Origin of the sequence: Saccharopolyspora thermophila (assembly GCF_014646075.1) — a bacterium.
Classification (GTDB): domain Bacteria; phylum Actinomycetota; class Actinomycetes; order Mycobacteriales; family Pseudonocardiaceae; genus Saccharopolyspora; species Saccharopolyspora thermophila.
Window position 1 is genome coordinate 675,088 of the sequence record NZ_BMMT01000001.1, and the last position, 56,087, is coordinate 731,174.

The 56,087-nt window shown below is 71.4% G+C and carries 54 protein-coding genes and 3 pseudogenes (2 of these 57 only partly in view); 30 read left to right on the forward strand and 27 right to left on the reverse strand.

Annotated elements, in window-relative coordinates; translation table 11 throughout:
- On the reverse strand, positions 1 to 719 hold the 5' portion of the coding sequence (locus tag IEY17_RS03005; protein ID WP_188985084.1) for a xanthine dehydrogenase family protein molybdopterin-binding subunit. It extends 1,540 nt beyond the left edge of the window; the window shows 719 of its 2,259 coding nt (coding positions 1-719); it begins with the start codon at positions 717 to 719; the stop codon falls past the left edge of the window.
- Between the two features lie 641 nt (positions 720 to 1,360).
- A complete protein-coding gene (locus IEY17_RS03010) occupies positions 1,361 to 1,969 on the reverse strand; it encodes an LLM class flavin-dependent oxidoreductase (protein WP_229679790.1) in 609 nt (202 codons plus the stop codon).
- A 44-nt stretch (positions 1,970 to 2,013) separates the two neighbouring features.
- Here IEY17_RS03010 and IEY17_RS03015 point away from each other — a divergent pair, with 44 nt between their 5' ends.
- From IEY17_RS03015 to IEY17_RS03040, 6 genes are all read left to right on the forward strand, one after another.
- Positions 2,014 to 2,289 (forward strand): hypothetical protein, encoded by a 276-nt coding sequence (locus IEY17_RS03015; RefSeq protein WP_188985086.1) that lies wholly within the window; start codon positions 2,014 to 2,016, stop codon positions 2,287 to 2,289.
- Between the two features lie 199 nt (positions 2,290 to 2,488).
- Complete coding sequence (locus tag IEY17_RS03020) at positions 2,489 to 2,779, forward strand: hypothetical protein (protein ID WP_188985088.1); 291 nt, start codon at positions 2,489 to 2,491, stop codon at positions 2,777 to 2,779.
- Between the two features lie 203 nt (positions 2,780 to 2,982).
- Positions 2,983 to 3,783: a hypothetical protein gene (locus IEY17_RS03025; RefSeq protein WP_188985090.1), complete on the forward strand. Its 801-nt coding sequence runs from the start codon at positions 2,983 to 2,985 to the stop codon at positions 3,781 to 3,783.
- Positions 3,784 to 3,793: 10 nt separating this feature from the next.
- On the forward strand, positions 3,794 to 5,692 hold the full coding sequence (locus IEY17_RS03030; RefSeq protein WP_188985092.1) for a fumarate reductase/succinate dehydrogenase flavoprotein subunit: 1,899 nt from the start codon (positions 3,794 to 3,796) through the stop codon (positions 5,690 to 5,692).
- Positions 5,692 to 6,435 carry a succinate dehydrogenase/fumarate reductase iron-sulfur subunit gene (locus IEY17_RS03035; RefSeq protein ID WP_188985094.1) on the forward strand — a complete coding sequence of 248 codons (744 nt, stop codon included), beginning with the start codon at positions 5,692 to 5,694 and terminating at the stop codon, positions 6,433 to 6,435. Before IEY17_RS03030 ends, IEY17_RS03035 begins: the two co-directional genes overlap by 1 nt.
- 691 nt (positions 6,436 to 7,126) lie before the next feature.
- A complete protein-coding gene (locus IEY17_RS03040; RefSeq protein WP_188985096.1) occupies positions 7,127 to 7,801 on the forward strand; it encodes a VanZ family protein in 675 nt (224 codons plus the stop codon).
- A 54-nt stretch (positions 7,802 to 7,855) separates the two neighbouring features.
- On the opposite strand, the gene IEY17_RS03045 is transcribed toward IEY17_RS03040, so the two are convergent.
- Both IEY17_RS03045 and IEY17_RS03050 read right to left on the reverse strand, forming a co-directional pair.
- Positions 7,856 to 8,728 carry an SDR family oxidoreductase gene (locus IEY17_RS03045; protein WP_188985098.1) on the reverse strand — a complete coding sequence of 291 codons (873 nt, stop codon included), beginning with the start codon at positions 8,726 to 8,728 and terminating at the stop codon, positions 7,856 to 7,858.
- A gap of 154 nt (positions 8,729 to 8,882) precedes the next feature.
- Positions 8,883 to 9,515, reverse strand: a complete 633-nt coding sequence (locus IEY17_RS03050) for a DUF305 domain-containing protein (RefSeq protein ID WP_188985100.1) — start codon at positions 9,513 to 9,515, stop codon at positions 8,883 to 8,885.
- A gap of 387 nt (positions 9,516 to 9,902) precedes the next feature.
- Here IEY17_RS03050 and ctaD point away from each other — a divergent pair, with 387 nt between their 5' ends.
- The 3 genes from ctaD to IEY17_RS03065 all read left to right on the forward strand — a co-directional run bounded on the left by ctaD (position 9,903) and on the right by IEY17_RS03065 (position 13,883).
- Positions 9,903 to 11,690 (forward strand): aa3-type cytochrome oxidase subunit I, encoded by a 1,788-nt coding sequence (gene ctaD, locus IEY17_RS03055; protein WP_188985102.1) that lies wholly within the window; start codon positions 9,903 to 9,905, stop codon positions 11,688 to 11,690.
- A 127-nt stretch (positions 11,691 to 11,817) separates the two neighbouring features.
- Positions 11,818 to 13,047, forward strand: a complete 1,230-nt coding sequence (gene serB / locus IEY17_RS03060) for a phosphoserine phosphatase SerB (protein WP_188985104.1) — start codon at positions 11,818 to 11,820, stop codon at positions 13,045 to 13,047.
- A 35-nt stretch (positions 13,048 to 13,082) separates the two neighbouring features.
- Positions 13,083 to 13,883, forward strand: a complete 801-nt coding sequence (locus IEY17_RS03065) for an aminoacyl-tRNA hydrolase (protein WP_188985105.1) — start codon at positions 13,083 to 13,085, stop codon at positions 13,881 to 13,883.
- A 303-nt stretch (positions 13,884 to 14,186) separates the two neighbouring features.
- Here the strand turns inward: IEY17_RS03065 and IEY17_RS03070 are convergent, their stop codons facing one another.
- From IEY17_RS03070 to IEY17_RS03105, 8 genes are all read right to left on the reverse strand, one after another.
- The gene (locus tag IEY17_RS03070; protein WP_188985107.1) at positions 14,187 to 14,792 is read right to left on the reverse strand and encodes an energy-coupling factor transporter transmembrane component T family protein; all 606 of its coding nucleotides are present in this window, start codon (positions 14,790 to 14,792) and stop codon (positions 14,187 to 14,189) included.
- The gene (locus IEY17_RS03075) at positions 14,789 to 15,463 is read right to left on the reverse strand and encodes an energy-coupling factor ABC transporter ATP-binding protein (protein WP_188985109.1); all 675 of its coding nucleotides are present in this window, start codon (positions 15,461 to 15,463) and stop codon (positions 14,789 to 14,791) included. The genes IEY17_RS03070 and IEY17_RS03075 overlap by 4 nt, the downstream gene beginning before the upstream one ends.
- Positions 15,460 to 16,566, reverse strand: a complete 1,107-nt coding sequence (locus IEY17_RS03080) for a thiolase family protein (RefSeq protein ID WP_188985371.1) — start codon at positions 16,564 to 16,566, stop codon at positions 15,460 to 15,462. The genes IEY17_RS03075 and IEY17_RS03080 overlap by 4 nt, the downstream gene beginning before the upstream one ends.
- 5 nt (positions 16,567 to 16,571) lie before the next feature.
- Positions 16,572 to 17,933, reverse strand: a complete 1,362-nt coding sequence (locus IEY17_RS03085; protein WP_229679791.1) for a class I adenylate-forming enzyme family protein — start codon at positions 17,931 to 17,933, stop codon at positions 16,572 to 16,574.
- A 1-nt stretch (position 17,934) separates the two neighbouring features.
- Entirely contained in the window at positions 17,935 to 18,522 is a 588-nt protein-coding gene (locus IEY17_RS03090) for a biotin transporter BioY (RefSeq protein WP_188985111.1), read from the reverse strand.
- Between the two features lie 407 nt (positions 18,523 to 18,929).
- Positions 18,930 to 21,086 carry an ATP-dependent DNA helicase gene (locus tag IEY17_RS03095; RefSeq protein ID WP_422662576.1) on the reverse strand — a complete coding sequence of 719 codons (2,157 nt, stop codon included), beginning with the start codon at positions 21,084 to 21,086 and terminating at the stop codon, positions 18,930 to 18,932.
- Between the two features lie 186 nt (positions 21,087 to 21,272).
- A complete protein-coding gene (locus IEY17_RS03100; RefSeq protein ID WP_188985113.1) occupies positions 21,273 to 21,848 on the reverse strand; it encodes an isochorismatase family protein in 576 nt (191 codons plus the stop codon).
- 42 nt (positions 21,849 to 21,890) lie between these two features.
- Positions 21,891 to 23,195 (reverse strand): nicotinate phosphoribosyltransferase, encoded by a 1,305-nt coding sequence (locus tag IEY17_RS03105; protein ID WP_188985115.1) that lies wholly within the window; start codon positions 23,193 to 23,195, stop codon positions 21,891 to 21,893.
- Between the two features lie 111 nt (positions 23,196 to 23,306).
- On the opposite strand from IEY17_RS03105, the gene clpS reads away from it, so the two are divergent.
- Both clpS and IEY17_RS03115 read left to right on the forward strand, forming a co-directional pair.
- Positions 23,307 to 23,600 (forward strand): ATP-dependent Clp protease adapter ClpS, encoded by a 294-nt coding sequence (gene clpS, locus IEY17_RS03110; protein WP_188985117.1) that lies wholly within the window; start codon positions 23,307 to 23,309, stop codon positions 23,598 to 23,600.
- On the forward strand, positions 23,601 to 24,164 hold the full coding sequence (locus IEY17_RS03115) for a DUF2017 domain-containing protein (RefSeq protein ID WP_188985119.1): 564 nt from the start codon (positions 23,601 to 23,603) through the stop codon (positions 24,162 to 24,164).
- An 84-nt stretch (positions 24,165 to 24,248) separates the two neighbouring features.
- On the opposite strand, the gene IEY17_RS03120 is transcribed toward IEY17_RS03115, so the two are convergent.
- The 4 genes from IEY17_RS03120 to IEY17_RS03135 all read right to left on the reverse strand — a co-directional run bounded on the left by IEY17_RS03120 (position 24,249) and on the right by IEY17_RS03135 (position 28,711).
- On the reverse strand, positions 24,249 to 25,160 hold the full coding sequence (locus tag IEY17_RS03120; RefSeq protein ID WP_188985121.1) for a TAXI family TRAP transporter solute-binding subunit: 912 nt from the start codon (positions 25,158 to 25,160) through the stop codon (positions 24,249 to 24,251).
- Positions 25,157 to 26,533, reverse strand: coding sequence for a sensor histidine kinase (locus IEY17_RS03125; protein ID WP_188985123.1), 1,377 nt, complete (start codon positions 26,531 to 26,533; stop codon positions 25,157 to 25,159). Before IEY17_RS03125 ends, IEY17_RS03120 begins: the two co-directional genes overlap by 4 nt.
- Positions 26,534 to 26,656: 123 nt before the next feature.
- Positions 26,657 to 27,313 carry a response regulator transcription factor gene (locus tag IEY17_RS03130; protein WP_188985125.1) on the reverse strand — a complete coding sequence of 219 codons (657 nt, stop codon included), beginning with the start codon at positions 27,311 to 27,313 and terminating at the stop codon, positions 26,657 to 26,659.
- A 93-nt stretch (positions 27,314 to 27,406) separates the two neighbouring features.
- Positions 27,407 to 28,711 carry an MFS transporter gene (locus tag IEY17_RS03135; protein ID WP_188985127.1) on the reverse strand — a complete coding sequence of 435 codons (1,305 nt, stop codon included), beginning with the start codon at positions 28,709 to 28,711 and terminating at the stop codon, positions 27,407 to 27,409.
- A 272-nt stretch (positions 28,712 to 28,983) separates the two neighbouring features.
- Here IEY17_RS03135 and IEY17_RS03140 point away from each other — a divergent pair, with 272 nt between their 5' ends.
- The 8 genes from IEY17_RS03140 (at position 28,984) to rdgB (ending at position 34,771) form a co-directional block, all read left to right on the forward strand.
- Positions 28,984 to 29,439, forward strand: coding sequence for a M67 family metallopeptidase (locus IEY17_RS03140; protein WP_308423937.1), 456 nt, complete (start codon positions 28,984 to 28,986; stop codon positions 29,437 to 29,439).
- Positions 29,440 to 29,505: 66 nt separating this feature from the next.
- Positions 29,506 to 29,784: a MoaD family protein gene (locus IEY17_RS03145; protein ID WP_188985131.1), complete on the forward strand. Its 279-nt coding sequence runs from the start codon at positions 29,506 to 29,508 to the stop codon at positions 29,782 to 29,784.
- Between the two features lie 241 nt (positions 29,785 to 30,025).
- Positions 30,026 to 30,976, forward strand: coding sequence for a PLP-dependent cysteine synthase family protein (locus IEY17_RS03150; protein ID WP_188985133.1), 951 nt, complete (start codon positions 30,026 to 30,028; stop codon positions 30,974 to 30,976).
- A gap of 159 nt (positions 30,977 to 31,135) precedes the next feature.
- Positions 31,136 to 31,732 carry a rhomboid family intramembrane serine protease gene (locus IEY17_RS03155; protein WP_188985376.1) on the forward strand — a complete coding sequence of 199 codons (597 nt, stop codon included), beginning with the start codon at positions 31,136 to 31,138 and terminating at the stop codon, positions 31,730 to 31,732.
- Positions 31,729 to 32,541: a glutamate racemase gene (gene murI / locus IEY17_RS03160; protein ID WP_188985135.1), complete on the forward strand. Its 813-nt coding sequence runs from the start codon at positions 31,729 to 31,731 to the stop codon at positions 32,539 to 32,541. Before IEY17_RS03155 ends, murI begins: the two co-directional genes overlap by 4 nt.
- Positions 32,538 to 33,308 carry an MBL fold metallo-hydrolase gene (locus tag IEY17_RS03165; protein WP_188985137.1) on the forward strand — a complete coding sequence of 257 codons (771 nt, stop codon included), beginning with the start codon at positions 32,538 to 32,540 and terminating at the stop codon, positions 33,306 to 33,308. Before murI ends, IEY17_RS03165 begins: the two co-directional genes overlap by 4 nt.
- A 105-nt stretch (positions 33,309 to 33,413) precedes the next feature.
- The gene (rph, locus tag IEY17_RS03170) at positions 33,414 to 34,169 is read left to right on the forward strand and encodes a ribonuclease PH (protein ID WP_188985139.1); all 756 of its coding nucleotides are present in this window, start codon (positions 33,414 to 33,416) and stop codon (positions 34,167 to 34,169) included.
- Positions 34,166 to 34,771 carry an RdgB/HAM1 family non-canonical purine NTP pyrophosphatase gene (gene rdgB / locus IEY17_RS03175; protein ID WP_188985141.1) on the forward strand — a complete coding sequence of 202 codons (606 nt, stop codon included), beginning with the start codon at positions 34,166 to 34,168 and terminating at the stop codon, positions 34,769 to 34,771. The genes rph and rdgB overlap by 4 nt, the downstream gene beginning before the upstream one ends.
- Before the next feature lie 44 nt (positions 34,772 to 34,815).
- Here the strand turns inward: rdgB and IEY17_RS25730 are convergent, their stop codons facing one another.
- The 3 genes and pseudogenes from IEY17_RS25730 to IEY17_RS03185 all read right to left on the reverse strand — a co-directional run bounded on the left by IEY17_RS25730 (position 34,816) and on the right by IEY17_RS03185 (position 35,815).
- Positions 34,816 to 34,923 carry a DUF397 domain-containing protein gene (locus IEY17_RS25730; RefSeq protein ID WP_188985143.1) on the reverse strand — a complete coding sequence of 36 codons (108 nt, stop codon included), beginning with the start codon at positions 34,921 to 34,923 and terminating at the stop codon, positions 34,816 to 34,818.
- A gap of 46 nt (positions 34,924 to 34,969) precedes the next feature.
- Positions 34,970 to 35,128: pseudogene (locus tag IEY17_RS26005) on the reverse strand (Scr1 family TA system antitoxin-like transcriptional regulator); the annotation flags it as partial.
- 39 nt (positions 35,129 to 35,167) lie between these two features.
- A complete protein-coding gene (locus tag IEY17_RS03185) occupies positions 35,168 to 35,815 on the reverse strand; it encodes a TetR/AcrR family transcriptional regulator (RefSeq protein ID WP_188985145.1) in 648 nt (215 codons plus the stop codon).
- 145 nt (positions 35,816 to 35,960) lie between these two features.
- On the opposite strand from IEY17_RS03185, the gene IEY17_RS03190 reads away from it, so the two are divergent.
- Positions 35,961 to 36,590: a DUF5701 family protein gene (locus IEY17_RS03190; protein WP_188985147.1), complete on the forward strand. Its 630-nt coding sequence runs from the start codon at positions 35,961 to 35,963 to the stop codon at positions 36,588 to 36,590.
- Positions 36,591 to 36,637: 47 nt separating this feature from the next.
- Here the strand turns inward: IEY17_RS03190 and IEY17_RS03195 are convergent, their stop codons facing one another.
- Positions 36,638 to 38,065 (reverse strand): carotenoid oxygenase family protein, encoded by a 1,428-nt coding sequence (locus IEY17_RS03195; protein WP_188985149.1) that lies wholly within the window; start codon positions 38,063 to 38,065, stop codon positions 36,638 to 36,640.
- 138 nt (positions 38,066 to 38,203) lie between these two features.
- On the opposite strand from IEY17_RS03195, the gene IEY17_RS03200 reads away from it, so the two are divergent.
- Positions 38,204 to 38,962 carry a sulfite exporter TauE/SafE family protein gene (locus IEY17_RS03200; RefSeq protein WP_188985151.1) on the forward strand — a complete coding sequence of 253 codons (759 nt, stop codon included), beginning with the start codon at positions 38,204 to 38,206 and terminating at the stop codon, positions 38,960 to 38,962.
- 108 nt (positions 38,963 to 39,070) lie between these two features.
- Here IEY17_RS03200 and bcp read toward each other — a convergent pair whose 3' ends face one another.
- Positions 39,071 to 39,544, reverse strand: a complete 474-nt coding sequence (gene bcp, locus IEY17_RS03205; RefSeq protein WP_188985153.1) for a thioredoxin-dependent thiol peroxidase — start codon at positions 39,542 to 39,544, stop codon at positions 39,071 to 39,073.
- A 45-nt stretch (positions 39,545 to 39,589) separates the two neighbouring features.
- Positions 39,590 to 39,748 (reverse strand): hypothetical protein, encoded by a 159-nt coding sequence (locus tag IEY17_RS03210; RefSeq protein WP_188985155.1) that lies wholly within the window; start codon positions 39,746 to 39,748, stop codon positions 39,590 to 39,592.
- Between the two features lie 172 nt (positions 39,749 to 39,920).
- Here IEY17_RS03210 and IEY17_RS03215 point away from each other — a divergent pair, with 172 nt between their 5' ends.
- The 3 genes from IEY17_RS03215 (at position 39,921) to IEY17_RS03225 (ending at position 42,786) form a co-directional block, all read left to right on the forward strand.
- Positions 39,921 to 41,654 (forward strand): pyruvate dehydrogenase, encoded by a 1,734-nt coding sequence (locus tag IEY17_RS03215; protein WP_188985157.1) that lies wholly within the window; start codon positions 39,921 to 39,923, stop codon positions 41,652 to 41,654.
- 88 nt (positions 41,655 to 41,742) lie between these two features.
- Complete coding sequence (locus IEY17_RS03220) at positions 41,743 to 42,591, forward strand: helix-turn-helix domain-containing protein (protein ID WP_308423938.1); 849 nt, start codon at positions 41,743 to 41,745, stop codon at positions 42,589 to 42,591.
- Positions 42,592 to 42,786, forward strand: coding sequence for a DUF397 domain-containing protein (locus IEY17_RS03225; protein ID WP_188985161.1), 195 nt, complete (start codon positions 42,592 to 42,594; stop codon positions 42,784 to 42,786).
- 125 nt (positions 42,787 to 42,911) lie between these two features.
- On the opposite strand, the gene IEY17_RS03230 is transcribed toward IEY17_RS03225, so the two are convergent.
- The 3 genes from IEY17_RS03230 to IEY17_RS03240 all read right to left on the reverse strand — a co-directional run bounded on the left by IEY17_RS03230 (position 42,912) and on the right by IEY17_RS03240 (position 46,531).
- The gene (locus tag IEY17_RS03230; protein WP_188985163.1) at positions 42,912 to 44,408 is read right to left on the reverse strand and encodes a PH domain-containing protein; all 1,497 of its coding nucleotides are present in this window, start codon (positions 44,406 to 44,408) and stop codon (positions 42,912 to 42,914) included.
- A complete protein-coding gene (locus IEY17_RS03235; RefSeq protein WP_188985165.1) occupies positions 44,405 to 44,947 on the reverse strand; it encodes a PH domain-containing protein in 543 nt (180 codons plus the stop codon). The genes IEY17_RS03230 and IEY17_RS03235 overlap by 4 nt, the downstream gene beginning before the upstream one ends.
- A 108-nt stretch (positions 44,948 to 45,055) precedes the next feature.
- Positions 45,056 to 46,531, reverse strand: coding sequence for a glycosyltransferase family 39 protein (locus IEY17_RS03240; protein ID WP_188985167.1), 1,476 nt, complete (start codon positions 46,529 to 46,531; stop codon positions 45,056 to 45,058).
- A gap of 198 nt (positions 46,532 to 46,729) precedes the next feature.
- On the opposite strand from IEY17_RS03240, the gene IEY17_RS03245 reads away from it, so the two are divergent.
- From IEY17_RS03245 to IEY17_RS03255, 3 genes are all read left to right on the forward strand, one after another.
- Complete coding sequence (locus tag IEY17_RS03245; RefSeq protein WP_229679792.1) at positions 46,730 to 47,989, forward strand: sensor histidine kinase; 1,260 nt, start codon at positions 46,730 to 46,732, stop codon at positions 47,987 to 47,989.
- Entirely contained in the window at positions 47,982 to 48,641 is a 660-nt protein-coding gene (locus IEY17_RS03250; protein WP_188985171.1) for a response regulator, read from the forward strand. The genes IEY17_RS03245 and IEY17_RS03250 overlap by 8 nt, the downstream gene beginning before the upstream one ends.
- A gap of 689 nt (positions 48,642 to 49,330) precedes the next feature.
- Entirely contained in the window at positions 49,331 to 50,140 is an 810-nt protein-coding gene (locus tag IEY17_RS03255; protein WP_188985173.1) for a S1 family peptidase, read from the forward strand.
- A gap of 153 nt (positions 50,141 to 50,293) precedes the next feature.
- On the opposite strand, the gene ileS is transcribed toward IEY17_RS03255, so the two are convergent.
- Positions 50,294 to 53,434 (reverse strand): isoleucine--tRNA ligase, encoded by a 3,141-nt coding sequence (gene ileS, locus IEY17_RS03260; RefSeq protein WP_188985175.1) that lies wholly within the window; start codon positions 53,432 to 53,434, stop codon positions 50,294 to 50,296.
- Positions 53,435 to 53,496: 62 nt separating this feature from the next.
- Between ileS and IEY17_RS03265 the strand changes: the two are divergent.
- Positions 53,497 to 54,105 (forward strand): annotated as a pseudogene (locus IEY17_RS03265) (pseudouridine-5'-phosphate glycosidase); the annotation flags it as partial.
- Between the two features lie 16 nt (positions 54,106 to 54,121).
- A complete protein-coding gene (locus IEY17_RS03270) occupies positions 54,122 to 54,910 on the forward strand; it encodes an IclR family transcriptional regulator (protein WP_188985179.1) in 789 nt (262 codons plus the stop codon).
- Between the two features lie 45 nt (positions 54,911 to 54,955).
- Here IEY17_RS03270 and IEY17_RS03275 read toward each other — a convergent pair.
- Positions 54,956 to 55,381, reverse strand: a pseudogene (locus IEY17_RS03275) (dioxygenase family protein); the annotation flags it as partial.
- Between the two features lie 252 nt (positions 55,382 to 55,633).
- Between IEY17_RS03275 and IEY17_RS03280 the strand changes: the two are divergent.
- Positions 55,634 to 56,087, forward strand: the 5' portion of a protein-coding gene (locus tag IEY17_RS03280) for a fumarylacetoacetate hydrolase family protein (protein ID WP_188985181.1). 410 nt of this gene lie beyond the right edge of the window; only the first 454 of its 864 coding nucleotides appear in the window; its start codon is at positions 55,634 to 55,636; its stop codon lies off the right edge, out of view.

The window sequence follows — 56,087 nt, forward strand, 5'->3', positions numbered from 1 at the left end:
CCGACGTCCGGGGTGATCACCCGGACCTGTTCCCGCGGCAGCCCCAGGTTGGCCATGACCTCGTCGCGGCAGGTCTGCGCGTTCTGGTTGGACAGCCACAGGGTGACCTTGTCGCCGTCCCACGCGCAGGCCGCGGTCCGCACCTCCAGCGGCGCGGCGGCCACGCGGGTGTTCTCGATCTGCCTGCTGACCACGACCTCGCAGCCGTCGAACAGGTCGTCGGTGGGTTCGCCCACGCTGCCGGTGACGTTCGTGCCGGCCTCAGGGAACAGCAGGACCTCGTCGCGCAGTGCGTCGTCGACGTCGACGACGGGGGTCAGCGGGTCGTAGTCCACGGAGACGAGTTCGGCGGCGTCCTCGCCCTGGGCGCGGGTCTCGGTGACCACGACGGCGACGGGCTCGCCGACATAGCGGACGGTGCCGCGGGCCAGGTGCGGGCGCACCATCGCCGCGGGCGGCCGACCGCTGATGCCCGCGTTCGGCCTGAACGGCGGCAGGTCGACGTCCTCGGCGGTGAACACGCCGACGACCCCGGGCAGGTCACGGGCCTGCTCGGTGTCGATCTCGAGGATCCTCGCGTGCGCCAGCGGACTGCGCACGTAGGTGACGTGCAGCGCCCCTTGCAGGGCGGGTTCGCGCAGGTCGTCGACGTAGGTGCCGCCGACGGTGAGAAGGCGCGGGTCTTCGCGGCGTTCTACCCGGGTGCCGAGAATGCTCAATGGTGCCTCGCAGTCAATGCACAGTCATGATCGGGGACCACCCGCGCGCGGCGGGTGCGGTTCAATCCAGCGGTCAGGCGTCGTTGTTCGAGCCGGTCGCCACCTCCGCTCGCCCTGGCAGCTGGCGCACCCCGGTGGTGGCCGCCCCGCGGAGCAGGACGGCGTGGAAAGGCCAGCATCGTCATGTCGAAGCCCAGGTCCCGCCAGCGTTGCACGGTCGGCACGCCGTCACAACGGATACCGGCGCACACGCCGCTCCTCCGACAGGTGTCCACAATGGACAGAGTGGGGCGTGGTGTCCACACACACCCGGTCGAATCCGCAGCGCCCTGTCAGCTGTGCGGCGGCCGGGCTGAGGCGGGCGATCGTACTCACGCAGCAACCTCTCCGGCTCGGTTTTCCGCGCCCCGGCACGGAGAACCGAGCTCGATGGTCGTCGACAGCGCCGAACGGCGCCCAGGTCGGACACCGACGAGGCACCGCACGCGGGGGGTCGCGCGCGCTGCCAGGTCGCGAAGTGGTTCGGTGGATAGTCCTCAGAACAGTGGCGACTCTAGGTCAGATCCGATGTCTCGTGCAACAACCGACCGGTTGGCCTGCGGCTTTCGGAGGCGCCCTCGACACTGTGGTGAGGCGCGCGTTCAGAAGAGGGCGAAAACCTCGCCGGCGGCGCGGATGGTGCGCAGAGCTGCTTCGCGGGAGCCCGCCCCCTCGGGCATCAGGAGAATCCGGCCGATGCCGAGCGCTTCGCGGCGCTGGGCCAGGAGCCTCCGGCACTCCCGGACGTCACCCGCGATGTGGCAGTCGGCCAGCTGGGCCGCCTCGTCGCGGGCCTGTGCGGGCGTCGGCTTCGGGCGCTCGAGCAGCGGAGTGCCTTCCTGGGCGGCGCGCAGGGTCAGCTCGGTGATCCCCTCGGTCAGCAGGTCGCGGGCGGTCGCGGTGTCCTCAGCGACGGCGAAGTACGACGAGTCGATGTTGTCCCGCGGGTCGAGCTGGTGGCCGTGCTCGGCGGCGGTCTCGGCGTGGGCGTCCAGCACCGCGCGCTTGGTCGGCAGGTCGGTGACCGGGCTGAGCAGGACGGGCAGGCCGTGTCGCGCGGCCAGCCGCGCCGAGTCCGGTGATGCCACGGCCAGCACGAACGGGGCCCGGGACGGCACCGGCGTGGGAATGACCGGCACCTCGTCGAAGCGGTAGCGGTCGCCGCCGCCCTTCGCGCGGCCCTGCCGCAGTGCTGCGTCCAGCAGCGCCACGGATTCGCCGATGTCGCGGAACCCGGGTAGCCCGGTGCCGAAGATTGCACGACGCGGGACTGCGCGGCGTGGCCATGGTCTCCGGTGCGCGCCTGGTCTTCAGCTACGCCGTCGGTTTCGCGCAGCTGGACCTGGTGGGGCCGGGCGAGGACCGGGCGGTCGTCTCACCGATGGAGTCGCTGCCCGCCAACGCCTACCCGCGCGTGGTGGCCGCGGCCCGGGAAACGCGTGGCCGCACCCTGGACGACCAGTTCGAGCTCGGCCTGCGGCCCCTCCTGCTCGGTCCCGCGGCGCTGGCCGCCGAGCAGGTCAGGGCGTGATGGGGCCGCCGTGCGCGGTGATCGTCTACCGGGACCGCCGCCGCACTCCGCCGGAGAACGACGAGACCTGATCGTGGGGCGCTGCACCCCGCCTGGGGGAATTGGCGCAAGATCTACTGTGTGGTACTTGTCACATTCCGTTGTTGGGGGCAGAGTCGGGCCAGTAGCGCCCCACCACTAGGCGGAAGAGGTGTTCGCCATGGCCTCGACGACGACCGAGCTCGCCGAGCTGCACCGCGTCCTCGGCCAGCTCCGCAGCTGCGTCAGCACCCTCCGTAGCCGCTACGGCGACCCGCCGTGCGTGCAGCGGATCAGCAACGACGTGGACCGGCTCGACATCGACGTCGCCGAACTCTCCAACGTGCTGCCCGCACCTCGGCGCAGCGCCGAGACCAGGGACGACGTGGTGATCGTGCCGGACACCCCCTACGACCCCGCGCTGTGGCGGGACGCCGACGACGAGGGCCTGGGCGGGCAGGCCCCGCAGTAGCCGCACCCGCCGCCACCGGTAGGCAGCACCGGCGGGCGCGACACCTGCAGGGGAGACCGGGCACGGCCTCGGGCGGCTTGATCCGGGGAATGCCGGAACTCGTTGGGCCGCATGGTGGGCTATCTGCGGCCCTCCCCGCTGATCGACAACGAGCCTGCGCAGGTGAGCACCGCCGGACAAACCCACGACAACGAGGTCTGCGAATGTCCGCACCCCCCACCACCTTCGGTCGGGCACGGCTTGCCGTGCGCACCCTGCGCACCGACCGCTGGTGGCTCCCACCGCTGGTCACCTTCCTCGCCCTGCTGGCCTTCGTGATCTACGGCGTCATCCGCACGTTCATGAACCAGTGGTACTGGGTCCCCGAGTACCACTACCTGGCGCCGTTCTACTCGCCGTGCCTGTCCACGGCGTGCGTGCCGGGCTCCAGCCACTGGGGCCAGCCCGCGCCGGACCTGGGGCCGCTCGTGCCGCCGCCGATCTTCGTGCTGCCGTTCGTGCTCGGCTTCCGGCTGACCTGCTACTACTACCGGAAGGCGTACTACCGGGCGTTCTGGGCGTCGCCGCCGGCCTGCGCGGTGGCCGAACCGCACCGCCGCTACACCGGCGAGACCCGATTCCCGCTGATCATGCAGAACGTGCACCGCTACTTCTTCTACGCGGCGCTGGTGGTGGCGGCGGTGCTGACCTACGACACGGTGATCGCGTTCCGCGGTGCCGACGGCGGCTTCGGCGTCGGCCTGGGCACGCTGCTGATGGTGGTCAACGTCGTGCTGCTGTGGGCGTACACGGTGTCCTGTCACTCCTGCCGCCACCTGGTGGGCGGCCGGATCAAGCACTTCTCCAAGCACCCGGTGCGCTACTGGCTGTGGACCAAGGTGACCTCGCTCAACGGTCGGCACATGCTGCTGGCCTGGCTGTCGCTGGTGTCGGTGTCGGTGGTGGACATCTACGTGATGTTGGTGGCCGCCGGGGCGTTCCCGGATCCCAGACTGTTCAACTAGAAGGACGTCGATGGTAGAGATCGAGCGGCATGACTACGACGTCGTCGTGATCGGCGCCGGTGGCGCGGGGCTGCGCGCGGCGATCGAGACGCGCTCCCAGGGCCTGCGCACCGCCGTGGTCTGCAAGTCGCTGTTCGGCAAGGCGCACACGGTGATGGCCGAGGGCGGCATCGCCGCCGCGATGGGCAACGTCAACTCCCGCGACAACTGGCAGGTGCACTTCCGCGACACCATGCGCGGCGGGAAGTTCCTCAACAACTGGCGGATGGCGGAGCTGCACGCCAAGGAGGCCCCGGAGCGGGTCTGGGAGCTGGAGACCTACGGGGCGCTGTTCGACCGCACCCCGGACGGCCGGATCAGCCAGCGCAACTTCGGCGGCCACGAGTACCCGCGGCTCGCGCACGTCGGCGACCGCACCGGCCTGGAGCTGATCCGCACGCTCCAGCAGAAGGTCGTGTCCCTGCAGCAGGAGGACCACGCGGAGCTCGGCGACTACGAGGCCCGGCTGAAGGTCTTCCAGGAGTGCACGGTCACCGAACTGCTCAAGGACGGCGACCGGATCTCCGGGGCGTTCGCCTACTGGCGGGAGTCCGGGAGGTTCGTGCTGTTCCGGGCGCCCGCGGTCATTCTGGCCACCGGCGGGATCGGCAAGTCGTTCAAGGTGACCTCGAACTCCTGGGAGTACACCGGCGACGGGCATGCGCTCGCGCTGCGGGCCGGGGCGTCGCTGATCAACATGGAGTTCGTCCAGTTCCACCCGACGGGCATGGTGTGGCCGCCGAGCGTCAAGGGCATCCTGGTCACCGAGTCGGTGCGCGGCGACGGCGGGGTGCTGCGCAACTCCGAGGGCCGCCGGTTCATGTTCGACTACATCCCGGAGGTCTTCAAGGACAACTACGCCGACAACGAGGCCGAGGCCGACCGCTGGTACGACGATCCGGACGGCAACCGGCGCCCACCGGAGCTGCTGCCACGCGACGAGGTGGCGCGGGCGATCAACAACGAGGTCAAGGAGGGGCGCGGTTCCCAGCACGGCGGCGTGTTCCTGGACGTGGCGTCCCGGCTGCCCGCGGAGAAGATCGTCCAGCGGCTGCCGTCCATGTACCACCAGTTCAAGGAACTGGCCGACGTGGACATCACTGCGGAGCCCATGGAGGTCGGCCCGACCTGCCACTACGTGATGGGTGGCGTGGAGGTCGACCCGGACACGGCGGCCTCACGGGTGCCGGGCCTGTTCGCCGCGGGCGAGGTGGCCGGCGGCATGCACGGGTCCAACCGGCTGGGCGGCAACTCGCTGTCCGACCTGCTGGTCTTCGGCCGCCGCGCGGGCGTCGGCGCGGCCGAGTACGTGTCCGGCCTGGCCATCCGGCCGGACATCGCGGAGTCCGATGTGGACGCGGCCGCGCGGCGCGCGCAGCAGCCGTTCGAGGCGGCGGGGGACACGGTCGCCGAGAACCCCTATGCCCTGCACTCCGAACTGCAGCAGGTGATGAACGACCTGGTCGGCATCATCCGCCGCGGCGAGGAGATGCGCCAGGCGCTGGAGCGGCTGCACGACCTCAAGGCCCGCGCCACACTGCTCGCGGTGGAGGGCAACCGGCAGTTCAACCCGGGCTGGCACCTGGCCCTCGATCTGCGCAACATGCTCCTGGTCAGCGAGTGCGTGGCCCGCGCGGCGCTGCTGCGCACCGAGAGTCGCGGCGGCCACACCCGCGACGACCACCCGTCGATGGAGCCGCGGTGGCGCGGCAAGCTGCTGGTCTGCGCGCTGGCGCGGGACCACGTCGAGGTCACCGAGCAGCCGCAGGTGCCGATGCGCGACGACCTGATGGCGCTGTTCACCGTGGAGGAGCTGCGCAAGTACTACACCGAGGACGAGCTCGCTGACGTCACGGCGAAAGGACTCTGATGGGCTACCAGGCGCACTTCCGGGTGTGGCGGGGTTCGGCCGACGGCGGCGAACTGCGCGACTACACCGTCGAGGTCAACGAGGGCGAGGTGGTGCTCGACATCATCCACCGCCTGCAGGCGACCCAGTGCCCGGACATGGCGGTGCGGTGGAACTGCAAGGCGGGCAAGTGCGGCTCGTGCTCGGCGGAGATCAACGGGCGGCCGCAACTGATGTGCATGACCCGGATGTCCACCTTCGACCGCGCGGAGACGGTCACGGTCACCCCGATGCGGACGTTCCCGGTGATCAAGGACCTGGTCACGGACGTGTCATACAACTACGTCAAGGCTCGCGAGGTCCCGGCGTTCGTGCCCCCGGAGGACCTGGAACCGGGCGAGTACCGGATGCAGCAGGTGGACGTGCAGCGCTCGCAGGAGTTCCGCAGGTGCATCGAGTGCTTCCTGTGCCAGAACACCTGCCACGTGATCCGCGACCACGCCGAGAACAAGCAGGCGTTCTCCGGTCCGCGCTTTCTGATGCGGGTGGCGGAACTGGAGATGCACCCGCTGGACGAGGCGGAGAACCGCCCGGAGGCGGCCCGCGGCGACCACGGCCTGGGCCTGTGCAACATCACCAAGTGCTGCACGGAGGTCTGCCCGGAGAACATCCGCATCACCGACAACGCCCTGATCCCGCTGAAGGAACGAGTGGCGGACCGCCGCTACGACCCGATCCTCAGGCTTTTCCGCCGTAAGGACTGAACCGGGTCTCACGGAGGGCCACCCTGCGCCGAGCAGTTCGGCGAAGGGTGGCCCTCGTGCTGCGCGCGCACCGCGTCGGCCCCGGCAGGACATTGGCCATTGTGGACCTCGGCGACTGGTACCCGGCCGACATGTGGAATTCACGGCTTGGACGGCGTGGGAATTGCGGGAATTCCCGGTCAGCGTCTTCGGTGCCGGTCGGTCGCGACGCGAAAAGCCAGTTCACGCACTTTTTCCCAGCTGCTAACCATCCTTTATGGATGAATGCGGAATAGATGGCGGGTTCTTGCCAGAACGGTGGAGCCTCGTGGCTCGGCCGTTATGTTCGACCGCAACCGAGTCGATTCCGGACTCTTTCGGACGCAGCGCGGGGGAGTGGTGGAGGTAGGTGATGCGGGAAGCGCTCGTCGGGCGCCGACAACGGCGACGCGACCGTGGCGGACGACCTGCCGCACCTGACGAACACCCCCGACCTGCCGCGGTGCGGCGGCAGGTGCTGCTGGCGGCCGGACGTCGGCATACCCCGAGCCGACGTCCGGCCGCCGACCACTGATGCCCCTGCAGACACCGGTCAACGCCGACCGCTGGAGATGACGGTTCCCAACGGTTCGCGGGCACCGGTCGATCCACTGTGGATTCGTTTGGTGTCCGGGTGGTCCTGGCGCTGGCGGCCAGAGGAAGTGCGGCGAACGTGCAGCAGATTCTTGTGGCATTCGACGGATTCGCCCCGGTGGTGACGATCCTGCTCCCCGTGGCGCTGCTGGTGGGAGCGGGCTCGGCCGCGGTGCGCCGCTGGGCGCCCGCACGGTCGGCGCGGGACCCGCTGATCGACGCGGCCCTGGTGCACTCGGTGCTCTGCGTGGGGTACCTCGTCTTCACCCCGCAGCGCCCCGCCGCCGAGCGGGTCCACCCGGACCTCGGCAAGGACGTGTCGATGGCGCTGACCGCCGACCCCGGCGACTCGCTGCCCTGGCTGCAGCTGCTGGGCAACCTGGTGCTGCTGCTGCCGCTGGGCGTGCTGGTCCCGCAGCGGGTGCGGTGGTTCGACAACATCGGCAAGATCGCCCTCGGCGGGCTGGTGCTGGCCGCGTCGATCGAGCTGGTCCAGTTCCTGGCGATCACCGGCCGCGTCGCCTCAACCGACGACGTGGTGTGCAACACGATCGGCGCGACCGTCGGCGGCCTCCTGCTGCGGGTGCCGCGCTGGATCGCCGCCGCGACCAGCCGCCCGCAACACAGCGCCACCGGCGACGGCGACCAGACCGTGTGGCTGCTGATCGCCAGGATCGAACAGGAGCGGCAGCGCTGCCAGCAGGCCCCGCCGGTGCGGCGGCGGCCGCGGCTGAGCGGCCAGCGCGCACGATGACTCCGGTGGCCGGGGACTCCTCCCGCGCCAGGCATCCCGGCCACCGGTCCGCCGTCAGCCCTGCAGTTTCTGCTGGCGTTCGCTCAACGAGCGCCCCAGGTTCGCGACCTCCTGCTCCATCTGCGGGATGAGGCGGCGCAGCGTCGGTTTCATCAGGCGCTCGACGAGCCGCGACGACGGCAGGTTGCGCAGCCAGTGCATCAGCATGATCGACCGCGGCACGTACACCCGCCGGGCGCGGCGTTCCACCGCGTCGGCGAAGGCCCGGCTGCAGTCCTCGACGCTGGTGGTTGCGCGCATCGGCCACGGCAGTCGCCTGCGCATCGCGTGGAAGCTGCGCAGGTCGCTGGCCACGTCGCGGACCATGTCCGTGTCGATCCACGACGGATGCGCGCTGCCGACCGCCACGCCCAGGTGCGCCAGCTCCGCGCGCAGCGCGCTGGCCAGGGCGTCGGCCCCGGCCTTGCTCGCGGCGTAGGCCGCCATCCCACCGATCGGTGCGAACGCCGACAGCGACGAGACCACCAGCAGGTAGCCGCGGCGCTCGATCAGCTGCGGCAGCGTCGCGCGGGTGGTGTGGAAGATCCCGTTGAGGTTGACGTCGATGGTCCGGGTGAACGCGCGCGGATCGGTGGTGCGGACCGTGCCGATCGGGGCGATCCCGGCGTTGGCGATGACCACGTCGATGCCGCCCAGCCGCGCAACGGCGCCGGACACCGCGGCCGCGATGGAGTCGGGGTCGGTCACGTCGACCTCGGCCCAGAAGTGGCCCTCGCCGAGCTCGTCGGCGAGGGCCGCGAGCTCGGCCGGTTCCAGGCCCACCAGGGCGAGCCGGGCACCGCGGCGGGCCAGTTCGCGCGCGGTCTGCGCGCCGATCCCCCGCGCGGCGCCGGTGATCAGGACGACCCTGCCGGAAACCTTCGACATGCGCGCTCCCTGGTGGTCATGACCGACGAGTTGGCTACTTGCCAGTAGGCTACTCATGGTAGGTTCTGTGCGCGAGAACCGGAAGAGCGCGCTCCGGCGGTCAGGACGCGTGAAGGGCACCTCGAAAGGTGCCCTTCGACAGGAGTGAAAGACCTCAGCGGAGGGCGTTGAGCCTGGCCAGGGTCGCCTGCTCGTTGGCGACGAGCTCCTCCGCCAGCTGGCGCATCTGCTGCGCCGAACCCTCTTCCTGCTCCGTGCGCGCCAGCTGTCCCGCGTTCTGCTGCAGCGTCAGCATCGCCTGCTTCCACTGCTGGTCGAACTGCGTTCCGCTGAGCTGCTGGAGCTGCTGCACCTGCTGGGCGGACAGCGGACCCGGGGCGTCGGCGTCGTCCCCGTCGTCCTCCGGGGCGCTGCCGGACTGCTGGCCGGCCGCCGAGCCCAACCAGCTGGTGAGCGTGGCGACCTGCTCCTGTGCCGACTGCTGCAGCTGCGTGGCGAGGGCCTTCACCTCGGCGCTCTGGGCCTTGCTTCCGGCCAGCTGCGCCAGCTCCAGTACCTGCTGGGCGTTGGCCAGCAGCTGCTGGGCGAACTCGCGGTCGGTCGCGGTGTGCTCGCCGGACGCCTGCCCGTGCTCGCCCTGCCCGTGCTGGCCGGCGTGCGCCTGCGCCGTCGCGGGCGGCGGCGTGCCGGGGGCCGGGGGCTGGTCGCTGGGCGCCTCGCTCGGCGTGCAGCCCGCGAGCGCGAGACCGCCAACCAGCACGGCGCCGATGATCGTGCTCCTCCGCACGTGCTTCCCCTTCCAGGATCTGGTGGACGTCGTCCCAGGGCGGCCCTGATCTGATCGCAGGTGGGCTGCCGGACCTGTTGCCCCGTAGGCTAACCGGCGCCCCGCCGGCGCGTGCGGGCGCCGTCGCCACGCGGTCCCCGGCGGTTGCGGCCTGTCGCGTGGATCTCACCGCCCGTGACGGGGTGTGGATCAATGACTAGGGTGGCTACGGCCCGGTCGAACCCCGGCCGGAGGCCCGGACTAGTATCCGCTGATGGCAGCCATCGTGACTGGCTTGTTCTGCAGGGGTCCTGCAGGGTGTCGCATGCTGTCTCCCGGTCCAACCGGACCGGGGCGGACCCGGACCGGGTCCGGTACGCATTCACAGGGATCAGTGCAGGAGGCACCGTGACGGCCGTCGCGCCACAGCCGATCGCCACGCGCCCCTATCCGGTGCGCAAAACGGTCAAGGGGTCATTCCTGGCGCGGATGTTCCGCACCACGGACCACAAGCAAATCGGCATCCTCTACCTGGTCACGTCGATCTTGTTCTTCCTGGTCGGCGGCCTGATGGCGATGTTGATCCGCGGCGAGCTCGCCGTACCGGGGCTGCAGTTCCTGTCGCAGGAGCAGTACAACCAGCTGTTCACCATGCACGGCACGGTGATGCTGCTGCTGTACGCGACCCCGATCCTGTTCGGCTTCGCCAACTACGTCCTGCCGCTGCAGATCGGCTCGCCGGACGTGGCGTTCCCGCGGTTGAACGCCTTCGGCTACTGGCTGTACCTGTTCGGCGCCCTGATCACCGTCAGCGGCTTCCTGCTGCCCGGCGGCGCCGCCGACTTCGGCTGGTTCGCCTACACCCCGTTGTCGGACGCCCTGCACTCTCCGGGGCACGGCGCGGACATGTGGCTCGCCGGTCTGGCCGTGTCCGGTCTGGGCACCATCCTCGGTGCGGTCAACATGATCACCACCGTGGTCTGCCTGCGCGCGCCCGGCATGACGATGTTCCGGATGCCGATCTTCACCTGGAACATCCTGGTCACCAGCGTGCTGATCCTGATGGCGTTTCCGATCCTGACCGCCGCGCTGCTCGGGCTGATCGCCGACCGTCACCTCGGCGCGCACGTCTTCGACCCGGCCAACGGCGGCGTCATCCTCTGGCAGCACCTGTTCTGGTTCTTCGGCCACCCCGAGGTCTACATCATCGCGCTGCCGTTCTTCGGCATCGTGTCGGAGATCTTCCCGGTCTTCAGCCGCAAGCCGCTGTTCGGCTACTCCGGTCTGGTCTACGCGACGCTGGGCATCGCGGCCCTGTCGGTGGTCGTGTGGGCGCACCACATGTACGCCACCGGCGCGGTGCTGCTGCCGTTCTTCGCGTTCACCACGTTCCTCATCGCGGTGCCGACCGGGGTGAAGTTCTTCAACTGGATCGGCACCATGTGGAAGGGCCAGCTGACCTTCGAGTCGCCGATGCTGTTCTCGGTGGGCTTCCTGGTCACCTTCCTCTTCGGTGGTCTCACCGGCGTCCTGCTGGCCATGCCGCCGGTCGACTTCCACGTGTCGGACACCTACTTCGTGGTCGCGCACTTCCACTACGTGCTCTACGGCACGATCGTGTTCGCCACCTTCGCCGGCATCTACTTCTGGTTCCCCAAGATCACCGGGCGGTTGCTCGACGAGCGCCTGGCCAAGCTGCACTTCTGGTTGACCTTCATCGGCTTCCACGGCACCTTCCTCGTCCAGCACTGGCTGGGCAACGAGGGCATGCCGCGCCGCTACGCCGACTACCTGGTGTCCGACGGGTTCACCACGCTGAACACGATCTCCACGGTGGGCGCGTTCATCCTCGGCGCGTCGATGCTGCCGTTCCTCTACAACATCGTCAAAAGCTACCGCTACGGCGAGGTCGTCACGGTCGACGACCCGTGGGGCTACGGCAACTCCCTGGAGTGGGCCACCTCCTGCCCGCCGCCGCGGCACAACTTCACCGAGCTGCCGCGGATCCGCTCCGAGCGTCCGGCGTTCGAGCTGCACTACCCGCACATCGCGGAGCGGATGCGGCTGGAGTCGCACCTGAGCCTGACCGGCAAGACCCTCGCGCACAAGCACGAGCCCAAGGGCGCGGCGGCGGCCGTGAAGCAGGCTCCGGTCACCAAGAGCAAGTCCGGTAGGGACGACACCACGCAGAAGTGATCTGTGCGCTAGCCCCGCAGCGCGGAACTGTGCGAGGGTGGGGTTAGCTCGACGACGAGCCCCGGCGGGCTGTGCCCCGCCGGGGCTCGACGTATTCGCCGGGGGCCAGAGAGGAAGAACTGCTGTCGTGAGCACGTCCAACGCCACCACCGTGCTGATCACCGTGACCGGGAAGGACAAGCCGGGCGTCACGTCCGTGCTGTTCGCGGCGTTGACCCGGCACGGCGTGGACATCGTCGACGTGGAACAGGTGGTGATTCGGGGACGCCTGGTGCTGGGCGTGCTGGTGTCCACCGAACACGACCCGGAGCAGCTCCAGGAGGCCGTCGAGCAGGCCATGGCCACCGTGGGCATGACCGTCGACGTGGCGATCGGGGCCCCGGACGGCGACGGCGCCAAGCTCGGCTCCACGCACGTCGTGGTCGTGCTCGGACAGCCGGTGACCGCGCGGAACTTCAGCGACGTCGCCCGCGGCCTGGCCGACCTCGGCGTCAACATCGACTCCATCCGCCGCGTCGCCGACTACCCGGTGACCGGGCTGGAACTTCAGGTCAGCGCCCCCGAGGGCGGCGACGACGCACAGCTGACCTCGGCCATGGCCGACATCGCCGCCCGCAGCGGGGTGGACCTCGCGGTGGAGCGCACCGGCCTGTCCCGGCGCGCCAAGCGGCTCGTCGTGTTCGACGTGGACTCCACGCTGATCCAGGGCGAGGTCATCGAGATGCTGGCCGCGCGGGCCGGCTGCGAGCAGGAGGTCCGCGAGGTCACCGAGCGGGCGATGCGCGGCGAGCTGGACTTCGCCGAGTCGCTGCGGCAGCGGGTCGCGGTGCTGGAGGGACTGCCCGCGTCGGTGCTCGACGAGGTGGCCGCGGAACTGGAGCTGACCCCCGGCGCGCGCACCACGATCCGCACCCTGCGGCGGCTGGGCTTCCACACCGGCGTGGTCTCCGGTGGGTTCACCCAGATCATCGACCAGCTCGTGGACGAGCTGGGGCTCGACTTCAGCGCCGCCAACGAGCTGGAGATCGTGGACGGCAAGCTGACCGGCCGGGTGATCGGGGAGATCGTCGACCGGCCGGGCAAGGCCAAGGCGTTGCGCCGGTTCGCCGAGTCCTTCGGGGTGCCCCCGGCCCAGTGCGTGGCGGTTGGCGACGGCGCCAACGACATCGACATGCTCAACGCCGCGGGCCTGGGGGTGGCGTTCAACGCGAAACCGGCCCTCCGGGAGGTCGCCGACACCGCGCTGTCCTACCCGTTCCTGGACACCGTGCTGTTCGTGCTCGGCGTGACGCGCGCGGAGATCGAGGCCGCGGACGCCGAGGACGGCGTGCTGCGCCGCGTGCCGCTGGACGTCTGACACCAGTGGCCGTGCCGGGACCGGATAATCGGGACATGGTCGATGTTCCCGCTGCGACGCGCCCCTACTCCGTGCTGGATCCGCTGATCGCCCGGTACGCGTCGTGGCTGGCGCTGCCGAGGGAGGCCACCGCGGACACCTCCGACGAGGACCCCGAGAACGTGGTCCTGATGCCAATGGTGCTGCGGATCGAGCGCCGCGAGCCGCCGGACCGCACCGCGCTGCTGGAAGCCGCGGCAGCGGCGGCCATCGCGCTGTGTGTGGACGAGCGCTGCAAGCCCGGCGGCGAGTGGCACGCTGCCGTGCACGGCTGGATCTCCGGGCGCATCCGGAAGGTGGCGCGGCGGGCCCGCGGTGCACACTGGGAAGCGGTGCAGGCGCTGCCGGGTATCACGATCCGGGTGGGCAACGCCGAAGCGCGTGCCTTCGTGCCGATGCGGGTGGCCGACATGCCCAAGGAGCTGAGCCGGTTACAGATCTCCGGCAGCGAGCTGGCGGCCGACGAGCCGGGGCCGGTCCCACCGGGCGTGCCGACGCTGTGGCTCAACCCGGACGTGCCGATGAGCGCCGGTAAGTCGGCGGCGCAGGTCGGACACGCGACGATGTTCCTGGCGGCACTGCTGCACGCGGAGGGGCGCGACGCGCTGCTCGACGAGTGGGCGGCGCAGGACTTCCGCTGCGCGGTGCGCAAGGCGGACGCCGGGACCTGGGCACAGCTGCACCCGCAGGACGACGCCGAGACGGCGTGGCGCGAGCGGCGGGTGGCGGTGGTGCGCGACGCGGGCTTCACGGAGGTCGACCCGGGTACGGTCACGGTCCTGGCCCAGTGGCCCTGACAGCTGATTGCGGGCCCAGACACAGGCCAAGCCCGAGAACGTTTTGCAATCTTTCGATCGCTAGGTCTCTGGCGGCCTTATTGGTCGTCAAGGCCACTGCGTCCTCGGGCCGGTCGCCGGGTTTCCCCGGTACCCCTGAGTGTGCCCAGGGCCCGGCCGTCGGAAACAGGGCCCAAAGTCCCGTTTCGCCTGGTAGCGGCCGTCACCACTGACCCCAGGATGCCCAGCGGCACCAGACGGCCCCAGATCAGGCCAGCGTCACCGTCAGCGGACTCCGGGCGGGAGCAGCTGCCGCCAGTCCGGTCAGTCGTCGCCGACTCCTCGGGCGGCCAGTGCTTCGCCGAGTTCGTCCGCGTGGCGCAGAGTGCGGACCAGGAACGGCACCGCGAAGGCCGACAGCGAGCGCTCCGCGTCGCGGGCCCGCTGGGCCTCCCGCACCTGCGTCGCGATGGTCGACAGCGCCGCCACGGCCTGCACCGTCAGGCCCACCAGCAGACCGACCCGATCCGGCCGGACACCGAAGCGGCGCAACGGCCGCAGGCCGCGTTCCACCGCGGTGACCAGGTCGTCCACGCGGGTGGTCAGGGTGAACAGGTTCGCGGCTCCGAGCGCCGCGAGCAGCCGCAGGCACACCACGGCCGCGCTGTCCCAGCCGAGCAGCCACCACTGCGCCAGGAACACCAGCACCAGCAACGGGACCAGCAACCGCGACAGCTGCCAGCAGCGGCGCGCCGGGATGCGCGCGACCAGGTACGCGGCGGCCACGCCACCCGCGCACCCCGCCAGCGCCAGTGGCGAGCCCAGCACGAGGACCAGCACCGCGAAGCCCAGCAGCGCCAGGAACTTCCACCCCGCGCCGAGCCGGTGCAGCGGGCTGCTGCCCGGTTCGTACAGGCCGAGCGGGCTCACCGGACCAGCTCCCGGTAGTAGCGGATCGCCGCCGCGGGCTCGTCGTCGGCGACCACCTTTCCGCCGTCGAGCACCACGACCCGGTCGAAGTCGCCGAGCAGGTCCAGGTCGTGGGTGACCAGCACGACCTGCTGCCGCAGCCCGCGCAGGACCTCCGCGAAGTGCCGCTTGTTGCGCAGATCCAGCAGAGTCGTCGGCTCGTCGCAGACCAGCACGTCCGGGTCCAGCACGAGCATCGCGCACAGCGCCAGCAGCTGCTTCTGGCCGCCCGACAGCTGGTGCGCCGGGTGGTCGGCGTAGCCGTCGAGCCCGTGCCGGGCCAGCACCTCGGCGGCCCGCCGCTGCCGCTCCGCCTTGGACAGGCCCTGCCTGCGCAGCGAGAACGCCACGTCCTCGCCCGCGGTGGGCATCACGATCTGGCTGTCCGGGTGGGTGAAGATGAACCCGACGCGGTGCCGCACCGTCCTTCCGTCGCGCACCGGGTCGACACCGTCGACCAGCACCCGGCCGCGGGTGGGGTGCACCAGGCCGTTGATCATCCGCGCCAGCGTGGACTTGCCCGACCCGTTCGCCCCGACGAACGCCACCCGCTGCTCGGCCAGCCGCAGGTTCACCCCGTCCAGCACGGTCCGCCCGTCGTAGCTGTGCCCGACTCCCTCGAACTCGATCAACCCACTCGCTCCCACATCGCGGCCACGCCCAGACCCCCACCGGAGGACAGCGCCGACAGGCCGATCCGTGGCCCGTCCGCCCGCACCATCCGGCTGAACAACCGGACCACCAGCACCGCCCCCGAGGCGCCCCACGGGTGCCCCAGGGCGATCGCCCCGCCGTCCGGGCTGACCAGCTCCTCATCGATGCCCGCGGCGTCCAGGCAGGCCAGCGCCTGGCCCGCGAACGCCTCGGTGAACTCCACGACCTCCGGGCGGTGCCGGGCGAGCAGCTCCCGCATGGCGGGCACCGCCCCGAGCCCCAGCCGGTTCGGGTCGACGCCGCACGTGCGCCAGCCCAGCAACCGCAACCCCGGCACACCGAGCCGACGGCGCTGCTCCTCGGTGGTGACCAGCACCGCGGCGGCGCCGTCGTTGATGCCGCACGAGTTCGCGGCGGTGGCGGTGCCGTCCGGGGTGAAGGCCGGCCGGAACCGCGCGAGCCGCTCGGCGGTGAAGCCGCGACGCGGCCGCTCGTCGACCGAAACCCCGCCCACGGGCACCAGTTCGGCGTCGAACCGGCCCGCTTCCTGCGCGGCGACCGCCCGAGCGTGACTGCGGGCGGCGAACTCGTCCTGCCGCTGCCGCGAGATCCCGGCCTCGGCCGCCACCAGGTCGGCCGCGGGTCCCATGTCCGGGTCGCCGATCTCGGGAGGGGCGAACGGTGCCCGGCTGTAGAAGCGGGGAGGTTCCGCCGCGGAGCGGGGCCGCCACGCCCGCCACGGAGCGGTGGAGGGGCTTTCCGCGCCACCGGCGAGGAACCAGTCGCCGGCCCCGGCCTGGACCAGGGCCGCGGCGGTGGTGATCGCGGTGAGACCGCTCGCGCACTGCCGGTCCACGGTCATCCCGGGGGTCGCCTCGCCCAAACCCGCGCGCAGCGCCGCCACCCGCGCCGGGTTCCCACCCGGGCCGAGGACGTTGCCGAGCAGCACCTCGTCCACTTCGGACACCCCGACGTCGTCGAGCACCGCCCGCAGCACCGGCGCGGCGAGCCGGTCCACGGCGACGTTGCGCAGCGCCCCGCCTGCTTCGCCGATCGGCGTGCGGCGGGCCGCGATCACCACAGGCGTCACAGCTCCTCCGCATCCAGGGTTCGGGCCCGCAGGCGCTCGGCCACCACCGCGCGAGCCGGTTTGCCGGAAGCCGTGCGCGGCAGTTCCCGCACGGCCAGCCAACGACGCGGGCGCTTCGCCGGTTCCAGCGCGGCGCGGGCGCGGGCCCGCAGGTCCCGCATCGACGGGGTGCTGCCCGGGGCGATCTCGACGACCGCCGTGACCAGCTCGCCGAACCGGACGTGCGGAGTGCCGCACACCAGCACGTCAAGCACGCCTTCGGCGCCGCGCAGCACCGCTTCGACCTCCTCGGCGGCGACGATGCGGGCACCGGTGTTGATCGCCGAGCTGCTGCGGCCGAGCACCTCCAGCGAGCCGTCCGGGCGCTGCACCGCCCGGTCGCCGACCGTCGACCACCCGTCGCGCGTCCCTGGGGGCACGATCCGCCCGCCGTCCAGGTACCCGTCGAACGCCAGCTCCGAGCGGACCCACAGCTCGCCGTCGCGCACCTCGACGTCCACGACCGGCCGCAGCCCGCCGCCCCGCCGGATGGCGATCAGCGAGTGCTCGGCGGACCCGTAGTACTCGACGAGTTCGCACCCCGGCAGCACCCGGGCCAACCGCCCCGCCAACTCCGCGTCCACCCGAGCCCCACCGCACACCACCGTCCGCAGCGCGCATCCGGCCCGCAGCACCGGATCACGCTCCATAGTGGACAGCAATCCGGACAGCATCGCGGGCACCAGGTGCACGGCGGTGCAGCGTCGGGCGGCCTCGGCGGCATCAGCGGGCGACCAGCGGTCCAGCAGCTCCACGTCCGCACCGGCGTGCAACGCGTGCAGGGCCCCGAACAGGAACAACGACGAACTCAACGGCCCGGGGATGAGAACGCGGTCCCCGGAACCGATCTCGACGCCGAGCCGCTGAAAGCTGAGCAACCAGGACCGCCGAGAACGCACCAGCACCTTCGGCCGCCCACTGCTCCCCGACGTGGTGGGGAGGTAGAAGGCGGTGAACTCGTCCCCGCAGCCCGCCTGAGCGCCCCAGCCGTTCAGACCGCTCCACCCGCATGGCTGCGGGTCCGCGGCCGCGCGGGTGGCCAGGTCGAGCAGCAGGTGCGGGGCCGCGTCCGCGAGGACCGCCTCCCGTTCGCGAGGCGTCCAGGTGGTCTCGACCAGAAGGGTGGCGCAGCCCCGCAGATCCGCCGCCAGGAAGTGGATCAGACGCTCCAGCGCGGTCCCGCCGTCCAGGGCGACCCTCGCCCCGGTCGGCAGGGACCGCGCTGCGCGCAGCACCCGCGCGTGCCACTCCGGCGCGTCCAGTTCCGCTCCGGCGTGTGCGATCCGCGACGCGGGGACGCGGCCGAGGATCGGCAGCACCTCAGCCCTCGGCGGTCGCTCGCCGCGCCGAGCCGGTCAGCGCCGCCGGGACCGCGCGGTGCACCGCCACGGCCACCAGCGAGACCGCGACCAGCTTCACCGCGTCACCCGGCAGGAACACCAGCGACTGCACCGCCGCGGCCCGCACGTCCCCGATCACCAGGCCCCAGTACGGGATGCCGATCAGGTAGTCCACCGCGACACCCGCGAGGTTGGCGGCGAGAAGCACGAACAGGCCCGGCTTCGGCAGCCCGCGCTGCACGATCAGGCCGACCACGACCGCCGACACCACCCAGCCGAGCAGGAAACCACCGCTGGGGCCCACAAACGGCGCGATGCCGCCGCGGCCACCGGACAGCAGCGGCAGCCCGAGCGCGACCAGCGCCAGGAACAGCAGCACCGAGGCGCCACCGCGACGCGCGCCGAGGATGCTGCCCGCCAGCAGCGGCCCCATGTTCTGCAGCACGATCGGCACCGCGGCACCGCCGAGGTAGAAACCGGGGAACAATCCGAGGACGGCGATGAAAGCGGCGAAGACCACAGTCCTGGCCAGGTTCGCGGCAGGCGCGGCTTGGCGTGGTGCGGACACGGCGTCTCCTCGAAGTCGATCGACAAGTGGTGGATCGGCGGCGCTGCCGAACCGGACATCCCCGCCGCGCCACCTCGAACCCCGGCACCGGAACGGCGACAACCGTCCCGACCAGCGGATCTTGCCCTCCTCGCCAGCCGGGGCCGGCGGGCGGGGCGCGGCGAACACAACCTACCCGGCAACCCCGCCGGAACAGAAAGCCCAGCACGCCGTTGTCGATCTCCTCCAAAAAAACCGCGTGCCCCACACCTCACCACCGTCTCCTGTCCACCCCCGCGCAGCCGGAATTTCCCGCGAATTTGACGTTCACCCGGGTGTCCGCGCAATTCCCGGGGGCCGGGTGATGCCCGGTGCGCGGACAGTGACCAGCCGGTGGGTGGGTGGGTGGGTGCCGGGGCGCGGCGCGATCAGGCCGTCGCGGCCGCCGCCAGACGGCGCAGGGCGCCGCGGACCACCTCCGGGTCGTGAGTGGTCCAGAACGGGGGAAGGGAGGCGCGGAGGAAACCGCCGTAGCGGGCCGTGGCCAGCCTCGGGTCAAGTACCGCGATCACGCCGCGGTCGTTCGGCGAGCGCAGCAGCCTCCCGGCGCCCTGGGCCAGCAGCAGCGCCGCGTGGGTGCCCGCGACGGTGAGGAAACCGTTGCCGCCGCGCTCCGCCACCGCCTTCTGGCGGGCCGAGGCGAGCGGGTCGTCCGGGCGCGGGAACGGGATGCGGTCCATCACCACCAGCTGCAGCGAGTCGCCGGGCACGTCCACGCCCTGCCACAGCGACAGGGTGCCGAACAGCGACGTCGCCGGGTCCTCGGCGAACCGGCGGACCAGCAGTGCCGTCGCGTCGTCGCCCTGGCACAGCACCGGCGTGTCGAGCCGCTTTCGGAGCTCCTCCGAAGCCTGCTTGGCGGCCCGCATCGAGGAGAACAGCCCGAGCGTGCGCCCGCCCGCGGCCTGCACCAGCTCGGTCAGCTCGTCCAGGTACTGCGGCGGCAGCCCGTCGCGCCCCGGCGGCGGCAGGTGCCGGGCGATGTAGAGGATGCCGCTGCGCCGATGCTCGAACGGCGACCCCACGTCCAGGCCCGTCCACCTGGGACCGCTGGTATCGGATGGGGCCTCCCTGGCGGTGGCCATCCCGGCGACCGGCTGCGCCTGCTGCTGCGGCGGCAGGCCCCACTGCCGGGCCAACGTGTCGAACGAGCCGCCCAGCGCCAGCGTCGCCGAGGTCAGCACCGTGGTGCGCTGCCCGAACAGGCGCTCCCGCAGCAGTGTGCCGACGCCGATCGGCGCGACCCGCAGCGCCGGCGGTCGGTTCGGTTCGGCCGAGACCCACACGACGTCGTACCCGCGTTCGTCGTCGAAAGCCTCCAGCAGCCGCACCGCGGTGTCGTGCACCTCCTCGGTGACCGCGTGCGCGAGCTTGCGCACCGTACTGCCCTCGACGTCGTCCTTGCGCTCCGGGCCCAGCGCGGTGAGGCACGCCCACGCCGCGTCGCGGACCGCGGTCAACGCGCCGCCCAGGTCCTGCGGCAGCTCCTCCAGCCGCCCGGGAGCGGTCGCCTGCAACACCAGGTCGAGCCCGTCGGCGGCCTCGTTGAGCCGGTCCGCGATCTCCTCGTCGATCACCCGCCCGCACCGGCGCACCGCGACCCGCACCGCTGCGGCGGTCAGCTCGCCGGTGGCCGCCGATGTCACCCGGTCCACCAGCTCGTGCGCCTCGTCGACCAGCACCACGTCGTGCTCCGGCAACACCGGCCGGTCGTCAAGGGCGTCGATGGCCAGCAGTGCGTGGTTGGTCACCACGATGTCGGCGCGCCCCGCCGCGGCCCGGGCCCGCTCGGCGAAGCAGTCCACACCCACCGGGCAGCGATGCACGCCCAGGCACTCCCTGGCGGTCACCGACACCTGCCGCCACGCCTGGTCGGTTACGCCCGGCACCAGTTCGTCGCGGTCCCCGGTGTCGGTCTCGGCCGCCCACTCCCGGATGCGCTTGACCTGCCGCTCCAGCGCGGACGCGGCGAAGGCGTCGAACAGCGCTCCGTCCTCGGGTTCCTCGGGGGCGTTGCCGTGCACCCGGTTCAGGCACAGGTAGTTGCGGCGACCCTTGAGGATGGCGAACGTGGGCCGCCGCCCCAGCGCCCCGGCCAGCGCGGTGGACAACCGCGGCAGGTCCCGGTCGACGAGCTGCCGCTGCAGGGCGATCGTGGCGGTCGACACCACCACGGTCGTGCCTTCGGCGACCGCGTGCCGGATCGCCGGCACCAGGTAGGCCAGCGACTTGCCGGTCCCGGTGCCCGCCTGCACGGCCAGGTGCTCACCGGTGGCGATCGAACGCGCGACGGCCTCGGCCATCCGGGCCTGGCCCTCGCGCGGCACCCCGCCGACCGCCTCGATCGCGATGCCCAGCAGCGTCGACAGGTCCGGGATGTCCCGCTTCGGCTTGGCCACCGACGGCGACTCCGTCGCACCCCCGCCCGCCCGCGCCAGGTCGGCGGCGATCTCCGGCGGGAGCTCGTCGTCGTCGCCGGGTTCGAACGCGACCGGGTCGGACCATCGCGGGACAGAGGTGGGCACGTCTGCAGACGCTACCGCGCACCGGCGACATCAGACCCCGGTGGTCGACCGGCTCAACCCCATGCCGCGCCGGGGATCGCGCATGGCAACGGGCCCGGCGCCGAGCGCACCGGACGCGGTTTCACCTGAAGCGGGGGTGCTCCGGTGTGTCGACGCATCCGGGGGTACGTGCGCCGCCGGTGAAGGTCACGAACCCGCCACCACCGGTTCGCCGACCAGGTCGACGCCCGCGTCGGCGAGCTCGGCCAGCGCCGCGTCCACCGTCGCCCGGGACACCCCGGCGGTCAGCTCCAGCAGGACCGCGGTGTCCAGACCCGCGCGCACCGCGTCCAGCGCCGTGGCGCGAACGCAGTGGTCCGTGGCGATCCCCACGATGTCGACCCGCCGCACCCCGCGCTCGGACAGCCAGTCCCGCAGCGGCCGGTCGCGGAAGTCAATGCCCTCGAAACCCGAGTAGCCGTGGCTGTGCTGGCCCTTGGAGAACACCGCCTCCACCGGCCCCACGTCCAGGTCCGGGTGGAACGACGCCCCCGGGGTGCCCGCCACGCAGTGCGGCGGCCAGGACCGCACGAAGTCCGGTTCGTCGCTGAAGTGCTCGCCCGGGTCGATGTGGTAGTCACGGGTGGCCACCACGTGGTCGTGGTCGAACCCCGCCAGGTACCGCGAGATCGCCGCGGCCACCCCCGCGCCACCGGCCACCGCCAGCGCACCGCCCTCGCAGAAGTCGTTCTGCACGTCCACGATGATCAGGGCCTTGGTCATGCCGAACTCCCTCGCGTCGCTACCGCGATTTTCCCAGCGGATTCAGGTTTCGTGGAAGACCGTCGGGATCGCGGGCTCGCCGTGCGACAGCGTGAGGCCCTCCCACGGCAGTGTGACCAGGGCGTGCCGCAGCCGCTGCCGGTCGTCCTCCAGGGACGGCAGGTCGTCGACCCGCTTGCCGTCGCGCATCAGCGGGATCTGCAGGAAACGGTCGTGTGGGCCCAGCACCGGTTCGGCGGCCCCAGGTCCCATCCGGAAGATGACCTCCTCCACGGCGGTCCCGGTGGCCTTGTACCGCCGCACCGCCGCCTTGCGCCCACCGCGCGACTCCTTGCGCGAGCTGCGCTTGGCGACCGGGCGGCCCTCCACCTCCACCAGCTTGTAGACCATCTCCGCGGTCGGCGCCCCAGAGCCGGTGACCAGCGACGTCCCCACGCCGTAGCCGTCGACCGGTTCGGCGCGCAGCGCCGCGATGGCGTACTCGTCGAGGTCCCCGGAGACGACGATGCGGGTGTTCGTGGCGCCGAGCGAGTCCAGCTGCTCGCGGGCCTGCCGGGCCAGGACCCCGACGTCCCCGGAGTCGATGCGGATCGCGCCGAGCCCCGTCCCGGCCACCTCCACGGCCAGCTGGATACCGCGGGTGATGTCGTAGGTGTCGACCAGCAGCGTGGTGTCGGTTCCCAGGGTCGCGACCTGCGACTCGAACGCGGCGCGCTCCGAGTCGTGCAACAGCGTGAACGCGTGCGCCGCGGTTCCGGCGGTGGGGATGCCGTAGCGGCGCCCCGCCTCCAGGTTCGAGGTGGCGGTGAACCCGCACAGGTAGGCGATGCGGGCCGCCGCCACCGCCGACTCCTCGTGCGTACGCCGCGACCCCATCTCGATGATCCGGCGACCGTTGGCCGCCGACACCATGCGCGCCGCCGCGGCCGCGATCGCGCTGTCGTGGTTGAGGATCGACAGCACCAGCGTCTCCAGCACCACCGCCTCGGCGAACGTGCCGCGCACGGTCAGCAGCGGGGAACCGGGGAAGAACAGCTCGCCCTCCGGGTAGCCGTCGATGTGGCCGGTGAAGCGGTAGTCCCGCAGCCACTCCAGCGTCGAGGCGTCCACCACCTTGGCGGACGCCAGCTGCGCCAGCTCGGCCTCGCCGAACCGGAAGTTCTCGATGGCCTCCAGCAGCCGCCCGATCCCACCGGTCACCCCGTACCGGCGGCCGTTCGGCAGCCGACGCGTGAACACCTCGAAGGTGCACTCGCGGTGCGCGGTGCCGTCGCGCAGCGCGCTGGCGAGCATGGTCAGCTCGTAGTGGTCGGTGAGCAGGGCGGTGCTGCCCGTCGGAGAGCTCATGCCGCAGAGATTACGTGGTGGGCGGCGGGTGTCCGCATCGCGAAACCGGTGCGTGCCGGGTTTGCCCGTGTGGCCGACACGGCCGTGACGGGCGCGTGCGACGATGGGGGTATGACCTCGCCCGCTGAAATCGAGCGCGCGCAACTGGAACCGGACGAACTCGGCACCGAGGACCGGCCGTGGGTCACCGTGGTCTGGAACGACCCGGTCAACCTGATGTCCTACGTGACCTACGTGCTCCAGAAGATCTTCGGCTACACCCGGGATCACGCGACGAAGTTGATGCTGGACGTGCACCACAAGGGCAAGGCGGTGGTGTCCTCGGGTTCCAAGGAGAAGGTCGAGGGCGACGTGGCCAAGCTCCACGCCGCCGGATTGTGGGCGACGATGCAGAAGGACTCCTGAGTGGAAGGCTGGACCCGCAAGAACGGTCACGTGGTGGCCAAGCTGTCCCAACAGGAGGCGGCGGTCATCCGCGGTCTCGTTGGGCAGCTCAAGGACATGCTCGCCGCGCGGGCCGCGGAGGCCCCGCAGGACGAGCTGGCCGAGCTGACCGGCATCCGCACCGGTCCGACGACCCCGCCGGAGGACCGGGTGCTGGCGCGGCTGCTGCCGGACTTCTTCCGGCGCGACCCGGTCACGGGCGAGACCGACGAGGACGTGGCCGACGCCGCCGGGGCGATGCGGTCGCTGCACGAACCGGCGCTGCTGGAGGCGAAGACCGGGGTCGCCCAGCTGGTGCTGGAGACGTGCCCGCCGCTGGGTGGCCGGGTCAAGCTGACCGGCGAGCAGGCCGACGGGTGGCTGTCGGCGCTCAACGACGTCCGGCTGGCCCTCGGCACGGCGCTGGACGTCGAGGAGGACATGCCCGACGACCTGCCGGAGGACGACCTGCGCCGCGAGCACCTGGGCGTGTACCAGTGGCTCACCTGGGTCCAGGACAGCCTCGTCGCCGCCATGATGGCCTAACCACGTCCCCCACCACCCCATATGCCCACCCGACCCTGGGTGCCGGGCCCGGAAGGCAGGGCAACGCGACACCCCTTCGTGCCGTCAGCCGTGGAGGGCGCGGTAGGCGCGGACGGCGCCCGGGTGCAGGGGAACGTCACCGGTGCCGATGAGGTTACGGACGTCCAGGAACTGGGTGCCCACCGTTTCCCGCGGCACCAGGAACGGCGCACGCAGCACCAGCACCCGCACCACCGCCTCGGCGAGGTCGGCAGGCAGGTCGGGCGTGCAGGCCAGGATGTTCGCCACGCCGATCGTCGGCACCCCGGCCGCGTGCCGATAGCCGCCCGGCGGCACGGGGAGCGCGTCGCAGACCGGACGGCATACCGGCTCGACCGCGTCCAGCGGCAGCAACCGGATGCCCACCCGCTCGTCCAGTGCCTTCACCGCAGGCGTCGGCACTCCACCCGACCACAGCAGGGCGTCGATGCGGCAGGTTTCCAGCGCGGCGATCGCCTCCTCCAGCGGCAGCGACGTTGTCCGCACACCCGGGCGCGAGCCCAGTAGGCGGGCGCCAATCAGCGCGGTGCCGGACTTCGGGGCGCCGATCGACACGGTGCGCCCCGCGAGGTCGTCGAGGGTCCGCACCGGGCTGTCCGCCAACACGACCAGCTGCGTGTAGTTCTCGTACACCCGTCCCAGGGCGCGCAACGGGACCGGCGGCCCGAGCTCGCCGCGTTGCGCGGCGGTCACCGTGTCGGCGAGGACCATGCCGAGGTCCGCGTCGCCGCTGCGGAGCAGTTCGAGGTTGTTGACGCTGCCCTGGCTGGCCAGCACCGCCATCCGCACACCCGGCGCGGCGGCGGACACCTCGCCCGCCAGCAGGCGCGCGAAGGCCTGATAGAAGCCCCCCGGCTCGCCGGTGGCGATGCGCAGCGTGCGGTCGGGTGCGCCGCCGGTGCAGGCGGCCAGCAGGCCGGTGCCTGCCGCCGCGAGCAGGGTGCGCCGCCGGATCATCGTCCCTCCTGCACCGGGAGTTCCAGCCGTACCGCGAGGCCGTGCGGCCGCACCGGTTCGATCCGCAGCGTCCCGCCCCGGGCGGTCACCAGCTGGTCGGCGATCGCCAGGCCCAGCCCGGTGCCCCGGCTGCCACGGTGCCTACCGGCGCGCCAGAAACGTTGCGCAGCCAGCGCGATCTCCCCCTCGGACAGTCCCGGTCCGGTGTCGGTGACGCTCAACGTGCACCGCCCGCCGGCGGCCTCGCAGGTCACGACCACGCTCGCCCCCTCCCCGGCGTACTTGGCGCCGTTGTCCAGCAGGATGTCCAGGATCTGGGCGAGGTCGTCGGCCGGGACGGCCGCGGCCACCCGGTCCACGCGGCCCGCGGTCAGCTCGACGCCCGCCGCCTCGGCCGCCGACCGCCACGCCGCGACCCGGTCGGCCACGACCTCCGCGACCTCGGCGGGCTCGGCCGTGGCGATTCCGGCCGGCACGCGGTCCGCGGTGGCCAGCGCCAGCAGCCGGTCCAGCAGCGACTCCAGCCGGTCCACCTCGTCCAGGGTCGACCGGTAGGTGTCCGCGCCCTCCGCGGTGATCCGCCGCTCCAGCGCGTCAACCCGCAGGCGCAGCGCCGCCATCGGGTTCCGCAGCTGGTGCGACGCGTCCGCCACCAGGCGCCGCTGCTGCTCGTCGGCCTCGGCGACGGCCTCCGACATGCGGTTGAACGACACCGCCAGTTCCCGCAGCTCCGGCGGCCCGGCACCCACCGGGACCCGCGAGCGCCGCGATCCGGCCTCCACGGCCCGCACGCCTTCCCGCAGGTCGGCCAGGGGGCGCAGCACCCAGCGGGCCAGCACCCAGGCCAGCAGCCCGCACACCAGCAGCGCACTCACCGCGCCCGCCGCGATCAGCGCCCATCGCCCGGCGATGTCCCGCGTCGCCTGCTGCACGGACGCCCGCATGACCACCGCCCCGGTGACCCGCGTGCCGTCGCCGACCGGCCGGTAGCGGAGCAGGTCGCCGTCGGACCACGGCCACAGCCACGGCACCGGCCCGGCGAGCTCGTTGCGCAGCGCCTTGTCGATCGCCCCGGAGACGTCGGCGGCCTGCATCCCGCCGGTTTCCACCACCGGCGCGCGGTTGGCCTCGACCACCACCAGCGGTTCGCCGTAGAGCTCGGTGAAACGGCGCGCCTCGGCGACCAGCCGGGTGGTGTCGTCGGCGGCGAAGGCGTGGTCGGCGAGTACGGCGAAGTGGTCGAGGTCGGCGGTGCGCGCCAGCACGAGCTGCTGCGTCCGCTCCGCGGCGGTGGCGCGCAGCAGCGGAGCGGCGAACGCGGCCACGGCGACGACGGAGAACGTGAGCAGCACCAGCAGCAGCCGTCGACGCATCACCGGGCTCCGGAGGCTCTCGCGGGCGCACCGCAGGCACGCGCGGTGCGCACCGGGGCCGCGCGGCCCCGCGACCGCGACACGCCCGTGCCGAAGGCGGGTTCGCCGGGAATGGTGGCCCCCTCACTCGCCGAAGCGGTAGCCGAAGCCGCGGATCGTGACCAGCAGCTCGGGGCGGCCGAGCTTGGCGCGCAGTTGCGCGATGTGCACGTCCAGCGACCGCGACACCGCCAGGTACGCGTCGCCCCAGACCTCGTCCATCAGGCGCTGCCGGCTCACCGCGGTGCCCACCTCCCGGGCCAGGACCGCGAGCACGTCGAACTCCTTCGGGGTCAGCTCCACGTCCTGCTCGCCGACCCGCACCCGCCGGGTGCGCAGGTCCACGTGCACGTCGCCCACCCGGACCTCGTCGGCGCCCGGCGGCACCGGCCGGCCCCGCCGCGCCACGGCCTCGATGCGGGCCAGCAGTTCCGCCATCCGCACCGGCTTGACCAGGTAGTCGTCCGCCCCCGAGCGCAGCCCGCGGACCACCATCCGCTCCTCGCCGCGGGCGGTCAGCACCACCACCGGGATCGGGCCGATACGGCGTAGCTTGCGCAGCACGTCCAGGCCGTCGGCGTCCGGCAACCCCAGGTCCAGCAGCACCAGGTCGTGGTCGCGGTGCCGGGTCAGGGCGTCCGCGCCACGGGAGACCCGGGTGGGCTGGTGGCCGTGCGCGGCGAGCACGTCGACGAGCGCGTCGGCGACCCCGTCGTCGTCCTCGACGAGCAGCACCCGCACCGGCCACCTCCGAAAGCTCCGCTCGACCGAGTATGAGCGGGCACTCAGCGGGTTTGCGCAGGTGGTCCGGCGGGACCCCGCCGGACCGCGCGGTCACCCCTCGATGCGGGAGTCCTTCGACGTCTCACGCATCCGCAGGTACACCAGCAGCGAGATCAGCACGCAGCCGGAGACGTACCAGAAGTACGCGTTCTCCAGCCCGGCCTGCTTGAGCCACAGCGCCACGTACTCGGACGTGCCGCCGAAGATCGCCACCGTCAGCGCGTACGGCAGGCCCACGCCCAGCGCGCGGATGTTCGTCGGGAACAGCTCCGCCTTCACGATCGCGTTGATCGAGGTGTAGCCGCTGACGATCGTCAGTCCCGCCAGCATCAGCGCGAACGCCAGCACCGGGTTCTGCGTGCCACCCAGCACCGTCATCAGCGGCACGGTGAGCACGGTGCCGCACACGCCGAACCCCAGCAGCAGCCACCGCCGCCCGATACGGTCCGACAGCGCTCCCGCCAGTGGCTGCAGGCACAGGAACACCAGCAGCGCGAGGAAGTTGATCCAGGCCACCGTGCTCTTGTCGATGCCGGAGGTGTTCACCATGAACTTCTGCAGGTACGTGGTGTAGGTGTAGAAGGCCACGGTGCCGCCGAGGGTGAGGCCGACGACCAGCAGGCACTCCTTGGGGTGCTGCAGCAGCGCCCGCACGGTGCCCCGCTGCTCGGTGCCGGCGGACGCCCTGCGGTAGCTCTCGGTCTCGTCCATGCCGCGGCGCAGCCACATCACGACCAGTGCGCCGATCGCGCCGATCACGAACGGGATCCGCCAGCCCCACTGCTCCATCTCGTCGTTGGACAGCACCTGGAGCAGCACGATCTGCACGCCCAGCGCGGTGAGCTGCCCGGCGACCAGCGTCACGTACTGGAAGCTGGAGTAGAAGCCGCGGCGACCGGCCGTGGCGACCTCGGACAGGTAGGTCGCGGAGGTTGAGTACTCGCCGCCTACCGAGACGCCCTGCACCAGCCGGGCCAGCACCAGCAGCACCGGGGCGGCCAGGCCGATCGTGTGGTAGCCCGGGGCCAGCGCGATCACCAGCGAGCCGCAGGCCATCAGCGTCACCGACAGCGTCAGCGCGGCCCGGCGGCCGAACCGGTCGGCGTAGCGGCCGAGCATCCAGCCGCCCAGCGGGCGCATCAGGAAGCCGATCGCGAACACGCCTGCGGTGTTGAGCAGCTGGGCGGTCAGATCGCCTTTCGGGAAGAACGCCGCGGCGAAGTACACGCTGAACGCGGTGTAGGTGTACCAGTCGTACCACTCGATCAGGTTGCCGATCGAGCCGCGAATGACGTTGGCGACCACCCGGCGTTCGCTGCGCACCGCCTCGTCGCGGCCGCGGACCTCAGTTGTCATCCGTCCCTCCATGTCGTGAACGGACTCACACTGCGGAGCCGTGCGGACCGGCAACAAGGAGGGCGGCTCTTCCTTTACGTCTGGTTAACGTGATGCCAGAGTCAGTGGCTGCGCCCGGGTGGGCCGGAGGAGGTGATGTCCTGCACGGGGCCCTACCCGTCGGCGCGGGAATGAATCATCGTGGACCTGCGTTTCGCCCGACGAAGCCGCACCGCCCCCGGCGGTCTTCCACATCGTGGGAGGGCGGTGCCTCACCTACTAGGATGGTTGCTGTGCTGGTGATCCGACGCGACCTCGTGGACGCGATGGTCGCGCATGCCCGACGGGACCACCCGGACGAGGCGTGCGGTGTGATTGCCGGCCCGGAAGGGTCGGACCGCCCGGAACGCCTGATCGAAATGATCAACGCCGAGCGCTCGCCCACCTTCTACCGGTTCGACTCGACCGAGCAGCTGAAGGTGTGGCGCGAGATGGACGCCAACGACGAGGAGCCGGTGGTCATCTACCACTCGCATACCGCGACCGAGGCGTACCCCTCGCGCACCGACGTCTCCTACGCCTCGGAACCCAACGCGCACTACGTGCTCGTGTCCACCCGGGACCCGAAGACCCACGAGCTGCGTTCCTTCCGGATCCTCGACGGTGAGGTCACCGAGGAGCCGGTGGAGGTCGTGGAGTCGTACATGTTCGCCCACACCGGTGCCGATGAGGTTCCCGACCGCGACTGAGCCGCGGTCCGACACCGTGTTCGCGTCCCGTACCCTATGAAGTCCTCTGTGGACAGGAGGTTCCCCATGGCAGTCAACGTTTCCATCCCCACCATCCTGCGCTCGCACACCGGCGGCGCGAAGTCGGTCGAGGCCAAGGGCAACACGCTGGCCGAGGTGATCAACGACCTCGACGCCAACTACAACGGCCTCAAGGACCGCCTGGTCAAGGAGGGTAACCTGCACCGTTTCGTGAACGTGTACGTCAACGACGAGGACGTGCGCTTCGCGGGCGGCCTGGAAGCCAAGGTCTCGGACGGCGACAGCGTCACCATCCTGCCCGCGGTCGCGGGCGGCAGCCGCTGACGATCCCGGTACCCCATCCTGCGCAGGTGGTCCCGCGCAGCGGATTCTCAGACGCCTTCCCGCTCCGCGGGATCACCGACACCACGGATCGCCCCGATTCGCCACGTCGGCGCAGCGAACCCCGTCGGGGTGGGAACCGTCTGAGACGCCGCGGCGGAGCGGCGGCGTAGGTGGGCCAAGCGGCTGCGCCGCTTCGACAAACCAAGAGACCCTCTTCGAAGAGTGGGGAAGGAGGCGCACCGTGGCACGCTACGACTCGCTGCTGGATGCGCTCGGCGACACCCCGCTGGTCGGGTTGCCGCACCTGGCGCCGGCCCCGGACGTCCGGCTGTGGGCGAAGCTGGAGGACCGCAACCCGACCGGTTCCATCAAGGACCGGGCGGCGCTGGCCATGATCGAGGCGGCGGAGAAGGAAGGCCGTCTCACCCACGGCTGCACGATCCTCGAACCGACCTCGGGTAACACCGGCATCTCGTTGGCCATGGCCGCCAAGCTCAAGGGCTACGGCCTGGTGTGCGTGATGCCGGAGAACACCTCCGAGGAGCGGCGCCAGCTGCTGCAGGCATACGGGGCGCGGATCATCTCCTCACCGGCCGCGGGCGGCTCCAACCAGGCGGTGGCGGTGGCCAAGGAGCTGGCCGAGCAGAACCCGGACTGGGTGATGCTCTACCAGTACGGCAACCCGGCCAACGCCGAGGCGCACTTCCGCACCACCGGGCCGGAGATTCTGCGGGACCTGCCGACCATCACGCACTTCGTGGCGGGGCTGGGCACCACGGGAACCCTGGTCGGGGTGGGGCGGTACCTGCGGCAGCAGAAGCCGGACGTGCAGATCGTGGCGGCCGAGCCGCGCTACGGCGAGCTGGTCTACGGCCTGCGCAACCTCGACGAGGGGTTCGTCCCGGAGCTGTATGACCCGGACGTGCTGACCCGGCGGTTCTCCGTCGGCTCCTACGACGCCCTGCGCCGCACCCGGCAGCTGCTGGAGAGCGAGGGCATCTTCGCCGGGATCTCCACGGGCGGGGTGCTGCACGCGGCGCTGACGATCGCGGAGAAAGCGGCGGCGGACGGCGAGTCGGCCGACATCGCGTTCATCGTCGCGGACGCGGGCTGGAAGTACCTGTCGACGGGCGCCTACAGTGGCACCCTCGACGAGGCGGCGCAACGCCTCGAAGGCCAGCTCTGGGCCTAGCTCCTGGGGGCACCTTCGACCTCGGCCGAAGGTGCCCTGCGGCCCGTGCGTTCGACGACCGGGACGGCGGAAAACTCAGGGGCATCCCCGAGGCCGCAACGGGTTTCACCGCGTAGCCTCGATGGCGTGAACCGACTGCCCGAGCGTCGCCGGCCACGCGTGCTTCCGGAGAACCCGCTGCGAGCCGCGGTGGGCATGCTGATCGCCGTCGCGGTCCTGTACGGCATCGAGTTCTACGACCTCGCGACCCCGGCCGCGCGGCTCGACGACAACGGCATCGAGCCGCGCGAGGTGGACGGCCTGGACGGCATCCTGTGGGCGCCGCTGCTGCACTTCGGCTGGCCGCACCTGATGGCCAACACGCTGCCGCTCCTCGTCCTGGGCTGGCTGGTGCTCGCCGGCGGCCTGCGGCAGTTCGTCGCGGTGACCGCCACGGTGTGGATCATCGGCGGCCTGGGCACCTGGCTGGTCGGCGCGCCCGGCGTGCACGTCGGCGCATCCGGGGTGATCTTCGGCTGGATGGTGTTCCTGCTGCTGCGCGGCTTCTTCCAGCGCAGCTTCGGGCAGATCCTGGTTGCGGTGGTGCTGTTCTTCTACTGGGGCGGCATGCTGTGGGGCGTGCTGCCCGGGCAACCCGGGATCTCCTGGGAGGGCCATCTGTTCGGCGCGCTGGGCGGCGCCCTCGCGGCCTGGCTGGTGGCGCGCGCCACGCGACGCCCGGGCTCGACCAACGAGCCTGGCACACTGGCCGGGTGACTGACGCACCGATCGGGATCTTCGACTCCGGCGTCGGTGGCCTGACGGTGGCCCGCGCAATCATGGACCAGCTGCCCGGCGAGACGCTGCACTACGTCGGCGACACCGCCAACGCCCCCTACGGGCCGATGCCGTTGGCCGAGATCCGCGCCCGCACCCTCGCGATCACCGACTCGATGGTGGCCGACGGTGTCAAGCTGCTGGTGATCGCGTGCAACACCGCGTCGTCGGCGTGCCTGCGCGACGCGCGCGAGCGCTACTCGATCCCGGTCGTGGAGGTGGTGCTGCCGGCGGTGCGGCGAGCGGTCGCGACCACCCGCAACGGTCGGGTCGGGGTGATTGGCACCAAGGCCACCATCCGGTCCCGCGCCTACGACGACGCGTTCACCGCGGCCCCGCACATCGCCCTCACCACGGCGGCGTGCCCGCGGTTCGCCGACTTCGTCGAGCGCGGCATCACCAGCGGACGCCAGGTGCTCGGCCTCGCGCAGAGCTACCTGGACCCGCTCCAGCAGGCCGGCGTCGACACCCTCGTCCTCGGCTGCACCCACTACCCGCTGCTCACCGGTGTGCTGCAACTCGCGATGGGCGAGCACGTGACGTTGGTCTCCAGCGCCGAGGAGACCGCCAAGGACGTGGTGCGGGTGCTGACCGAGAACGACCTGCTCAGGGCGGCGTCCACGGCGTCGCACGAGTTCCGCGTCACGGGCGACCCCCAGCGGTTCGCCAGGTTGGCCGAGCGGTTCCTCGGCCGGGCGCCGCTGGCCGATGCCGTTCAGTCGCTGAGCGTGTCAAGCTCGATCGCATGAAGCTGACGATCCTCGGTTGTTCCGGGAGCTTCCCCGGCCCGGATTCGCCTTCTTCCGGGTACCTTTTGGAATCCGGCGGCACCCGTATCGCGCTCGACCTCGGCAACGGCACGCTGGGCGCGATGCAGCGGTTCATCGACCCGTTCGAGCTCGACGCCGTGTTCCTCACCCACCTGCACCCGGACCACTGCGCGGACTTCGGCGCGTTGACGGTGCTGCGCCGCTACCACCCGAACCCGCCGTACGACCCGACCGTGCACCGGTTGCCGGTGATCGCGCCGGAGAACGCGCCGGAGCGGTTCGCCGCGCTCTACGCGCCCAACGCCGAGGAACTGGCCGAGACCGATCTGTCGGACGTGTTCGAGTTCGTCCCGATCTCCCCCGAGCCGGTGCGCATCGGGGCGTTCGAGGTGCGCGCGGTGCCCGTGGCGCACCTGTGCCCGGCGTGGGGGTTCCGCGTGGCGGCAGAGGGCCGTGTGCTGGCCTACACCGGCGACACCGGGCCGTGTCCGCAGCTGACCGAGCTGGCCGCGGACGCCGACGTGCTGCTGTCGGAGGCGTCCTGGGCGGACTTTCCGGACGCACCGGACGGCGTGCACCTGTCGGGCCGTCAGGCGGCGGGGGTCGCTACTGCCGCCGGTGCCCGCCGCCTGCTGCTCACCCACGTCGTGCCGTGGGCGGACCGGGACGCGATCCTCACCGAGGCCAAGGCCGCCTTCGACGGCCCGGCCGAGCTGGTCGCGGCCGACCGCACCTACGACATCTGACGTCCCCGGACGGCGGTTCCCGATCGACACCGCGGCCTGGGCACCTTGACACGATCTTGGGGTGCCCCTGACGAGCTGTTGGTCCGGCGGGCTTAGGGTTGGGGCGTGGCACGAGCTGACGGGCGGAGCGACGACGAGCTCCGAGAGGTGCGGATCACCCGCGGGTACCAGGACTGGCCGGCCGGTTCGGTGCTGGTGGAATTCGGCCGGACGCGGGTGCTGTGCGCGGCGACCGTCCAGGAGGGCGTGCCGCGCTGGCGGACCGGCTCGGGGCTGGGCTGGGTGACCGCCGAGTACGCGATGCTGCCGTCGTCCACCAACACCCGCAGCGCGCGGGAGTCGGTGAAGGGCCGCATCGGCGGGCGGACCCACGAGATCAGCCGGCTGATCGGCCGCTCGCTGCGGGCGTGCATCGACATGGCCGCGCTCGGCGAGAACACCATCACGATCGACTGCGACGTGATCCAGGCCGACGGCGGCACCCGCACCGCGGCGATCACCGGCGCCTACGTGGCGCTGGCCGACGCCGTGACGTGGCTGGGCGCGGCCGGGCGGCTGTCCGACCCGAAGCCGCTGTCCTGCTCGGTGGCGGCGGTCAGCGTGGGTGTGGTGGACGGCCGGGTGCGGCTGGACCTGCCCTACGAGGAGGACTCCCGCGCCGAGGTGGACATGAACGTGGTGGCCACCGACCACGGCACCCTCGTGGAGGTGCAGGGCACCGGCGAGGGCGCCACCTTCACCCGCTCGACCATGGACAAGATGATCGACTTCGCGTTGGCGGGCTGCGCGCGGCTCGCCGAGCTGCAGGCCGAGGCGCTGGCCGCGCCGTACCCGGGCGAGCTGCCGGGAAGTGCGGCATGACGCGGATCCTGCTGGCCACCCGGAACCAGAAGAAGCTGGTGGAACTGCGCCGCATCCTGGCCGCCGAGGGCGTCACCGGCGTGGAGGTCGTCGGCTTGGCGGACGTGCCGGAGTTCCCGGAGGCACCGGAAACGGGTGCCACGTTCGAGGAGAACGCGGTGGCCAAGGCGGCGGACGCGGCCAAGGCCACCGGCCTGCCCACGGTCGCCGACGACTCGGGCATCGAGGTGGACGCGCTCAACGGCATGCCGGGCGTGCTGTCGGCGCGCTGGGCGGGCCGGCACGGTGACGACCAGGCCAACCTCGACCTCGTCTTGGGCCAGCTGGCGGACGTCCCGGACGAGCGCCGAGGAGCGGCGTTCGTCTCGGCGGCGGCCCTGGTCCTCCCGGACGGCACCCAGACGGTGGTCCGAGGAGAGTGGCGCGGCACGGTGATCCGCGAGGCACGCGGCACCAACGGCTTCGGCTACGACCCGATCTTCGTCCCGGAGGGCGAGACCCGGACCAGCGCGGAACTGTCCCCGGAGGAGAAGGACGCGGACTCCCACCGAGGTCGAGCCCTGAGGCTGCTCCTCCCGGAGCTCCGCAAGCTCGCGGACTGAACCCAAACTTTTCGCGGCCCTTTGCGCATCGCGGGATGGTGGCGTCAGCCGTCGAGCGCGCCGTTCTTGACCGCGCGCAGGAACGCCTGCCACTGGGCAGGAGCGAGTGTCAAGCACCCACCATCGCGATCCCTGGTGTCCCGGATTCCCACACAGCGTCAAAGCCAATAGCGCTCCTGTGCGTTTGTGGATGAGCTCGAGCGTCGTCGCAGGATCTGCTGCATGCGCACGTAGATGTTCCATCATCAACGCGTAGTCGGATACGGCTTCGAGGTCTTCGACATAGAAGCCGCCGTGCTGGCTCTCGAGGTAGACGACATCGGCGTCCTCGGCGTCGCTGTAGCGGAGGATGGTCACCTGTCCCCGACCGGGACCTCGAAGGTCGCCACACTCTGGTCAGGCCACGGCGAAGTCGGCGAGGCCGGGTTCGAGGAGGTCGAAGGCGCGGGCCGCTTCGGGGGCCAGTGTCGCGGCGATCTCGTGGTTCGGGTGCCCGGCGAGGGTGAGTTCCTGGATGCGCTGGAACAGGGTGCGGTGCACGGCGCCCAGCAGGGCAGCGGCGGTGCGGACGGTGATGTCGGACGCGGGTTCGCCGACGGCGTCCGCGAGCGCGTCGGCCAGGGCTTGCTCGCGCTGGTCGTGCAGGGTGCGCAAGCAGGTCACCAGGGTGGGGCTCTCCGCGATCATGCGGCTGAACTCCAGGCCCGCGAACCCGGCGACCGGGTCCTGCTCGGCGATCGCGGCTTCGCAGGCGCGCCGCAGTGAGGACAGCGCGGACTCGCCGGGCTGGCGGGCGTCCACCGCGCGGGCCAGGGAGCTGACAAACTCGTCCTGGCGGTCGAAGACGAGGTCTTCCTTGCGGGCGAAGTAATTGGTCACGGTCTTCTTGGCAACGCGAGCGGCCTCGGCGATTTCCGCGATCGTCGTCCGCTCGAAGCCCTGCGCCAGAAACAGCTGCGTCGCGCGGTCGGAGATCAGCTGGCGCGTCTCCTGCTTCTTGGCCTCCCGCAGGCCCAGCGGAGCGGTGTCCGGCTCGGCGGTCAAGTTGACCTCCCACAGCGTGCGCGCGTTGACGCTTTCAGTAGTACGGGTACAATTTTACTACCGTCATAAGTTTCTGTTGAGGAGGGTCGTCGTGGCCGCCACCGCGCTCAGCTCCCCCGTCCCGACCTGCGAACCGAGGAGTTCCTTGACCACCTCCCTCCCGCCACTCGCCGCCCAGGCGGAGCACCTGATCGAGCTGGGCGTGCACGAGATCGCGCAGCTCTCCGCCGAAGACCTGCGCGCCTTCGCCGCGGACGCCGGTGACGGTGACGGGGCGCTGCTCGCCGTCCACCCGGACCGGGCGCCCGCGTCCGCGCTCGCGCCCCTGCTGCGCCACGGTGACAAGCCCGGCTTCGTCGTCACCGACATGCCCGACGTCGACCGCTTCGCCCCGACCGGCGTCGAGCTGCCCGACGCGCCGCTGTACGTCCTCGACGGCGTGGACCGGGGTGATCACCTGGCCAACTGGAGCCCGGCGGAAGCCCTGCCTGCGATCAGCGCGGCGCAGCGCTCACCGCTGCTGGTCACCGAAGGCATCCACTGGGTGCTCCAGCAACCGTCCGCGCTGGAGCGCAACCACTGCTTCATGACCATTGCGTCCCGGCTGCGCAAGGCCAACGGGTCCTTCGACTCCCGCACACCGGCCCTGTGGATCAGCAACGGCACGGGTCGCGACGGCAAGGAGCGCCGCAACGCGCCGAAGGTCGGCTGGTGCTGGTGGGGGAATCGCCACACCTGGCTCGGTTTCGCCTCCACCACGGGCCGCAGGGCGTAGGTGGACCGGGTCGTGGGGGCGCGACGGTGCCGCGCGCTCACGACCGCTCAGGTCCCGGTCGGGACCCAGTTGCCGTGGAAGCCGTTGGGGACGCGGTGGGGGATCTGGATCTCCGCCACCGTCTCCAGGGTTTCCGCATCCAGCAGTAGCAGGTCGCTGCGCTGCTCGGCCGCGGAGTAGCGCAGGCCCATCAGGACCCCGTCGTCCTCGGGTGAGTCCGGGGTGTGCGGCTCGAAGACGAACTCGCCGACCTGGTTGCCCGCGCCGAAGCTGCGGGTGAGCGTCTGGCCGGTCGCCAGGTCGTGCTTGTACAAGGTGTCCCCGCCGACCGAGTAGCCGTAGCGGTGCCGCTTGCCGACCAGGCGCTCGTCCACACGCGGGAACTCCTGCTCACGGTCGTCCAAGCGCTCCTCGCGGACCTCGCCGCGTCGGAAGTCCACCGTCCAGCGGTCCAGCGTCGGGGCGCCCTCGGACGGACCGCTGAGGTCGGCGTCGAAGACCTTCGCGTGCCGCACCACGTCCACAACCACGCCGTCCTCGGTGTCGTAGGCGTTGAGCGGGTGGAAGACGTAGCAGGGGCCGACGTCGAACCAGCGGACGTCGCGCGAGCCGCCGTTGCGCGGCATGACCCCGATCCGCGCCGGGTAGCGGGGGTTCCAGCGGTACGGGAAGCCCTGGTTGGCCGGGGTGAAGCGGGCCATCCGGGCGGAGATCGGGTCCGGGATGCGGATGCGGCCGATCAGCGCGGACAGCACGAGCTGGGCCGGGCGGCGCAGCCAGCTCGGCGCGATGGTCGCGGTGGCCTGCCGCGCGTCGAAGGTGACCGGGAGGTCGTAGAACACCACGTGCTTCTCGGTCAGCGAGAAGTCGTGCATCATCGGGCTGCCGCCGACCTCCACGTCCACCGTGCGCCGGGCCCGGCCGTCGGTGCCGATGACCGAGTACTGCACGGTGTTGCCGCGGCCGAAGAAGTACGAAACCGCGTGCAGCTCACCGGTTTCCGGGTCGCGCTTGGGGTGCGCGGTGTAGCCGCCCGGCAGCGTGCCGTCGAAGTCACACGGGCCGACGGTGTCGAGCTCGTCGGTCAGCTCGTAGTTCGCCGCGCCGCCCTCGACCAGGGCGAGCGTGCGACCGGCGTGGCCGATGACGTTGGTGTTCGCCCCGAGCAGGTCCAGGCCCGCGCGCGGGTTGCGGGGGCGGGGCCGCTCGCCGAGCGCGCGGCTGACGTGGGGTGAGCGGACCCAGCGGTTGCGGTACCACTCCGCGCGGCCGTCGCGGATCCGGATGCCGTGCACCATGCCGTCGCCCATGAACCAGTGGTAGGTGTCGGGGTCGATCTCGGCGCTCGGGTTCGGGCCGTTGCGCAGGTAGCGGCCGTCGAGGTGCTCCGGGATGTGGCCGATCACCGGCAGGTCCGTGCAGGTGTGCTCCTGCCTGACCGGTGCGTAGTTGCCTTGCGTGAACGGGTTGCTCATCGGGCTCCCCTCCGCGTTCGGTAACGGTGTTATGGAACCATAACGGTGTTATGGAATGCGGCGCAACCGTCCGTCCCGATGTGATACCGCTCGCCCCCGGGGCAATTCGGATTGTTGCGGGAGCTAACTTCGGGGGCCGTGTTCACCGAATGGTTCGAGCCGGTGCTGCTCGTCGTCGTCGGCTTCCTCTCCGGCGCGATCAACGCGGTGGCCGGGGGCGGCTCGCTGCTGGTCTTCCCGGCCCTGCTGGCCACCGGGATGTCGCCGCTGGTCGCCAACGTGACCAACGCGGTGGCGCAGGGGCCCGGGTTCGTCGGCGCCGCGATCAGCCAGCGCAGCGACCTCAACGGGGCCCGGCGGCGCGTGTGGCTGACCTCCGCCGCCGCGGTCGTCGGCTCGGCGCTGGGATGTGCACTGTTGATGGTCCTGCCAAGCGAGGTGTTCGACGCGGTGGTGCCCGCGCTGGTCGGGCTCTCCGCGGTGCTGATGGCCTTTCAGAACACCATCCGCGGGTGGCTCGGTACGCCCGCGCAGGACGCGCCGGACCGCACGGTGCTGCTGACCGTCGGGATCTTCCTCGCCTCCGTCTACGGCGGCTACTTTGGCGGAGCCCGCAGTGTCATCCTGATCGCGATCCTCGTGCTGGCCGCCACCGACACGATGCGCCGGTTGAACGCGCTCAAGAGCTGGCTGGGCATGATCGGCAGCGCGGTGACACTCGTCGTCTACGCGCTGATCGCTCCGGTGGACTGGATCGCGGTGCTGATGCTGGTGCCGACGACCGTGCTCGGCGGTTACGCGGGCGGCAAGGTCGCCCAGAAGCTCCCCGCGAACCTGCTGCGCTACCTCGTTGTGGTGATCGCCGCAGCCGTCGCGGTCTACCTGGTACTGGACTAGCGGCCCTGAACCGGGTGTCGGAAAACCCAGGTTCAGGCAGCTTTGACGGGGTTTGGGATGGGTGGGGGTGTGGTGGGGCACCGGCTGGGGCGGTGCCCGCTGGCCGCATCAGACCCCGAGATCCTTGCGGAGCCGGTCGACGTGGCCGGTGGCCTTCACGTTGTACAACGCCTGGGCGATCCTGCCCTCCGCGTCGACGACGAACGTCGAGCGGATCACGCCCTGCACGATTCTGCCGTAGTTCTTCTTCTCACCGAAGGCACCCCACGCCGTCATGACCGACTTGTCCTCGTCGGCCAGCAGCGGGAACGTCAACCCCTCGGCGTCGCGGAACTTCGCCAGCTTCGTCGGCGCGTCGGGGGAGATGCCGACGACGTCGAAGCCCGCGTCGTTGAACACCGCGAGGTTGTCCCGGAAGTCGCACGCCTCCCTGGTGCAGCCAGGGGTGCTCGCGGCCGGGTAGAAGTAGACCACCACCGAGCGGCCGCGGTAGTCGCTCAGCGAGACGGTGTTGCCGTCAGCGTCCGGTAGGGAGAACTCGGGTGCCTTGTCGCCGACCGAGAGACGGTTCTGTTCGCTCATGCACCCGACGCTAGCCGATGCCGCCCCGGTCAGCGGTGGCGCGGGTCATCCGCGCGGGTCCGCGGCGCTGGTCAACGGCGCCACCTGGCTGACCGGGTGGGCCGGCGAGCGGTCCGCCGTCGCGATGTAGCCGCCCAGCAGCAACCCGGCGACCGCCGAGGCGGTCAGGGCGAGCGCGCAGGTGGTGTAGAGGCGGACGGACACCGCGATTCCTTTCTCATAACACGTGTTTCGGCTGTGACACCGGCCTGATCGCCGGGTCCGCCCGATTCGTTACCGACGTCCACCGAAGGCCGCAGCGCGTCCCGAGTTGCGGGTCTCCAGGACCGCGCGTAGACGGGGGGTGGCCCTGCCACCGAAACGCGGAGGAGCACCCATGCCCACCGTCGCCGAGCAGTTCGTCGAGGTCCTGGTGCAGGCCGGGGTCCGCCGCATCTACGGGATCGTCGGCGACAGCCTCAACCCGGTCGTGGACGCCGTTCGCCGCACCGATGGCATCGAGTGGGTGCACGTGCGGCACGAGGAGACCGCCGCCTTCGCGGCCGGCGCCGAGGCGCAGCTGACCGGCCGGCTGGCGGTGTGCGCGGGCAGTTGTGGGCCGGGGAACCTGCATTTGATCAACGGTCTGTTCGACGCGCACCGCAGCGGGGCGCCGGTGCTGGCGTTGGCCTCGCACATCCCGTCCGAGCAGATCGGCACCGGCTTCTTCCAGGAGACCCACCCCGAGGAGCTGTTCACCGAATGCAGCCACTTCTGCGAGCTGCTGTCGCAGCCCGAGCAGATGCCGCGGCTGCTGCGCAGCGCGATCCAGACCGCCTCCGGCCGGCGCGGCGTCTCGGTGCTGGTGCTGCCCGGCGACATCGCGCACCGGCAGGCCACCCGGCCCACCGGGCAGGGGCTGGTGGAGTGCGAGCCGCCCACCGTGGTGCCCTCCCAGGACCAGGTCGACGCGCTGGCAGCGCGGTTGAACCGCGCCGAGCGCCCGATGTTGTTCTGCGGTGCCGGGACGCGCGGCGCGCATCGCGAGGTGATGGAGCTGGCCGGGCGGCTCAACGCGCCCGTCGGGCACGCGCTGCGCGGCAAAGAGTGGATCCAGTACGACAACCCGTTCGACGTCGGGATGAGCGGCCTGCTCGGTTACGGCGCCTGCTACGACGCGATGCACCGGGCCGACCTGGTCGTGCTGCTGGGCACCGACTTCCCGTACGACAACTTCCTGCCGCAGGCCAACACCGTGCAAATCGACATCGAACCCGCGCACCTGGGGCGGCGCACCGTGCTGGACCTGGCGGTGCACGGGGACGTGGCGGAGACGATCCGCGCGGTGCTGCCGCACGTCCCGCAGAAGACCGACCGGTCCTTCCTGGATCGGATGCTGCACGAGCACGCGGGCCAGTTGGAGCGCGTCGTCGACGCCTACACCCGCAACGTCGAGTCCCAGGTGCCGGTCCACCCCGAGTACGTCGCCGACGTGCTCGACGACCTTGCCGCCGACGATGCGGTGTTCACAGTGGACACCGGAATGTGCAACGTGTGGGCGGCCCGCTACATCACGCCGAACGGGCGGCGACGGGTGCTCGGATCCTTCGTGCACGGTTCGATGGCCAACGCGTTGCCGCAGGCCATCGGCGCGCAGATCGCCGACCCGGACCGGCAGGTGATCTCGATGTCCGGCGACGGCGGGCTGTCGATGCTGCTCGGTGACCTGCTCAGCCTCCGCACCCACCGGCTGCCGGTGAAGGTGGTGGTGTTCAACAACTCCTCGCTGGGCATGGTGAAGCTCGAGATGCTGGTCGACGGCCTGCCCGATCACGGCACCGATTACGACAGCGTCGACTTCGCCGCCCTCACGGCCGCCGCCGGGATCCACTCGGTGCGGGTGGAGAAGCCGGGCGACGTCCGCGACGCGCTGGCCGAGGCGCTCGGCCGACCGGGTCCGGCGCTGGTCGACGTGGTCACCGACCCGAACGCGCTGTCCATCCCGCCGCGGATCACCGGCGACCAGGTCAAGGGCTTCGCGCTGGCGGTCAGCCGGACGGTGCTGTCCGGCGGCGTCGGGAAGATGGTGCAGCTCGCCCGCAGCAACCTGCGCAACGTGCCGCGCCCCTGAACCGACGAGGGGTTGTTGCGCCGAACATCGCACTCTCCAAGGGTGATGGGGTGGTGACGCAGCGTCGACATCCATGGAGGATGGGCTCATGACAGTGAGTCCCACGGTGCGTCGTCGTCGCCTCGCCGCGGAGTTGCGCCGGCTGCGGGCCAAGGCGGAGGTCACGCAGCAGCAGGCCGCCAGCCACCTTGGCTGCACCCAGGCGAAGATCGGGCGCTTCGAAACCGCCAAACGCTCCCCGTCGGTCGGCGACGTCTCGGCGTTGCTGGACTTCTACGGCGTGGACGGGGCCGAACGGGAGCAGCTGATCAACCTCGCGCGCGACGCACGCAAACGGGGGTGGTGGCACTCCTACAGCGACGTGCTGCCGGAATGGTACGAGACCTACGTGGGGCTGGAAGCCGAAGCGTCGTCGATCCACACCTACGAGTCCGAAGCGATTCCAGGACTGCTCCAAACACGTGAATATGCCTATGCGCTCACGAAAGCGACTCTCATCAGAGCGGACGACTCGGAAATAAGCCGCCGGGTCGACCTGCGAATCCAGCGCCAGCAACGGGTCACCGGCCCGAACCCGCTGGAGTTGTGGGCGGTCGTGGGGGAAGCTGCCCTGCGTCGGCGCGTCGGCGGGAACGGAGTGCTCCGGCGGCAGCTGGAGCACCTGCTCAAACTCGTCGAACTGCCGCACGTCACGCTACAGGTGATGCCCCTGGACGCGGGCGCACATCCGGCGCAGGCCGGACCTTTCGTGATCCTGCGTTACTCCAACCACATTGACCCGGACGTGGTTTATCTGGAAACGCATGTGGGAGGGCTTTACCTCGAAAGGGAGATCGAGCTGTCGAACTACGTCATGATGATGGACCATTTACGGGCGCATGCGGTAGATCCGGACGGTTCAGTTCAACTCATCCAACAACGCATAGGAGAGCTGTAGATGGCACACATCACCGGCTGGCGCACCAGCACCCGGACCCAGGGGCAGGGCCAGTGCGTCGAGGTCGGCTTCGGGGTCGACTGCGTCGGGGTTCGCGACACCAAGAACCGGGCCGCCGGGCACATCACCGTCGCCCCGCAGCGCTGGCGCGAGTTCGTCCGCCACCTCAAGCGGGGCTGCTTCGACGACGCCTGACGGAAAGCGCGGACCGGGCCGGAGGCGGCTGGTCCGGCGCCGCGTGCCGTCGCTCTCCCACACATCCGGTCCGCGCCATCGACGCGTGGCTCCGCTCTCCGGGGCGGAGCCACCGCCCGCCGGACTCAGTGCCGTTCCAGGAACGGCCCGAGCAGATTCGGCACCGCCTGTTCGGCCAGTGCCAGCCCCTCTCCGACGGCCACGTCCTTCACCGGGTAGCAACTGCTCCCGGCGGCCGTGGTCGCCGTGACGTTCGCCAGCCCCGACCGCCGTTGGAACACGGTTTGGGTGATCCGCCAGCCGATGATCCCGCTGCGGTGCAGCGCGGCCGTGCGTCGGACTCCCGTGCCCGATCTCGTGATCAGGTACTCGTCGGTGAGGCCGTGCCCCAGGTTGCGGTACGCGTCCACCGCGAACGCGCACGCGACGAGGACGGCGACCCCACCCGCGGACACCGCCAGCCAGGTCGGCACCCAACCGAGGACGTCCAGCACCACCACCGCGGCCACGGCCGGGGCCGCGCAGCCGAGAGCCCAGGTGGTGCGGCGCCGCAGGGCCGCTCGCGGGTGGCGGCGCAGCGGGGTGCCGGTCGGCGGCTGCGGTTCCCGCAACACCGCCGCGGCCACCCGGTCCACCTCGGCGCGGGGCGCGGGCGGCAGCAGCGTCTTGTTCTCCGGCTGGTGGTCCTCCCGGCTCCTGCTCAGACCCGTGGCGATGGCGTTGAGCCGGGCGGCTCCCGCCCAGCGCAGCAGCATAGGTTCGGCGATCTCGACCCCGCGCAGGCGCCGCTGCTCCAGCGAGATCGACCTGGTGGTGAGCAGACCGCGCCGCACCCGCAGAGTGCCGCCGCGCTCGCGGGACAGGCGGAAGCCCCACCACATCTCTACCGACAGCGCCATGGCCCCGCCGACGCCGACCAGCAGCAGGGCAGCGGTGCCGACGCCGACGGCCAACACCGGCGCTGCGGTGGCGGCGTCCGCGACGGCCCGGAAGACGCCCATGGCGTCGAGGAGTTCGGTGAAGGACCCGACCGCGGACCCCAGCGCGCCCCACACGATCAGCACCAGCGACAGGGTCAGCGCGGAGTAGCCGAACCACGCCGGGCGCAGCCGCGCCAGTGTGCTCTCGGCCTCGGTCGCGCCCTGCCGGTGGGTGTCCACAGTGGGCGCGTCGCCGAACAGCAGCTCCTGGCGGAGGGTTTCGGCGTGGTGGCGAGCGATCGCGTCGAGCTTGAGCTCGGCACCGTCCCCGGCCTGGCCGCCGGTGCCGACCTTCACCACGGCGATCCGGAACAGCCGGTGGCCGGGGTCGGCGGTGAGGTCGACGCTGCGGATCCGGTCGCGCGGGATCGAGCGGTGGCTGCGGGTCAGGTTGCCGCGGCGCAGTTCGAAGCGCTCCGCAGTGATCCGGTACCGGGTGAACCACCAGCCGACCGCGGTCAGTCCGGCGATCACCAGCCCGCCGGCCACCCAGATCAGCGAGGTGATCAGTGCGACCTGGACCTTGCCGGACAGCAGCATCACCCCGACCGTCGGCACCATCGGCGCCATCACCAGGGTGCTGACGGCCGCGATCGTCCTCGGGTCCAGGCGGTGCCACTGCCCGTCGATGACGGTGCTCATGTCGCGTCCCCCGGGGTGGCCTGGGTGACCGCGGTGAGCTGCTCGACGACGGCCACCGCGACCTCCCGGTCCAGGCCGGCGATGGTCAGCGGTCCGGCGGCCGACGCGGTGGTGACGGTGACGCTGGCGAGGTTGAACAACTGCTGCAGCGGCCCGCGCACGGTGTCCACGGTCTGGATGCGCGACATCGGCGCCACCCGCCATTCCTGGCGTAGCCACCCGGCGGCGGTGTAGACGGCGTCCTCGGTGGTTTCCCAGCGGTGCACCCGGTACCGCCACTGCGGCATCACCAGCACGTACGGGATGCCTGCCACGGCGACCGCGGCCAGCCCCAGCAGGAGCCAGAACCGGGCCGAGGGCAGCAGCACCGCCAGCACCGCGAGCGCGACCAGCGGGGGGACGACGAGCAGCAGCGCCTGCGTCGTCCACCAGCCGATGGCGCGGCGCTCGACGCGGTGGCGTGGGGGCCGGAGGCGGAGCTCGCCGGTGTGCGGGTTCGGTGGTGGGGTGGCCACTGTCGGCACCTCTCTGTCGCGCATCGCCGGCGCCATTGTGGCAGTGCGCTCGGCGGGCAGGGAGCGAGTCGGTTGGTGTGGCGGCACCCGGAGTGCCGCGGGTCGCGGGGGAAGCCGGTTGCTCATGACGCCTCACAGGGACTGCAGGCTCGGCCAGATCTCCGCCCAGGAGCCCTGGCGACCGGTACACAGGAAGACCGGAACCTGACCGAAACCGACCTGGCGGACGTCGGCGAACCGTTCGCGCAGCGCCGACGGATCGGTCCCGACGAACAGCACCGTGTCGGCCTGCTCCGGCGGGGGACCGAAGTAGCCGTAGCCGCGGTGCGGGCTGTAGACCTCGCCGTACGGCGGCTGCGGCAGCCCGACCTCCAGCATCGAGGCCACGATGTAGCTGTCACCGACGACTGCGGTCCGCGCCCGTTGCTCCGGCGGCAGAGACAGGTACGCGACCGAGGTGTCGCTGGCCATCGAGTTCGCCGTGGGGACCCCGAACATCGATGTGGTCATCGTGGAGGCCCACAGCATGTACCCTGCGGCGGCGGTCGAGAGCGCGAACACGGGCCAGGCTGTCCAGCGCAGGCGGGTGCGTCGCGTCTCGCGGCGTCGTTGCAGGCCCAGGACGCCGGCCGCGGTCGCGACGCCGTACAGCCCGATGAGGTAGTACGGGCGAGCGGCCGTGGCGACGAAGAACCCGTACAGCAGGACGGTCGTGACCGCGAAGAACCGGTATGTGCGTAACTCCGGTGAGCGCAGCAGCCGCCACAAGCCGATCAGCAGCAGCGCGGAGCCCGCGACTCCCGCGTAGATCACCAGCGAGAGCGCGGTGCCGCTGCGTCCCCCGGACAGCATCGGCGACTCGCTTGCCACGACGGCACCCATCTTCAGCTGCGGCCACCCGTGCAGGGCCTGCCAGATCAGGGTGGGTGCGGCGATCACCAGCGCGATGCCCGCACCGCCCCAGAGCATCGGACGGCGCAGGATGTCGCGCGGGCCGACCAGCAGGACACTGATCAGCAGCGCCACGCACAGAATGGCTACCTGGAACTTCACCTGCATGGTCACGCCGACGCCCACGCCGAACAGCAGCAGCAACCGGTCGTCGGCCCGCCCGAGCGCGCGGAACCGCACCCAGCGCACCAGCAGCCAGGTGAGCACCAGCCACAGGGCCGGTTCGAACGTGTAGGGCGCCACCCAGTGCCCGACGAAGGCCATCCACAGGCCGGTGGCGCCCGCGCCCGCAGCGATGACCTGGGCGCGGCGGTCGCCGCCGAACTCGCGGGCCAGCAGCGCGGTCAGCACCACGATGGCGGCGGTGGCCAGGGCGGCGGGCAGCCGCAGGACGACCAGCGAGCCGGGCGCGAGCCGGTCCATCGCCGCCGCCAGCAGCGGCACCAGGGGCGGCTGGTCGACGTACCCCCAGTCCGGGTGGAACTTCCCGGCCGCCAGCATGTACGCCTCGTCGATCCAGAAGCCGCCCAGCGGAGCGACGGCGACGTGCGCGGCGGCGACGAGGCCGGCGACGGTGAACACCGGCCACTTCGCCAGCGGCGCGATGTCGGGCCTGGTCGGCGGCGGTGATTCCGGGCTGAGCACAGCGGAGTTCATGGTTTCCCCCAGCGGTCGGTTGGGTGGGCGCTTCCATTGAATCCGCGATGATCAGCTCCGGGCCACGGCGCTTGGTAGGGCGTACGCCCGACGAAAGTTGACGCCGCCCAGCCGATATGCAACTTTCGTCGACTCCGCCCCCGCCGAGCGGTGGTTTCCGCGCCGGTCAGCGCACCCGGGGTGGCTACCGTGTTCCCCGTGAAGCGCCCGCTCTGGCGGCTGTTGTGGAACTCCCGGCGGGAGGCCGCGTTCGACGTGTGTCTCGTGATCGGGTTGCACCTGCTCGGCCGCGTGCTGTCGAACCTGTACCCCACGGACACCCCGACCGAGGTGTACGACTGGGTCGGTGGGCTGTGGCTCAACGACCTCATCCAGCACGGCCTGGACCTGGCGCTGCTCCTGCGGCGGCGCTTCCCGGTGGCGCTCATGACGGTCGTGACCGCGGTGTCACTCGCGCAGGTGCTGCTGATCGAGTTCGGCCCCGGCCCGCTGCTGGCCATCAACCAGAGCGACGACCCGTGGCTCCCGGGAATCACGCCGTGGTACGTCTACGCTGCGGTCGTCTACACCCAGGGGCGCACGTGGCAGTTCTTCAGCTGGGACCTGATCGCCATCGTCTCGGTGCTGGCGGTGCGACCGTGGGACCAGCCGAGCGGCGACGCGATCGTCGCCGGTGTGCTCTGGACCGTGTTCCCCGCACTTCTCGGGTTGTACGTGGCCGCCCGTCGAAGGCTGGTGCAGGCGCTGCGGGAACGCGCCGAGCGGGCCGAGCGGGAGCAGGACCTGCTCGCCGAGCAGGCCAGGGCGGAGGAGCGGGCGAGGCTCGCCGCCGAGATGCACGACGTCGTGACACACCGGGTGAGCCTGATGGTCCTGCAGGCGGGGGCGCTCGGGGTGGCCGCCAACGACCCGGAAATCCGGCGGGCGGCGGAAGAACTGCGGACCAGCGGGTGCCAGGCGCTGGAGGAGCTGCGGGACCTGGTCGGGGTGCTGCGGCGCGGTACGGCGGACGAGGAGGCCCGCGCGGAGGCCCCGCTGACCGAGGTCCCGGACCTGACCGACCTGATCGGCCAGTCCGAAGCGGTGGGCGTGCCGGTCGACTTCGCGGTGGAGGGCGATCCGGCGCAGGTGTCCGCGGCCGTCGGCCGGACCGCCTACCGGGTGGTGCAGGAGGCGCTGACGAACGTGCACAAGCACGCCTTCGGCGCCCGGGTGAGTGTGCGCGTCGTCCACAGCGACGACCGGCTGCGGCTGGTCGTCCGCAACACCGCGCCGCCGGGCCGGGCCGACGCGGACCTGGCGACCAGCGGGTCCGGGTCGGGGTTGCTGGGCCTGCAGCAGCGGGTGGAGCTGGTCGGCGGGTCCTTGTACGCGGCGGCCACGTCCGAGGGCGGGTTCGAGGTCGATGTGATACTTCCCGCGTACGTGCCCACCGAGGAGGCGGTCGTCGATGGGTGATCCGATCCGGGTCGTCGTGGTGGACGACGAGCCGATGGTCTGCGCGCACCTGCGGACGATTCTGGGCTCGGCCGAGGACATCGAGGTGGTCGACGACGCGCAGGACGGCGCGGCGGCGGTGGAGTGCGTGGTGCGGCACCGCCCGCGCGTGGTGCTGATGGACCTGCGCATGCCCGGGGTGGACGGGCTCACGGCCATCGAGCGGATCTGCACGCTGCCCGACCCGCCGGCCGTGGTGGCGCTGACGACGTTCGACGCCGACAGGTACGTGCTGCGGGCGTTGCGCGCCGGTGCAGCCGGGTTCCTGGTGAAGTCGACGCCGCCGGAGGACCTGATCGGTCTGGTGCGGGTCGCCGCGGACGGGCACACGGTGCTGTCGGCGGAGGCGAAGAAGCGCCTGCTGGCCGCGTCCGCCGCCGAGCAGAGCGCGCGGCAGCGGGCCGTGGAGCTGGTGCGGGACCTCACCGACCGGGAGGTCGAGGTGCTCGCGTGCCTGGGGCAGGGCATGTCGAACGCGCAGATCGCGGCCCGCCTGTACCTGTCGGAGGCGACGGTGAAGAGCTACGTGTCGCGGATGCTGGTGAAGCTGTCGTGCGCGAACCGCCTCCAGGCGGGGCTGCTGGCCTACGACGCGGGACTCGTACCGAAGTAGGCCGGGCGGCTCGCGCGCCGAGCTGAGGGCGGTTGCGTCGCCACCTGCGGGGTGCGGCGCGCCCTGCTCCGGTCGGCGCGGGGCACCGGGGGCGAAGATCAACCGTTCGGCGGTGTGCTGGTGGGTGGGAACGGGGTTAGGCCGACCAGTTGAACGATCAATCGGGTGAGCTGGTCCGATTGGGTCTGGAATATTCCACCGATGATTCGGTAGACCAGTGCTGGCGCGTTCGGATCGCGGCAGTCGGGGCCGCGGAACGCGCCGGTGCCGCCGGTTCGGGGACCGGTGGCGCGAGCCGGTCGGAGGGGTCCGGCCGTGGTTGGAGGTGTCCCCGGCGCAATCGGGGTGCGCCGGGGACACTTCCCCGCTCCCGCCGCCTGGCGCATTCGCGACACGACAGGTGTCCGCTCAGGACGGACACCAATCGCCCGTGCCGTCGTGGCGGCACCGCCGCTTTCCCTTCCACAGCACCGAAATCGCCCTCACGTCCCCGTCGGCGAACTCCTTGGCGACGCGCGAACTTTCTGCTGTACTGGTGAAAAACGGAAAATACGGGTGCTTTTCCGGTCGGCGCGGCCGCGGATATCGTTCCGGGCGAGTTCGTCGCTGTGCCTAACCACCCGGCGGGAGGCAGGCCGCCGGGCCCAGGGCGCGCAGCGGCCAGGTTCCCTGGGACAAGGAGAAGCACGATGGTCGAGACCCCACGTCGCCTCGTCCGGTTCGCCGGTGTCGCGGCGATCGCCGTCGCCGCGTTGACCACGGCGTCGGTCGCGCAGGCGCAGCCCGCGCCGCCGTCGGACGTCGAACCGTACATCGTCGGCGGCGAGGATGCCGACATCAAGGACCACCCGTTCGTCGTGGCCCTGGTGTCCCCGAGCGGCCAGCAGTTCTGCGGCGGCACCCTGGTTGCACCGACCAAGGTGGTCACGGCCGCGCACTGCACGGTCAATGCGCAGCCTGCCGACATCAACGTGGTCAGCGGCCGGACGGTGATGAGCTCGCAGGAGGGCACCGTCTCGAAGGTCACCGACATCTGGGTGCACCCTGAGTACCAGGACGCGACCGAAGGCTTCGACGTCTCGGTGCTGACGCTGCAGGCGCCGGTGCAGGAGGCGCCGATCGAGCTGGCCAAGGCCGACGACCCGGGCTACGCCCCGGACAGCCAGGCCACCATCCTCGGCTGGGGTAACACCTCCGAGGGCGGCCAGCAGGCCGATCACCTGCAGAAGGCCACCGTGCCGGTGACCTCCGACGAGACCTGCTCCGGCGCGTACCAGGAGTACAACAAGGACGCGATGGTCTGCGCCGGGCTGCCGGAAGGCGGCGTGGACACCTGCCAGGGCGACTCCGGTGGTCCGATGGTGGTGGACAACAAGCTGATCGGCGTCACGTCGTGGGGCGAGGGCTGTGCCCGCCCGGGCAAGCCGGGTGTCTACGCCCGCGTCGGCTCCTACTACGACGTCCTGATGGAGCAGATCGGTTCCAGCAGCACCGAATGACCGCGGTGCACCCCCGGATTCCGGTCTGACTTCCAGGGAGTCGGCGAGTCGACCCCCAGGGAACACCGCAGCCGGACTCCAGGGCGTGCCTGGACGTTCACGATGGCCGCGAGCGGGAGCACCGCTCGCGGCCGTGTCGTTCTGTGTGGCCGGTCAGATCCGGCGCAGCCACACCCGCAGGTCGAGTTCCGGGTCGGTGTGCTCACTGGAATCCGCCTGCGGTTCGGAGGTTTCGGCGATGTCCGGGGCCAGCACGGCGGTGGCGATGTCGGAGCCGTGCGCCAGCAGCGCCTCGCGCACCTCGCCGGTGGTACGCCAGCGCAGCGCGATGCGGTCCGCCACGTCCAGGCCGTCGCGCTTGCGGCACTCCTGCACGAAGCGCACCACCTCCCGGGCCAGCCCGGCCTGCCGCAGCTGCGGGGTGATCGCGGTGTCCAGCGCGATCGTGACGTCGTGCTGCGACTCCATGACCCAGCCGGTGCGCGGCACCTCGCTGACGACCACCTCGTCGGGGCTGATCGCGATCCGCTCGCCCGCCAGGTTCACTTCGGCGCTGCCGGTCGCGCGCAGTGCCCGCACCAGCGTCGCCGGATCCGCCGCGCTGACTGCCGCTGCGGCCTGCTGGGTGTGCTTGCCGAACCTGCGCCCCAGGGCGCGGAAGTTCGGCTTCACCGACACGTCCAGCACTGCACCGGCCGACGAGAGCGGATCGATGCGCCGCACGTTGAGCTCGTCGGCGAGCTCGGCGAGCAGGTCCGCAGGAAGCGCCACCCCGGTCGGCAGGCCCACCAGCGCACGCCCCAGCGGCTGCCGGACCCGGATGCCGCTGGCGTGCCGCGCCGCCCGCCCCGCCTCGGCGAGCCGCCGCACGACGTCCACCTGGGACAGCAGCGCCTCGTCCACCAGCGAAAGGTCCGCCTGCGGCCAGAGCGCCAGATGCACCGATTCGGCGGCGTCGGGGGAACCGGGACGTACGGCGTCCTGCCACACCTGCTCGGTGATGAACGGCACGAACGGCGCCAGTAGCCGAGTCAGCACGTCGAGGCACTCGTGGAGCGTGGTCAGCGCGTCGCGGTCGCCGTCCCAGAAGCGCTGCCGGGACCGGCGGACGTACCAGTTCGACAAATCGTCGACGAACTCCGCCAGCGCCCGCCCCGCTCCGGCGGTGTCGTAGTCCTCCAGGCGCGCGTCGACCCGCGTGGCGAGCAGGTTGACCAGCGCGAGCACCCAGCGGTCCAGCACGGGCCGCCGCGCGGGCGGGGCGGCGTCGGCCGGGATCCAGTCCACCAGGCTCGCGTACCGGGTGAAGAACGACGCGGTGTTCCAGTACGTCAGGAGCACCTTGCGCACGATGCCCTGCAGCGGGCCGTGCCCCACGCGGCGCGCTGACCACGGCGAACCGGAGCACAGCATGAACCACCGCAGCGCGTCCGCGCCGTGCTGCTCCATCAGCGGCAGCGGCTCCAGCACGTTCCCCAGGTGTTTGCTCATCTTCCGGCCGTCCTCGGCCACGATGTGCCCCAGGCACACCACGTTCTCGTAGGCGGAGCGGTCGAACAGCAGCGTGCCGACCGCCATCAGGGTGTAGAACCAGCCGCGGGTCTGGTCGATGGCCTCGCAGATGTACTGCGCCGGGTAGTCGCGGGCCAGCTCCGCGACGCTGCCCGGGGCGTGCGGGTAGCCGAGCTGGGCGAACGGCATCGAGCCCGAGTCGAACCAGGCGTCGACCACCTCAGGTACGCGCCGCGCCGGGAGGCCGCAGGACGGGCAGGTGAAGGTGATCTCGTCGAGGTGCGGCCGGTGCGGGTCGAGGTCGGTCAGGTCCCGGCCGACGAGCTCGCCCAGTTCGGCGCGGGAGCTGACGGCGGTGACATGGCCGTCGGGGCAGCGCCACAGCGGCAGCGGCGTCCCCCAGTACCGCGACCGCGACAACGCCCAGTCGACGTTGTTGGCCAGCCAGTCGCCGTAGCGGCCGTGCTTGACGTGCGCCGGGTACCAGTTCGTCCGCTCGTTCTCGCGCCGCAGCGCGTCGCGGATCTGCGTGGTCCGGATGTACCAGGAGAGCTGGGCGTGGTACATCAGCGGCGTGTGGCAGCGCCAGCAGTGCGGGTACGGATGCTCGAAAGTGCTGTAGCGCAACAACAACCCACGGTGCTGGAGATCGCCGATCAGCACGGCGTCGGCATCCTTGAAGAACATGCCGCGAACCAGGTCGACGTCGTCGCCGAACCGGCCGGAGCTGGTGATCGGGTTCACCACCGGTAGGTTGTTTGCCCGGCAGACGGCCAGGTCGTCGGCGCCGAACGCCGGTGCCAGGTGCACCAGCCCGGTCCCATCGTCGGTCGAGACGAAGTCGGCGAGCACCACCCGGTGCGCGTCCGGGATGTCGACCAGGTCGAACGGCCGCCGGTACCGCAGTCCGGCCAGCTCGGTGCCCGGCGCGGTGGCCAGCACCTCGACGTCGTCGCCGAGCACCTCGCCCACCAGCGGCTCGGCCACCACGAACGTGCCGCGCACCGTGCGCACGACGCAGTAGGGCACCTGCGGGTGCACCGCCACCGCGGTGTTGGACACCAGCGTCCACGGCGTTGTCGTCCACACCAGCAGGTCGACGCCGTGGTGCCCGGCGAGGAGACCGTCCACCGGGAACCGCACGTACGCGGACGGGTCGTGCACGTTCACGTAGCCCTGCGCCACCTCGTGGTCGGACAGGGTCGTCTCGTCGCGCGGGCAGTAGGGCGCCACGCGGTAGTCCTGCACCAGCAGCCCGCTGTCGAAGATCCGCGTCAGCGCCCACCACACGCTGTCGACGTAGCCGGGCGACATCGTCCAGTACGCCGCCGGCAGGTCGATCCAGTGGCCCATCCGCCGGGTGACCGCCTCGAACTCTGCGACGTGGCGCCGCACCGACTCGCGACAGCGGGCGTTGAACTCCGCCACCCCGATGCGCTCGATGTCGCGCTTGCCGCTGATGCCCAACTCGCGCTCCACGGCCAGCTCCACCGGCAGGCCGTGGCAGTCCCAGCCCGCGCGGCGCGGCACAAAGTGGCCTTTCATGGTCCGGTACCGCGGGAACACGTCCTTGAACACCCGCGCCTCGACGTGGTGGGTGCCCGGGGTGCCGTTGGCCGTGGGCGGGCCCTCGTAGTACACCCAGCGGGGGCCGTTCGCGGTCTGCGCGAGGCTACGCTCGAACACCTCGCGGACCCGCCACCACTCGATGATGCGCCGCTCCGCGGCGGGCAGGTCGATCGTCGGCGCGAGCGGGCGAAACGGCGTCCCCGACTGCTCCATCCCCCTATGCTCACACTTCAGCGGCGCCCGGACCGGGTGGATCTCGCGGGAGGTGCGATGTCGCCACCGGCGGTATCGGCGGCATGCACCGGGGTGCGGCGGAGACCTTTGACGAGTCGGCCGACCTGGTGACCCTCGTGGTGACGCCGCTGGTGGTGGTCAGCGCCGGGGCGAAGTCCCATGTGGACGTCGGTGCGACGCTGGAGCGGCTGGAAACGCTGAACATCCCGGTGCTCGGCTACCGCACCCGGCGCTTCCCGGGGTTCTACGTGGCCGACTCCGGGCACGCGGTGGAACACTGCGCCGACTCCTCGGCGGAGGTGGCCGCAGCGGTCGCCGCGCGGGACGCGCTCGGCCTGCGCGCCGCGCTGCTGGTCGCCAACCCCGTCCCGGTGGCCGACCATCTCGATTCGCAGGTGCACGACCGGACGCTGGCCGAGGCGCTGGAGCAGGTGCGTGAGCAGGGCATCGCGGGCCACGACCTCACGCCGTTCCTGCTCGACCGGATCCGCCGTGCCACCGGGGGCCGCAGCCTGGCCGTCAACATCGCGGTGTACCGGAACAACAACATCGCCGTGGCCACCGACATCGCCCACGCTCGCCGCGAGCTGAGCGAGCTGAGCGTCGCGCTCACGGCCGCTGTACTGTTCAGTAGGTCGCGAGGCGAGTAGCGGAAGGAAGTGCGCGGTGAAGGCGGAGTCGGCCACTGCTGAGCAGGCGGGCAGCGGGCAGAACGTGGTCAAGTCCGCCGACCGCGCGCTGGTGATCCTGGAGCTGCTGTCGCGCGGGCGGCATCGCCTCAGCGACATCGCCGAGACGCTGCGGCTGCCGCTGTCCAGCGTGCACGGGCTGCTCGGCACCCTGGTGCACCGCGGCTTCGCCGAGTTCGACCAGACCACCCGCACCTACGGGCTGGGGCTGAAGGCGTGGACCGTCGGGCAGGGTTACACCGGGCACCGCGACATCGTCGGGCTGGCGCTGCCGCTGATGGAGCAGCTCGCGCAACGGACCGGCGAGACCGTGCAGCTGTCCCGGCTCGACGGCACCGAGAACGTCTACATCGCCATCGCGGAGTCGCCGCAGCCGATGAAGCTGGTGTCCGCGGTGGGCATGCGGTTGCCCGCGCACGCCGTCGGGCTCGGCAAGGTGCTGCTGTCCGGGCTGTCCGACGACGAGCTGCGGCGCCGGTATCGGGGCGTGCAGCTGGAGCGATTCACGGAGAACACCGTGACCGACCTCGACGCCCTGTTCGCCGAGGTCGCGCAGACCCGGGAACGCGGTTACGGGGTGGACGACGAGGAGTACATCATCGGCTGCCGCTGCGTGGCGATGCCGATCCGCGACCACTCCGGGGAGGTGGTCGCCGCCATGTCGGTGTCCGCGCCGACGCCGCGGTGCGGCCCGGACTGGACCGATGAGACCCGCGTTCCGCTGTCCGAAGTGGTGGCCGCCGTGGAGCAGCAGCTCCGCCGCTGAGCACGCGGGCGCACGACACAACGCCGACCGGTGCCTGGGTAAGCGTCAGCCGAACTGGACGGAGCGTTTGGCCAGGCCCCACCAGAAACCGTCGATGGCGACCCGTTGGCGGTCGAGGTCGTCACCGGCGGCGCCGAGGGTGACGAACAGCGGTGCGAAGTGCTCGGTGCGGGGGTGCGCCAGCCGCCCGGCCGGGGCCTTGCGCTGGAAGTCCAGCAACGCGTCCACGTCGCGGGCCGCCAGGGCCTCCCGACCCCAGTCGTCGAACTCCACCGACCAGCTCGGCGTGCGCTCGGCACGCAGGGCGGACAGGTTGTGGGTGAAGAACCCGCTGCCCACGATCAGCACGCCCTCGTCGCGCAGCGGGCGCAGCGTCTCGCCCAGCCGCATCAGGCGCTCGGGCTCGAGGGTGGGCATGGAGATCTGCAGCACCGGCACGTCCGCCTCGGGGTACATCTCCATCCTCTTGACCGGGTTGTCGTCGCCCTGATGGAATTCAGTACATCGAACAGACTTCATGTATGTGAAGGAACGGTGCGCACAGGTGAGTTACGGTCCGGGGCGATCTCACGATCCTCGTCCAGCCGGGCCGCCCGTGAGACCCCTTGCTCGCCGAACCGGATTCGTGGAAGGTCGTAGGGCTGTTCACGCCGCCCTGGTCACGACCCGGCCGCAACCAGCGCGGCGCGGCGGCAGTCGCGCCAGTGACGACGAAGGAGTGAGATGAGGTTTCTGAGGTTGGGCCCCCTCGGGGCGGAACGACCGCACGTGGCAGACGACCAGGGCCGGCTGTTCGATCTGACCCCGATCACCACCGACATCGACGGTGCGTTCCTCGCCGGTGACGGCATCCAGCGGGCCCGCGCGGCGCTGGCCGCCGGCGAACTCCCCGCGGTGGACGACCCCGGCGACGGCACCGGGCTCCGGGTGGGCGCACCGATCGCGCGCCCCATGGCGGTGCTGTGCATCGGCCAGAACTACGCCGCGCACGCGGCCGAGTCCGGGTCGGCGCCGCCGGAGGTGCCGATCCTGTTCTTCAAGCACCCCAACACGATCGTCGGCCCCCACGACGAGGTGCTGGTGCCGCGCGGGGCGGAGCGCGTCGACTGGGAGGTCGAGCTCGGCGTGGTGATCGGCCGCCGGGCCCGCTACCTGGACAGCGTCGAGCAGGCGCTGG

What these genes read in the sequence shown, in the direction of transcription:
- IEY17_RS03020 (WP_188985088.1), top strand. Translation starts at nt 2,489, where the DNA reads ATGGCCTCGACGACGACCGAGCTCGCCGAGCTGCACCGCGTCCTCGGC.
- IEY17_RS03025 (WP_188985090.1), top strand. Translation starts at nt 2,983, where the DNA reads ATGTCCGCACCCCCCACCACCTTCGGTCGGGCACGGCTTGCCGTGCGC.
- IEY17_RS03030 (WP_188985092.1), top strand. Translation starts at nt 3,794, where the DNA reads ATGGTAGAGATCGAGCGGCATGACTACGACGTCGTCGTGATCGGCGCC.
- IEY17_RS03035 (WP_188985094.1), top strand. Translation starts at nt 5,692, where the DNA reads ATGGGCTACCAGGCGCACTTCCGGGTGTGGCGGGGTTCGGCCGACGGC.
- IEY17_RS03045 (WP_188985098.1), bottom strand. Translation starts at nt 8,728, where the DNA reads ATGTCGAAGGTTTCCGGCAGGGTCGTCCTGATCACCGGCGCCGCGCGG.
- IEY17_RS03065 (WP_188985105.1), top strand. Translation starts at nt 13,083, where the DNA reads ATGGTCGATGTTCCCGCTGCGACGCGCCCCTACTCCGTGCTGGATCCG.
- IEY17_RS03100 (WP_188985113.1), bottom strand. Translation starts at nt 21,848, where the DNA reads ATGACCAAGGCCCTGATCATCGTGGACGTGCAGAACGACTTCTGCGAG.
- IEY17_RS03105 (WP_188985115.1), bottom strand. Translation starts at nt 23,195, where the DNA reads ATGAGCTCTCCGACGGGCAGCACCGCCCTGCTCACCGACCACTACGAG.
- clpS (WP_188985117.1), top strand. Translation starts at nt 23,307, where the DNA reads ATGACCTCGCCCGCTGAAATCGAGCGCGCGCAACTGGAACCGGACGAA.
- IEY17_RS03120 (WP_188985121.1), bottom strand. Translation starts at nt 25,160, where the DNA reads ATGATCCGGCGGCGCACCCTGCTCGCGGCGGCAGGCACCGGCCTGCTG.
- IEY17_RS03125 (WP_188985123.1), bottom strand. Translation starts at nt 26,533, where the DNA reads ATGCGTCGACGGCTGCTGCTGGTGCTGCTCACGTTCTCCGTCGTCGCC.
- IEY17_RS03135 (WP_188985127.1), bottom strand. Translation starts at nt 28,711, where the DNA reads ATGACAACTGAGGTCCGCGGCCGCGACGAGGCGGTGCGCAGCGAACGC.
- IEY17_RS03145 (WP_188985131.1), top strand. Translation starts at nt 29,506, where the DNA reads ATGGCAGTCAACGTTTCCATCCCCACCATCCTGCGCTCGCACACCGGC.
- IEY17_RS03165 (WP_188985137.1), top strand. Translation starts at nt 32,538, where the DNA reads ATGAAGCTGACGATCCTCGGTTGTTCCGGGAGCTTCCCCGGCCCGGAT.
- rdgB (WP_188985141.1), top strand. Translation starts at nt 34,166, where the DNA reads ATGACGCGGATCCTGCTGGCCACCCGGAACCAGAAGAAGCTGGTGGAA.
- IEY17_RS03195 (WP_188985149.1), bottom strand. Translation starts at nt 38,065, where the DNA reads ATGAGCAACCCGTTCACGCAAGGCAACTACGCACCGGTCAGGCAGGAG.
- bcp (WP_188985153.1), bottom strand. Translation starts at nt 39,544, where the DNA reads ATGAGCGAACAGAACCGTCTCTCGGTCGGCGACAAGGCACCCGAGTTC.
- IEY17_RS03215 (WP_188985157.1), top strand. Translation starts at nt 39,921, where the DNA reads ATGCCCACCGTCGCCGAGCAGTTCGTCGAGGTCCTGGTGCAGGCCGGG.
- IEY17_RS03220 (WP_308423938.1), top strand. Translation starts at nt 41,743, where the DNA reads ATGACAGTGAGTCCCACGGTGCGTCGTCGTCGCCTCGCCGCGGAGTTG.
- IEY17_RS03225 (WP_188985161.1), top strand. Translation starts at nt 42,592, where the DNA reads ATGGCACACATCACCGGCTGGCGCACCAGCACCCGGACCCAGGGGCAG.
- IEY17_RS03230 (WP_188985163.1), bottom strand. Translation starts at nt 44,408, where the DNA reads ATGAGCACCGTCATCGACGGGCAGTGGCACCGCCTGGACCCGAGGACG.
- IEY17_RS03235 (WP_188985165.1), bottom strand. Translation starts at nt 44,947, where the DNA reads ATGCGCGACAGAGAGGTGCCGACAGTGGCCACCCCACCACCGAACCCG.
- IEY17_RS03240 (WP_188985167.1), bottom strand. Translation starts at nt 46,531, where the DNA reads ATGAACTCCGCTGTGCTCAGCCCGGAATCACCGCCGCCGACCAGGCCC.
- IEY17_RS03250 (WP_188985171.1), top strand. Translation starts at nt 47,982, where the DNA reads ATGGGTGATCCGATCCGGGTCGTCGTGGTGGACGACGAGCCGATGGTC.
- IEY17_RS03255 (WP_188985173.1), top strand. Translation starts at nt 49,331, where the DNA reads ATGGTCGAGACCCCACGTCGCCTCGTCCGGTTCGCCGGTGTCGCGGCG.
- ileS (WP_188985175.1), bottom strand. Translation starts at nt 53,434, where the DNA reads ATGGAGCAGTCGGGGACGCCGTTTCGCCCGCTCGCGCCGACGATCGAC.